35 protein-coding genes and 2 tRNA genes are annotated in these 41,435 nt (G+C 70.9%); 29 read left to right on the top strand and 8 right to left on the bottom strand.

Annotation, left to right across the window (positions count from 1 at the left end):
* On the bottom strand, positions 1-3,206 hold a 3,206-nt coding region (locus AC59HU_RS17260), incomplete at its 3' end, for a cell wall-binding repeat-containing protein (protein ID WP_497224661.1).
* 193 nt (positions 3,207-3,399) lie between these two features.
* On the opposite strand from AC59HU_RS17260, the gene AC59HU_RS17255 reads away from it, so the two are divergent.
* Both AC59HU_RS17255 and AC59HU_RS17250 read left to right on the top strand, forming a co-directional pair.
* On the top strand, positions 3,400-4,605 hold the full coding sequence (locus tag AC59HU_RS17255) for a sensor histidine kinase (protein WP_497224660.1): 1,206 nt from the start codon (positions 3,400-3,402) through the stop codon (positions 4,603-4,605).
* On the top strand, positions 4,602-5,819 hold the full coding sequence (locus tag AC59HU_RS17250) for a hypothetical protein (RefSeq protein ID WP_497224659.1): 1,218 nt from the start codon (positions 4,602-4,604) through the stop codon (positions 5,817-5,819). The genes AC59HU_RS17255 and AC59HU_RS17250 overlap by 4 nt, the downstream gene beginning before the upstream one ends.
* A gap of 54 nt (positions 5,820-5,873) precedes the next feature.
* Here AC59HU_RS17250 and AC59HU_RS17245 read toward each other — a convergent pair whose 3' ends face one another.
* Complete coding sequence (locus tag AC59HU_RS17245) at positions 5,874-6,737, bottom strand: TetR/AcrR family transcriptional regulator (RefSeq protein WP_497224658.1); 864 nt, start codon at positions 6,735-6,737, stop codon at positions 5,874-5,876.
* Positions 6,738-6,927: 190 nt separating this feature from the next.
* On the opposite strand from AC59HU_RS17245, the gene AC59HU_RS17240 reads away from it, so the two are divergent.
* Genes AC59HU_RS17240 through AC59HU_RS17230 form a run of 3 tightly spaced genes read left to right on the top strand, consistent with a single transcriptional unit; the run spans position 6,928 to position 9,976 of the window.
* Positions 6,928-7,797, top strand: coding sequence for a hypothetical protein (locus AC59HU_RS17240; RefSeq protein ID WP_497224657.1), 870 nt, complete (start codon positions 6,928-6,930; stop codon positions 7,795-7,797).
* Positions 7,794-8,756, top strand: a complete 963-nt coding sequence (locus AC59HU_RS17235; protein ID WP_497224656.1) for a ThiF family adenylyltransferase — start codon at positions 7,794-7,796, stop codon at positions 8,754-8,756. Before AC59HU_RS17240 ends, AC59HU_RS17235 begins: the two co-directional genes overlap by 4 nt.
* 44 nt (positions 8,757-8,800) lie before the next feature.
* On the top strand, positions 8,801-9,976 hold the full coding sequence (locus tag AC59HU_RS17230; RefSeq protein ID WP_497224655.1) for a heparan-alpha-glucosaminide N-acetyltransferase domain-containing protein: 1,176 nt from the start codon (positions 8,801-8,803) through the stop codon (positions 9,974-9,976).
* Between the two features lie 16 nt (positions 9,977-9,992).
* Here the strand turns inward: AC59HU_RS17230 and AC59HU_RS17225 are convergent, their stop codons facing one another.
* Entirely contained in the window at positions 9,993-10,235 is a 243-nt protein-coding gene (locus AC59HU_RS17225) for a hypothetical protein (protein ID WP_497224654.1), read from the bottom strand.
* A 321-nt stretch (positions 10,236-10,556) separates the two neighbouring features.
* Here AC59HU_RS17225 and AC59HU_RS17220 point away from each other — a divergent pair, with 321 nt between their 5' ends.
* The 4 genes from AC59HU_RS17220 (at position 10,557) to AC59HU_RS17205 (ending at position 13,519) form a co-directional block, all read left to right on the top strand.
* A complete protein-coding gene (locus AC59HU_RS17220; RefSeq protein ID WP_497224653.1) occupies positions 10,557-10,943 on the top strand; it encodes a VOC family protein in 387 nt (128 codons plus the stop codon).
* A gap of 44 nt (positions 10,944-10,987) precedes the next feature.
* Complete coding sequence (locus AC59HU_RS17215; protein ID WP_497224652.1) at positions 10,988-12,076, top strand: Rv2578c family radical SAM protein; 1,089 nt, start codon at positions 10,988-10,990, stop codon at positions 12,074-12,076.
* Between the two features lie 317 nt (positions 12,077-12,393).
* Positions 12,394-13,005, top strand: coding sequence for a thymidine kinase (locus AC59HU_RS17210; protein ID WP_497224651.1), 612 nt, complete (start codon positions 12,394-12,396; stop codon positions 13,003-13,005).
* Positions 13,006-13,063: 58 nt separating this feature from the next.
* Positions 13,064-13,519 carry a hypothetical protein gene (locus tag AC59HU_RS17205; RefSeq protein WP_497224650.1) on the top strand — a complete coding sequence of 152 codons (456 nt, stop codon included), beginning with the start codon at positions 13,064-13,066 and terminating at the stop codon, positions 13,517-13,519.
* Positions 13,520-13,904: 385 nt separating this feature from the next.
* Here AC59HU_RS17205 and AC59HU_RS17200 read toward each other — a convergent pair.
* From AC59HU_RS17200 to AC59HU_RS17190, 3 genes are all read right to left on the bottom strand, one after another.
* Positions 13,905-13,978: transfer RNA gene (locus AC59HU_RS17200), tRNA-Pro, on the bottom strand.
* A gap of 88 nt (positions 13,979-14,066) precedes the next feature.
* The gene (locus AC59HU_RS17195; protein ID WP_497224649.1) at positions 14,067-14,999 is read right to left on the bottom strand and encodes a metallophosphoesterase; all 933 of its coding nucleotides are present in this window, start codon (positions 14,997-14,999) and stop codon (positions 14,067-14,069) included.
* A gap of 32 nt (positions 15,000-15,031) precedes the next feature.
* A complete protein-coding gene (locus tag AC59HU_RS17190) occupies positions 15,032-17,491 on the bottom strand; it encodes a transglycosylase domain-containing protein (protein ID WP_497224648.1) in 2,460 nt (819 codons plus the stop codon).
* A gap of 111 nt (positions 17,492-17,602) precedes the next feature.
* Between AC59HU_RS17190 and sp36 the strand changes: the two genes are divergently transcribed.
* Positions 17,603-17,758: a Sp36 family protein gene (gene sp36, locus AC59HU_RS17185; protein ID WP_497224647.1), complete on the top strand. Its 156-nt coding sequence runs from the start codon at positions 17,603-17,605 to the stop codon at positions 17,756-17,758.
* A gap of 50 nt (positions 17,759-17,808) precedes the next feature.
* The gene (locus AC59HU_RS17180; protein ID WP_497224646.1) at positions 17,809-18,282 is read left to right on the top strand and encodes a RidA family protein; all 474 of its coding nucleotides are present in this window, start codon (positions 17,809-17,811) and stop codon (positions 18,280-18,282) included.
* A 46-nt stretch (positions 18,283-18,328) separates the two neighbouring features.
* Here AC59HU_RS17180 and acs read toward each other — a convergent pair whose 3' ends face one another.
* Positions 18,329-20,305: an acetate--CoA ligase gene (gene acs / locus AC59HU_RS17175; RefSeq protein WP_497224645.1), complete on the bottom strand. Its 1,977-nt coding sequence runs from the start codon at positions 20,303-20,305 to the stop codon at positions 18,329-18,331.
* A 458-nt stretch (positions 20,306-20,763) separates the two neighbouring features.
* Between acs and AC59HU_RS17170 the strand changes: the two genes are divergently transcribed.
* The 5 genes from AC59HU_RS17170 (at position 20,764) to AC59HU_RS17150 (ending at position 24,553) form a co-directional block, all read left to right on the top strand.
* Complete coding sequence (locus tag AC59HU_RS17170) at positions 20,764-21,834, top strand: TadA family conjugal transfer-associated ATPase (RefSeq protein ID WP_497224644.1); 1,071 nt, start codon at positions 20,764-20,766, stop codon at positions 21,832-21,834.
* A 41-nt stretch (positions 21,835-21,875) separates the two neighbouring features.
* Positions 21,876-22,892, top strand: coding sequence for a type II secretion system F family protein (locus AC59HU_RS17165; RefSeq protein WP_497224643.1), 1,017 nt, complete (start codon positions 21,876-21,878; stop codon positions 22,890-22,892).
* Between the two features lie 224 nt (positions 22,893-23,116).
* Complete coding sequence (locus AC59HU_RS17160; RefSeq protein WP_497224642.1) at positions 23,117-23,377, top strand: DUF4244 domain-containing protein; 261 nt, start codon at positions 23,117-23,119, stop codon at positions 23,375-23,377.
* Between the two features lie 163 nt (positions 23,378-23,540).
* On the top strand, positions 23,541-23,864 hold the full coding sequence (locus AC59HU_RS17155) for a TadE family type IV pilus minor pilin (protein WP_497224641.1): 324 nt from the start codon (positions 23,541-23,543) through the stop codon (positions 23,862-23,864).
* Positions 23,861-24,553 carry an Rv3654c family TadE-like protein gene (locus AC59HU_RS17150; protein ID WP_497224640.1) on the top strand — a complete coding sequence of 231 codons (693 nt, stop codon included), beginning with the start codon at positions 23,861-23,863 and terminating at the stop codon, positions 24,551-24,553. The genes AC59HU_RS17155 and AC59HU_RS17150 overlap by 4 nt, the downstream gene beginning before the upstream one ends.
* Before the next feature lie 47 nt (positions 24,554-24,600).
* Here AC59HU_RS17150 and AC59HU_RS17145 read toward each other — a convergent pair whose 3' ends face one another.
* Complete coding sequence (locus AC59HU_RS17145) at positions 24,601-24,834, bottom strand: DUF8847 domain-containing protein (protein ID WP_497224639.1); 234 nt, start codon at positions 24,832-24,834, stop codon at positions 24,601-24,603.
* 182 nt (positions 24,835-25,016) lie between these two features.
* Between AC59HU_RS17145 and topA the strand changes: the two genes are divergently transcribed.
* From topA to AC59HU_RS17080, 13 genes are all read left to right on the top strand, one after another.
* Positions 25,017-27,947: a type I DNA topoisomerase gene (gene topA / locus AC59HU_RS17140; protein ID WP_497224638.1), complete on the top strand. Its 2,931-nt coding sequence runs from the start codon at positions 25,017-25,019 to the stop codon at positions 27,945-27,947.
* The gene (gene tmk, locus AC59HU_RS17135) at positions 27,944-28,564 is read left to right on the top strand and encodes a dTMP kinase (protein ID WP_497224637.1); all 621 of its coding nucleotides are present in this window, start codon (positions 27,944-27,946) and stop codon (positions 28,562-28,564) included. The genes topA and tmk overlap by 4 nt, the downstream gene beginning before the upstream one ends.
* 71 nt (positions 28,565-28,635) lie before the next feature.
* Positions 28,636-29,886, top strand: a complete 1,251-nt coding sequence (locus AC59HU_RS17130; RefSeq protein WP_497224636.1) for a DNA polymerase III subunit delta' — start codon at positions 28,636-28,638, stop codon at positions 29,884-29,886.
* Positions 29,883-31,463, top strand: a complete 1,581-nt coding sequence (locus tag AC59HU_RS17125; protein ID WP_497224635.1) for an alpha/beta hydrolase — start codon at positions 29,883-29,885, stop codon at positions 31,461-31,463. Before AC59HU_RS17130 ends, AC59HU_RS17125 begins: the two co-directional genes overlap by 4 nt.
* Positions 31,464-31,465: 2 nt before the next feature.
* Complete coding sequence (locus AC59HU_RS17120; RefSeq protein WP_497224634.1) at positions 31,466-32,131, top strand: TetR family transcriptional regulator; 666 nt, start codon at positions 31,466-31,468, stop codon at positions 32,129-32,131.
* Between the two features lie 60 nt (positions 32,132-32,191).
* Positions 32,192-32,264, top strand: a tRNA-Thr gene (locus tag AC59HU_RS17115).
* 90 nt (positions 32,265-32,354) lie between these two features.
* Positions 32,355-33,338 (top strand): Gfo/Idh/MocA family protein, encoded by a 984-nt coding sequence (locus AC59HU_RS17110; protein ID WP_497224633.1) that lies wholly within the window; start codon positions 32,355-32,357, stop codon positions 33,336-33,338.
* Positions 33,339-33,368: 30 nt separating this feature from the next.
* Positions 33,369-35,036, top strand: coding sequence for a D-alanyl-D-alanine carboxypeptidase/D-alanyl-D-alanine-endopeptidase (locus AC59HU_RS17105; protein WP_497224632.1), 1,668 nt, complete (start codon positions 33,369-33,371; stop codon positions 35,034-35,036).
* A gap of 38 nt (positions 35,037-35,074) precedes the next feature.
* Positions 35,075-35,668 (top strand): isochorismatase family protein, encoded by a 594-nt coding sequence (locus AC59HU_RS17100; RefSeq protein WP_497224631.1) that lies wholly within the window; start codon positions 35,075-35,077, stop codon positions 35,666-35,668.
* Position 35,669: 1 nt separating this feature from the next.
* Complete coding sequence (locus tag AC59HU_RS17095; protein WP_497224630.1) at positions 35,670-37,226, top strand: PucR family transcriptional regulator; 1,557 nt, start codon at positions 35,670-35,672, stop codon at positions 37,224-37,226.
* Between the two features lie 87 nt (positions 37,227-37,313).
* The gene (locus tag AC59HU_RS17090; protein WP_497224629.1) at positions 37,314-38,777 is read left to right on the top strand and encodes an NAD-dependent succinate-semialdehyde dehydrogenase; all 1,464 of its coding nucleotides are present in this window, start codon (positions 37,314-37,316) and stop codon (positions 38,775-38,777) included.
* A 17-nt stretch (positions 38,778-38,794) separates the two neighbouring features.
* The gene (locus AC59HU_RS17085) at positions 38,795-39,685 is read left to right on the top strand and encodes an aldo/keto reductase (protein ID WP_497224628.1); all 891 of its coding nucleotides are present in this window, start codon (positions 38,795-38,797) and stop codon (positions 39,683-39,685) included.
* Between the two features lie 117 nt (positions 39,686-39,802).
* On the top strand, positions 39,803-41,435 hold a 1,633-nt coding region (locus AC59HU_RS17080; protein ID WP_497224627.1), incomplete at its 3' end, for an ArnT family glycosyltransferase.

The raw sequence follows: 41,435 nt of genomic DNA, 5'->3' as shown, positions 1-41,435 counted from the left end.
CCGAACGTCGCCTCCGCGATCGCCCGGGACGTCGCGTACCGGTCAGCACCCTGCAGACGCGTCACCGGAGCGATCTCGTTCAGCGCCGACTCCACCGCGGGGCTGACCGTGTTCGGTCCGCCCACGACCAGGATCGAGGTGGCCTGCAGGCGACCGACCTCCGCCAGCACCGAGGTCGGGATCGACCCGGCCGGCGTGAGCAGGATCGGCGCACCGGCGGCCGCGGCGGCGGGGGCCGCCGACAGCGCGTCGGGGAACGACTCGCCCGAGGCGATGACGACCGTGGTCGCCCCGGTCGGGAAGCCGGCCTCGGAGGCCGCCACCGAGGCCGCATAGCGGTCGGCGCCGGAGATCCGGTCGACCGGCACGGTCACCCGGAGCGTGGCGGTCGCCGTGGCCGAGGACCCGGCGCCGACGGCCGTCAGGGCCGCCTCGCCGAACGCGGCATCCGTCGGCACGACGACGGTGAACGACACCGAACCGTCCGTGCTGACCACGGGGGTGGAGGCGGCCGCGCCGGCCAGGGTGAGGGAGACCGACTCGCCGACCCGGAAGCCCGAGCCCGTGACGGTGACCGTGTCACCCGGATGCGCGGTGGCCGACGACAGGGTCAGCGTGCCCGGGGCGGCGAGCGCCTCGGCACAGGCGTCGCCCTGCACGCCGACGGGCGGCAGCGAGGTGCCGGGCTGGCCGCCCGTGACCACGCCGTCGTCCTCGCGGACCAGGATGCTGCCGAAGGCCTCACCGATGGTCGCACCCTGCTGGGTGTCCGAGACGTTCGTGATGTAGGTCGCCGACGCCGCGGAGCCCGCGGCCGAGTCGCCCTGCACCGCGACGGAGACGGGCTTGCAGATCTCGCCGACGGCGAAGTCCACCTGCTGCATGGCCGAGAGCACCTTGCTCGACGCGTTCGGGGCGATCGCGCTGACGTAGACCGTGGTCGGCACCTCCGCGGGGCGGGAGAGCACGACCGGGAGGTCGGCGTAGCTCACGCCGTCGCCCTCCTCCACCTTGACGTCGGTCATCGACACGAAGGGGCGCGTCGAGAGCTCGGGCGTGCCGAGCGTGACCGGCTTCAGCAGGCTGAGGTCCGAGAGCAGCACGCCACCGGCCGCGCGCGGCGCGGTGAGGCGCACCTGCTGCACCGAGGTGAGGTCGACGCCGGTGAAAGCGGTCGTCGGGATCTCGATCTGCTGCAGCAGCACCTTGCGGAGCGGGTCGACCGAACCCGGGAGCACCGTGAGTGCGTCGCCGAAGCTCGAGGCGGTCACCGAGGCGGTGCCGCCCTTCGAGTCGACGACCGTGACCGTGAGGTCGGTGCTTCCCCCGACCGCCACCGAGTCGTCGGGCGAGACGCGGAACGACAGGCTCTCGTGAGCGCTGAAGTCCGACGCCGACGCCGGCACCGGGATGCGGAGCTGGCCCGCGGCCGCGGTGTTCGAGGCCGGCGCGGTGTAGGTGAAGTGCAGCGACGGGGTCGACGGCACCGAGGTGGCGCGGCCGTTGCCGTACGGGGCGCTGAGGAAGCCGTAGTCCGGCGCCTGGGCGAAGCCGAGCTTCGTCACGCAGTAGGGGAGGGTCGAGGGCACGTCGAGCGGGCTCATGCTGACGCAGGCCTGGTAGGTGCCGGCGCCGGTGGCCTGGATGCTCTGGTCGGGAGCCGTGAACAGGTTGATGTCCGTGCGGTCGCTCGGGGCCTGCGTGGCGGAGACGCGCACGTCGGCCTTCGAACCGGCCGACGCGGGCTTCGCATCCGACCCGTCGAACATCGGCATGAACTCGTCGTCGCCGCCGAGGGTGAGTCGGAACCAGGCGGCGATGTAGGCGTTGCCGGCCTGGTACTGCTCGTCGGAGTTCAGCCGGGTGGTGGAGACGTTCGCGCCGCAGGTGGGGTCGGTCTGACGGGAGTCCATGATGGCCCAGTCGTCGCTCGTCGCCACCGGGTACTTGCCCGGGGTCCACGCGGTGTTGAAGAAGTTGTGGTTCGTCCCCATGATCAGCACCGAGGAGCGGAACACGTCGTCGCCGAAGGCGTGGCGGGAGTCGTCGATGTACTTCTGACCCATCTGGTCCTCGACGTCGCCGTCGCAGTAGGGGAGGAGGACCGCGGTCGGGATGCCGGGCACCGTCATGCGCGTGTAGTCGGTCGGCGCGAGCGGCAGGACCGCCTTGATGCCGTAGGGCTCGCCCTGCTGCAGGTTGAGCAGTGCCGCGCGCATGATGCCCTCGCCGCCGCGGGAGTGGCCCATGAGTCCGACGTTGTCGAGATCGAGGTGGCCCTTGAGCTCGGGGCTCAGGCCGTTGTCGACGCCCGCGTTCGCGGCGCGCAGCAGCGCCAGGTGGTCCATGACCAGCTGGGCGCGGGCGAGCGCGCCGGTGTCGTCGGCGAGCGTGCCGTCGAGCGCGTTGATCGCGTTCGCCGAGATCGACACGACGGCGTAGCCCTGCGAGGCGAGGATCTGCGCGGCGTCGTTGTACCCGAGGTAGCTGGCGACGTCGGTCTGGCCGGGGCCGCAGGGCCAGGCCAGCGGGTTGCGCGTTCCGCCGGCGCAGGAGGTGTGGCGGCCGTGCAGGAAGACGACGACGGGAGCCTCGGCCGTCAGCCCCTCCGGCATGAACACGGCGGCGCGGATCTCGCCCTTGCGGTTGAACCCGCGGATGTCCTCGGCCTCGTCACCGAGGTTGTAGTCCAGCCGCTTGACGGCGTAGCCGCCGGTCGCGGTGGGGTCGGCGGCGAGCACCGGGTTCACCAGGGTCGACGGCAGCTGGGTGGCGAGCTGCTCGGCGGCCGAGCGGTCGACGTCGGCCGTGACCGCGGGGTCGCCGGAGCCGAGCCAGCCCTGGTCGACGACCGTGGCGGTGGCCGCGGCCTGGTCGGGCGTCGTGACGGTCAGGGTCAGGCCGTCGAGCGATTCGGTCGCGGCGCCCAGCTCGACGCCGTCGGCCCACAGGGTCGGCACGTCGCTGCGCACCTCGAGCGGCTCGCTCAGGGTCTTCGTGACCAGGTAGCCGCCCGGCACCTCGGTCACCGTGAAGTCGTCACCGGCGGCGACCGGGGCGGCGAGGGTCGGGGCGACGGCTGCTGACACCGTCGCGGGGGCTGCCGGAGAGGCGAAGGCCGGAGCGCTCAGGAAGGCCGGAGTTGCGGCGGCGACGACGGCCGTGAACACGGCGGCCGCCCTCCACCGCGGATGTGATGCGGACACAGTTCTCCTACTCGGTAAAAGGGGGATCCTCAGCACGCTATCGGCGGCGGTCGGGCCGGGTGCCCGCGGAAATCGGATGGAAACACACTGTTTACAGACGATCGTCTTGCGAACTCGACCGGTGCGGCGTGGCACACTTCACACGGGGCCTCGCAGGCCTCGCAGGCTTCGCAGGATCTCGGGGGGAGGGGATGTGCCGGCACTTCCGCAGGGGGCGAGTGCGCGGAGCGCCGCAGCCGCACTCTCCAGCGCCACCCTCGGGCTAGGGTCGAGCGCACTCGTGATCGCGGCGGTGCTCCTGGTCCTCCGCAACGTGGAGTCGCCGGAGCACGACTCGCGAGCGGCGCTGCTCCTGCTCCTGCCGCTCGCCGGCCTCATGGTGCTGGCTCACGTCCGCCGCACGCTCCCGGTGATGCTGCTCTACCTGGTGGTCGGCACGGTCTCGATCGCCGGCTACGCGGCGATCATCCTGCCGAACGCACCCGCCGTGCTCGCCGAGTCCCCGTTCATCCTGGCCCTGCCGCAGATCGCCTTCGTCTACACGATCGCCCCCACGGTGCTCGGTGCGCGATCCATCGTCTTCATCGCCCTGGCATACCTCCTCGGTCAGTCGGCCGTGCTCGCCACCGCGGTCTGCACGGGCGTCTTCCCGGACTTCGATTCGATGACGGCGGTCGCGGCGTTCGTCATCCTGGCGGTGGGGGTCTCGAACCTGGTGTTCCGGCACCGGTCGGCGGTGGACTTCCGTGCGGTCGAGCGGGCGCGGCGCGAAGCGGATGCGATCGCCTATCAGCAGGAGCTCGAGACCCAGGTCGTCGCGCTCTTCCACGACACGGTGCTCAGCGAGCTGACCGTGCTCGCCCAGCAGGAGCCGGGCCCGTTGAGCGAGTCGCAGCGCGTCGCCCTCCGCCGCGACCTCGGGATCATCGAGGAGGGTGCGTGGTGGCCCAGCCGCTCCACCGAACCGGGCCGTGGAGCCGTCCCTCCGCTGATCGCCGAGGTGATCGACCGGATGCGCGGCGAGGGCCTCGAGATCGAGGTCGGCGGAGACATCGCCTCCCTGCACCGGCTGACGCCGGAGGTGGGCACCGCGGTGGCGCTCGCCCTGCGCCAGGCGCTCGTCAACGTGCAGCAGCACTCGGGCACGACCCGGGCCGAGATCGGGGTCGACGGGGAGCCGGATGCGGTGGCCGTGATGATCGCGGATGCCGGGCGGGGCTTCGACGAGGCCGCGGTGCCGGAGGACCGGTTCGGGGTGACGCAGTCGATCCGGGGCCGGATCCACGACGTCGGCGGAACGGCGACGCTCTGGACCTCGCCCGGCAGCGGCACCGCGTACCTCTTCACCCTGCCCGTCGCCGCCGAGCACCGCTGGCCGAGGGAGGCGACGCGCCCATGAGGGGTTTCCTCGCCTGGCGGAGCGCCCCGCACCGGTTCGATCCGATCAGCGCCGGGGGCATCCATCCCTTGATCGGGGTGGCCGGCGCCGGCGTGCTCTTCTACGCGATCCTCCGGACCGTCACCGGCGCGAGGCTGATCGAGGATGCGGGCGCCGCGTCCGCGGCCATCCTCCTCCTCGTCGTGGCGACCCTCGTCCTCGTCGTCGTCACCGACCCGATCAGGACGCCGGTGCGGTTCCGCGACTTCGCCGTCGTGGTCGTGCTGGCGAACGCGGCGAACATCGCCTCGGCGATCTCCAGCTGGGATTCGGACGACCTGATCTGGGACAGGTGGGGGCCGATCGTCGTCGGGGTCCTCATCCTGGCCTTCGCGGAGTTCCGCCCCGGGCGGGACCTGGCGGCGGCGACCACGGTCTCGATGCTCGCCGTCGGGGTGACCGCGGCGCTCGAGGCGCCGACCAGCTCGATCCCGATCTCGGTCACGGCGGCGGTCATCGCGGCGACCCCGGTCATCCTCTTCGGCGCGGCCGGCGCGGTGTTCTCCTACCGGGCGAGCCTCGCGCTCTCCCGCGAGAAGGAGGCCGCCGCGAAGGAGGTGAGCGGGCTCACCCGGCGGGTGCGGATCCGGGTGCGGGAGCTGCTGCGCGAGACCGGGCGCAGCATCCTGTCGGTCGAGCTCGTCCCGTTCCTCGAGGGGATCCTCGAGCGCGACGCAGTGACCGCGGCCGACGTGCGGCAGGCGCGCCGGATGTCGGCGGTGCTGCGATCGGTCATCATCACCGACATGGGGCTGCCCTGGCTCGAACGGATGGCGCGGGCCCACCCCGGCCGGCTGGCCGTGCACGACGACGGGGGCCGCGGCGACGAGCTCTCGATGGAGCAGAAGGTCGCCCTGAGGGCGTTGACGACGGCCGTGCTCCGGATGCGGTCGGCCGAGCCGGCCGTCCCGGGCGACCCGGCCTACGCGGGCGACGCGGGCGACGCGTCGGACCCGGCGGGGGAGCCGGTGCGGATGCGGGTGGATGCGGTCGGCGCGCACCGCAGCGTCCTGCTGCGCCTCCCCTACGGCGGGACCGAGGCGGGCGCGCGGTTCCGGCTCGGCACGTTCCTGACCGTGATGGGGGCCGTGTTCGGGCGGTCGACGGTCAGCGTCGAGGAGGGCGAGCTGCGACTGCTGTTCGTCTACGAGGCCGAGCCCGACGCGCAGGAATGAACTCGTCGGACGACGAGTCGTGACGTGGCGTGTCGCGACGTGGCGGGCGTCGGCTCAGTCGTCGGTGCTGCGGCTGCGGGGCTGCACGACCGGCAGCTCGTCGATGCCGCCGGAGAGGCGTGCGATCGCGGCCTCGGCGTCGTAGTTCGGGTCGGGCACGATGAAAGCCATGATGATCGCGTGGTACGAGATGGCCGCGAGTGAGACCTCCGCGGGCCGGCCCTCGTTGTCGACGTTGTAGCGGCCCTCGACGAGGTCGGGGATCGTGGTGCGGGCGATGCCCAGACCCTCGATGATCGCGGCGGCGGCCACCACCAGAGGGCGGTAGTCGTCGTTCAGGTCGGGGCGCAGGCGGTAGCCGACCGCGGGGACGATGTTGCGGTAGAACACCTCCATCTGATCGAGGAAGGCGAGCTCGCTGTTGCGCAGCGCCTCGATGATCCGCTCCCGCACGCGGGTGTCGGGGTACGAGAGGGCGGTGCTGGAGAGGGCGACGTAGGTGCGCCACTGGATCGACGAGGTGACCGACTCGAAGTTCTGCTCGGCCGCGAGGCCGGTGACGTCGACCAGGATGCGGCGGCGGCCCTCCTCGGTGCGGAGCTCGTCGGCCCGGAACCCGAGGTACTCCCACGTGGCGACGAGCGACTCCTCGTCGGCGCGGCCGGGGGAGACCTGGTTCGCGACCTCGCTCAGGAGCTCCTCGAAGAAGGCCTCCTTCGACTCCCAGATGCGGTACACCGAGCTGCGGGGCACGCCGGCGGCCTTGATCAGGTCGTCCATCAGGAGGTGCTCGAACCCGACGGTGAGACCATTGGTCTGCACCAGGGCCAGGGCGGTGTCGAGAAGCTTGGTGCGCACCTCGTCCTTCGGCACGCGGACGCGGCCGGCAGCCGACTTCGACCAGCTGTTCTCAGACATGTTTGCCCTTTCCGAAACCATTTTGAGACATAACGTCCCAAGTTGCAAACGACATGCCGCGCTTCTATGCTCGGGTCACACGGCTGCGTGCGCCGCGCGGACACGCCGGACGGCCATCCGCCCTTGTACAACGGAGGATTCGAAGTGGTCCGGATGTCGACTGTAGGGGACCAGGCGCGGAGGACCATCGGTGTCGCGGATTGATCGATCGGTCAGCAACGCGGCGGTCATCCCGGTCATCATCGGGTCGCCGGCATTCCTGACGGACCCTGAGGCCCGGCTCGCCACCGGGATCATCGGGATCAACGGCGTCGCCCTCCCCGGTTTCGAAGACGCCTACCACCAGCACTTCGAGTTCCGCCGCCGGGTCTACGTCGAGCAGACCGGCCAGCTCGACCCGTCCGACCTCTCCGACGACGGTACGGACCGGGATGCGGACGACGCGCGCTCGGTCACGTTCGCGGTGCTCGAGAACGCTCCCGAGGGCGTCCGCATCGTCGGGGTCGCGCGCACGATCATCAAAGGCGCCGACGGCGTCGATCGGCCTCTGCCCGTGGAGGAATTCTGCCCCGAGCTGTTCGCGGAGGATCCGCTCGACCTCGGGAGCGTCGAGGTCTCCCGGGTGATCGCCCGGCACGAGCGCGTCGCGATGCAAGAACTCGTGCAGTGGCACCTGTTCGCCCTGATGTCCTCCTACTTCTCCTCGCACGACGTCGGCCGCACCTTCGCGGTCATCGAGCCGTGGCTCGAGCGCCACCTGGCCGGCGTGCTCGCGATCTCCCGGATCGGCGAGCCCCGGTACATCGAGCACTACCTCGACTACAACCTGCCGGTCGAGTTCGACCTCGCCGGCTCGGCCGAGCGGATCACCGAGCGCAACGCGACCATCCTCGGCCAGCTCGCCGCCGCTGACGGCGCCCTGGAGTACTTCGGCCGCATCTCCCGCGTGCAGCGCGAGGCCGCCGCCGCGGCGGCCGCCGGTTCCCGCGCGGGCTATCCGGCGCGAGTCACGTCCTCCACTCCGTCCTTCTCCGCCGAGGCTGTGGTCGAGGGCGGATGAAGTCGCTCGACGCGCCCGAGTTCTCGCGCAACTACGGGTTCTGGAGCGAAGCGGAGCAGGCGGCCCTCGTGGCCTCCCGGGTGGCGATCGCCGGGGTCGGCGGGGTCGGCTTCCAGGTCGGCACCAAGCTCGCCCGGATGGGGGTGGCGAGTTTCGCGGTCGCCGATCCGGAGGAGTTCGAGCCGCAGAACGCCAACCGGGTGCCGGGGGCCTCGGCGTCGACCTACGGCCGCTCGAAGGTCGACGTCTTCCGTGAGCAGGTGCGCGACATCAATCCGGATGCGGTGGTGCACCGCTACCACGACGGCGTCACCGTCGAGAACGCGGCCGAGTTCCTCGCCGGGGCGAACCTGGTCTTCGACGAGTCCGAGACCACGCATCCGGAGATCGGGACGACGATCGCTCGCCAGGCCCGCGCGCTCGGCATCCCGGACCTGCTCGTGGTGAACGTCGGCTTCGCCGCGACCGTCACGGCCTTCCATCCGCGCAGCCGCTTCACCTTCGAGCGCTTCATGGGCCTCACGCCGGATGCACCGCTGGAGGAGATCGCGCGGCAGAAGGTCGACTTCGGCCGCTTCCTCCCCTACGTGCCGCCGTACAGCGACCTGCGCGGCCTCGTCGCGATGACCACCGACGGGCCGACCGGCGAGCGGCCCTCCCTCCCCTCGATCGCGCCCGGTGTCGACCTGGCGAGCGCGATCGGCACGACGCAGGCCTTCCTCCACCTCACGGCGGCGGCCGGCATCGCCAACCGGCGTCGCCGCCCGATCTGGGCGCCCCGGGTGGCGTTGCTGGATGCGTACACCCTGCGCGGCAAGGTCATCCGCGCCTCCCGCGCGACCCACCTCCGCCACGTGCTCGCCGCGGCCCTCCGCGACCGCCTCGGCCGCAACCCCACCGCGGCCTACACCCACGCCGACCTGGCCCGTCGAGCCGCCCCGCCCCCGCCCCGCCCCTGATCGTTTCAGGCAACCATCGACAACTCCTGAGGTATTCTCAGGGAATGCCCACGTCGTTCGACTCACCCCGCATCGCGAGTCTCGACCTGGTGCGGGGGCTGATGCTCGTCGCCAGCGTCACGGTCAACTCCCTCCTGGCGACCGAGCCGTGGTTCGCCCATGCGCCGTGGGACGGCGTGCAGCCGTTGGATCTCGTCTTCCCCGTCTTCGTCACGCTCACCGGGTGCGGGCTCGCCTTCGCGTTCCACCGCCGGGTGCGGCCGGGGCCGCTGCTCCGCCGGGTCGCCGTCCTGCTCCTCGTCGGTCTGATCTACAACGCGATCGCCCTCGACTCCTGGAGCGGGGAGACCTGGTGGTTCACCGGGGTGCTCCAGCTCTACGCGGGGGTGGTGGCGGTGATCGGTCTGCTGCATCTCGTGGTGCGGGGGTGGATCGCCTGGGCCGTCGTGACCGTGATCCTGGCGGCTGCGCACACGATGCTCCTCGCGGTCTGGGCCCGTGGATGCGAGGGCGGGGCGCTCTCGCCCACCTGCAACCCGTCCGGGGTGATCGACCCGGCCGTCTTCGGCGACATTCACCTCTACCACCAGGGGGCCGCGGGCTACGACCCGGTCGGGCTGGTCGCGCTCCTCGGCGCCCTGATCAGCGCCTCGGCGGGGGCGACCGTCGGGCACCTGCTGCTCGCCCTCCGTCGCCGCAGGTCGTCGGATGCTGTGGCCGGCGACGCGACGGCGGCTCGGGCGCGGCGCGGCGTCGGAGTGACAGCCGCCATCCTGCCGCTCGGCGCGCTCGCGCTCGGTCTGGCGCTCCTCGGCCAGCTGGCGCTCTGGGTGCCCGAGCTCCTCACCGGCGACGTTCCGCTCGTCATGAAACGGCTCTGGACCCCGCCCTTCGCCCTGCGGATCGCGGCCGTGACGACGATCGCGCTGCTGATCGGGCACCTGATCGCCGACCGGCGGCGGGTGGGCCCGGTCGTCGGCGCCGCGATCTGGCCGCTGGTGGCGCTCGGGCGCAACAGCCTGCTGGTCTACTTCGGGTCGCACGTCGTGATGAGCGTGCTGGAGCGACCGACCGCATCCGGCACCACCATCGCCGAGGAGCTCGCGCGGAACCTCGCGATCGCCGGGGACGCGCAGCTCGGGTTCACGGTGGCCGCGCTGGCGTTCTGGATCGCGCTCGCGTGCCTGATGCGGCGCGCGGGCGTGTTCCTGCGACCGTGAGGGGCAGGGCTTCAGGTCAGACGGCGATCCTCATGATGGGCCCGGTCGCATCGGCGGGGGTGTAGTGCACGATCGCGTCTTCGGGGGCCTCGAAGGGCCCCGTCCAGGCGAATCGGTCGTGCCGATGCGTGAGCTTCATGTGCCAGCCGTCCTTCATCAGATACACGGTGGCGAGCGGCGTGCTCGTCTCCGGATCGTCCTCAGGGCGGCAGAGGATCGCGATGGTCTCGGTCTTCCGGTGGATCACGATGTCGTTCACGAGACCGACGATAATCCTCTCAGCCAACGCGCATGTTACGAGCAGAATAAAATCTCTCGCCAGGTTGCGCCAGATGTCGAATTGGGCCGCAAGGGGCTCTCCGCCGAACGGCTCGACAGTGTAATGTGAGGCCAACGGGGACGTCCTAGGCGGTCCTGGATCATGGCCGTAAGGGTAACGGCTCAACATGACGGGACCGTTGACGCCTCCTTGCGGGATGAGAGTATCGGGTCCTCTCATCCCGCTAAATTTTTGTCCCGACGCGGTCGTGCATCCGTCGGCCGTGCCGCCTCGACCCCGGCGGCGTGCTTGACTTCTCGGGTGAAGCTGAAGCGCGTGCACCACATCGCCGTCATCGCCACCGACTACGAGCGGTCGAAGGCGTTCTACCTCGACGTGCTCGGCTGCACGCTGCTGAGCGAGGTGTACCGCGCCGAGCGCGACTCGTGGATGGGCGACCTCGCGCTGAACGGCGAGTACCTGATCGAACTGTTCTCGTTCCCCGACCCGCCCGCGCGACGGAGCTGGCCCGAGTCGACGGGCCTGCGCCACCTGGCGTTCGCGGTCGACTCGGTGGCCGAGGCGCGGGAGGAACTGCTGGAGAAGGGGGTGCGCTGCGAAGAGCTCCGCACCGACCCGCACACCGGCGCCGCCATGATGTTCTTCTTCGACCCCGACGGCCAGCCGCTGGAGCTCTACGAGGCCTGATCCGCCGACGTTGCGCACCATTCGAACATGTGTTCGAATAGGGCATGCGCTGGAACGGACAGACCCTCGCCGCCGAGACGCCGGCGACCCTCCCCGGGCTCGCCCGGCTGAACAATCTCGTCAGGAGCGTGCAGACCCCGGAGTTCGCGGGCATCACCTTCCACGAGGTGTTGGCCAAGAGCGCGCTGAACCACGTGTCGGGCGCGAGCACGGTGATGCCCTTCGCCTGGACGATCAATCCCTACCGCGGCTGCTCGCACGCCTGCGTCTACTGCTTCGCCCGGCCCACGCACTCCTACCTCGAGTTCGACGAGGGCAAGGATTTCGACCACCAGATCGTGGTCAAGGTCAACGTGGGGGAGGTGCTCGAGCGCGAGCTCGCCAAGAAGTCGTGGAAGCATCCGGCGGTGGCGCTCGGCACCAACACCGACCCGTACCAGCGGGCCGAGGGCCGATACGCGCTCATGCCCTCGATCATCAAGGCGCTGGCGCATTCCGGCACCCCCTTCTCGATCCTCACCAAGGGGTCGCTCCTCCGCCGCGACCTCGACCTGATCTCCGAGGCAGCCGAGGTGGTGCCGGTGAGCATCGCGATGTCGATCGCCGTCTACGACGACGAGCTGCAGCAGTCGATCGAGCCGGGTACGCCGAGCACCAAGGCTCGGCTGGCGACCGTCGCGGCGGTGCGCGAGCGGGGGCTCGAGTGCCAGGTGTTCCTGATGCCCGTGCTGCCGCTGCTGACCGACACCGTCGAGCACCTCGATCACGCGTTCGGGATGGTGGCGGCCGCCGGCGCCTCGAGTGTGGTCTACTCGGCGCTGCACCTGAAGCCCGGGGTGAGGGAGTGGTTCTTCGGGTGGCTGGGCCGCGAGCATCCGGAGCTGGTGTCGCCGTACGCCCGCATCTACGCCAAGGGCCCCTACGCCCCCAAGGAGTACCGGGAGTGGTTGGCTGCCCGGGCCAAGCCGCTGTTCCGCAAGCACGGGCTCAACCGCGCGCGGCCGGTCGGGGTGACCGGAGGGCCGTCGAGGTCGGGCGCCCTGCCCGAGGGGTTCGCGCCCGTGGGGTTCGCCCCGACGTCGGTGCTGCCGTCGTTCGGGCCGGTGGGGGATTCGCAGCCGATGCTGTTCTGAGGGCTGTGGCCGCTGCTGGTCGCTAGCCGCTGCCGGTTGTCGCCGTGGCCGCCGTGTCGTCGGTCGCTCGTGGGCTTCCGCTGGTCGCTCCGACGCCGGACAGAAAGGTGGCCGGTCGCGGATGGGGAAACGCACGACCGGCCACGAGACCGGCCGAGGATGGGGATTCGGCGGCCAGTCTCCAATTCGGGTGAACTGATACGACTATGGTGCGTCCGATTTCCTCACAAGCCCTGCATTTCCGCTGGTAATTCACCCACACGCTCACCCTCGCCCGCAGCGCCCTCGGGTCACGGCGCGGGGGCTAGGGTGTTCGGGTGGCGAAACTGTATTTCCGATTCGGGGCGATGAACAGCGGCAAGAGCACCTCGATGCTGCAGGCCGCCTACAACTACGAGGAGCGCGGGCAGCACGTGCTGATCGCGAAGCCTTCGATCGACACCAAGGGCGACATGCGGATCGTGTCGCGGCTCGGGGTGACGCGGGACGCCGACTTCCTGATCGCCCCCGAGACGGATGTGCGGGCGGAGTTCGCCGAGCGCCGGGCCGAAGCGGTCCGCGAGACAGGGGTCGACATCAGCTGCCTGCTGATCGACGAGGCGCAGTTCCTCACCCCCGCCCAGGTCGACGACGCGCTGCGGATCGCGATCATGGACGGCGTCCCGGTGCTCGCCTACGGCATCCGGAGCGACTTCCAGACCGCGGGCTTCCCGGGCAGCATCCGTCTGCTCGAGGTCGCGCACAGCCTGGAGGAGCTCAAGACCATCTGCCGCTGCGGGCGCAAGGCGATCTTCAACGCCCGTCGGATCGGCGAGCGGTACGTGTTCGACGGTGCGCAGGTGGCGATCGACGGGGAAGACGTGACCTACGAGTCGCTCTGCGGCGCCTGCTACCTCGAGGAGTCGCACGGGGTTCTCGGCCGATCGTGACCTGCCGACCGGGCGGCGGATGCTACGGTAGCGGGCATCCGACTCCCAGGGGGCACACATGCGACGCTCGACTTCCCGCATCCGGTTCGTAAGCACGATCGCCCTGGTGGGCGCCGCCGCCCTCGGTCTCGCGGCCTGCAGCGGCACGACCTCGACTGATTCGGGGTCCGGCGCTGGCACGGGCGCTGCCACCAGTGCTGCCGCCTCGGGCTCCGCCGGTGCGGGCGTGCTGCCCCCGGTGATCGTGACGATCGCCGACCTCGACGGCACGACCGTCACGGTGCCGCTCGGCAACACGGTCGACCTGGTCACCGCGAAGGACTCGGATGTCACGGCCTGGTCGGCGACGATCTCCGACGACACCGTGGCCGAGTTCGTCCCGGGCAAGACCGACGGGGGAGCGACCTTCAACCCGGGGCTCAAGCCGTTGAAGGAGGGGAGCACCGATGTGGTGCTGACCGACTCGACGACCGGGGAGAAGGTCGCGTTCGCGGTCGACGTGACGGCGGGCTGAGCGGCTCGGTGCCGTTCGGTGCCGGGCGCTCGGCGTTCGGCGAGGTGGGCTAGGCGTTTGGCGGGGTGGGCTCGGCGCCCGGCGCCCGGCGCGCTCAGCGCACCCGGTCGCGCAGGGAGATGGACTTGCCGATGACGACGGCGATGGCCGTCGCGATCGCGAGCCAGGATGCGGCCGCGATCCCGATGACGGTGACCAGCTCCATGACGACTCCCGACTCTCCGGCTCCGATGCTCGGATTCCTCCGAGAGTACGTCGGGTCGTGCCGGAGGCCGGGCGGCCGCGCCGCCTTTCACCCCCGGATTCACCCCTGAACGGGGGACGGGCTCAAAACGAGAAACCGGCCGGAGACCATGTCTCCAGCCGGTTTCTCGTTTTCTTACTGTCGGGGTAGCGGGATTCGAACCCACGACCTCCTCGTCCCGAACGAGGCGCGCTACCAAGCTGCGCCACACCCCGAAGTGGTTCGCTGCGTCACCGCAGCTGAGGCCTCAATAAGGATAGCCGATAATCCGACCTCCCGAGAACGCTTCCGTTCTCGGCCCGCTCAAGGCTTCGGCGCGAGGGTGAGCAGGGTCGCCTCGGGCGGGTTCGCGAACCGGAACGGCGCGTAGATCGAGGTGCCGACTCCCGCCGAGACGTTGAGGTACGCGGAGTGGAATCCCCGACGCCAGAGGCTGAGCCCCTTGACCTGTTCGCGCGGGATGTCGCAGTTGGTGACGATGGCGCCGAAGCCCGGCACGCAGACCTGCCCGCCGTGCGTGTGCCCGGCGAAGATCACCTCGGCGCCGTGCGTGACGAAGGAGTTGAGCACGTACTGGTACGGCGCGTGCGCGACCCCGATCGTGACCCGAGGGCCGCGGTCGTCCTCCTCGCGGAGTTCGTCGAGGGCGCCCGGGATGCGGTCGAGTCGATCGAAGTGCCGGTGCGGGTCGTCGACGCCGAAGAGGTCGATGATCGTCCCGTTGACCTCGAGGGTCACCGCGCGGTTGTTCAAGTTCTTCCAGCCCAGGGACCCGAAGTAGCTCTCGAGGGCGGCGGTGTCGAGTCGCTCGACGGCCTTCGGATGCTTCGACGGACCCATGAAGTACCGCAGCGGGTTCTTCAGGGTCGGCCCGAAGTAGTCGTTCGAGCCGTTGACGTAGACGCCCGGGATGCCGGCGAAGACATCCAGAGCCGAACGGATGCCGGTCAGGCCGTCACGATGGCCGAGGTTGTCGCCGGTGTCGACGATGAGATCGGGCGCCAGGCGGGCGAGCTCGCGCACCCACTGCTGCTTGTCCTCCTGCCACGGCGCCATGTGCAGATCCGAGAGGTGCAGCACGCGGATCGGCGTGGAGCCGGGCGGGAGCACCTCGACGGTCGCGGTGCGGAGCGTGTACCGCGTGCGCTCGACGACCACGCCGTAGGTGAACGCGGCGGCGCCGGCCGCCGCGACGACGCCCAGGGCGGTCGCGGCGGCCCGCGTGATGGTGCTCACGAGCGGATGCTCACGGTGCGGTGCATCCGGGGCTAGCCCGCCTTCGCGGTCTGGATGCGGAGGATGTCGCCGCCCGCCCGGATCGGGCTGCCCGCGCCCGGGTTGGTGCCGGTCACGCGCGCCGAGCTGTCGCTCGGCCCGTCCCACTGCACCTGGCTCAGCCCGATGCCGGCCGAGGCCAGCACGCCGAGTGCGGCGTTGGGGGAGAGTCCGGTGATGTTGGGGATGGTCCGGAGCTGACCGTTCGAGGTGTAGACCGTGATGGTCGAGCCCTTCGAGGCGGTGCCGCTCGGCGAGTAGCTCTCGACCGCGCCGGCCGCTGCCGTGCCGTCGATCGCCCCGCCGTCCTGGAAGTCGAAGCCGGCCGAGGTCAGAGCCGCCTTGGCGGCGTCGATCGACATCCCACCGAGGTTGGGGATCTGCACCTGCACACCGTTCAGGAGCTTGGTGTCCGCGGTCGGGAACGCCCCGCCGGGGTACTTGCCGTCCGCATCCGTCATGTACTGCTTCCAGACCGCGTGACGCACGTTTCCGCCGCTCACCCCGTCGATGGAGGTGTTGCGGATGGAGACGGTGCCGACCACGTTGCCGACCCAGACCGCGGTCGCCAGCGTCGTCGACGCTCCGACGAACCAGGTGTCCTTCTCGGAGTCGGTGGTACCGGTCTTACCGATGTGCGGGATGCCGTCGTTCGGGTTCGACGCGGTCGCCGTTCCCGAGTTGATCACGGTCGCCATGGCGTAGGCCATCGTGGCGGCGACGTTCGGGTCGACCGCCTGCGTGCAGGTGCTCTGCGGAACCGGCAGCTCGTTGCCCGAGGAGTCGAGGATCTTGTCGATCGCGATCGGGGTGCAGTACACGCCGTTGTTGGCGACTCCCGCGAAGGCGGCCGCCATGGTGAGCGGCGCGATCTCGTTGGTGCCGAGCACCGCGGAGGGCAGCTCGACCAGCGGGTTGCCGTCGGCGCGATGCACGCCGAACGACTCGGCGGTCTTGCGGATCTCGCACTGGTCGAGCTTCTGCGCCATCCGGAGGTAGGCGAGGTTGACCGAGTCGCGGGTCGCGTTCAGCACCGAGACGTTACCGGGGTTCGCGCCACCGTCGTTCTTCACCGAGTAGGTGCCGCCGTTGCCGCCGGTGCAGCTGTCTTTGAACTGGGCCAGGTTCAGCGTGCCCGGGCTGCCGTTGACGATGTCGTTCAGCGAATGACCTGTCTTCAGCCACTCCGCGAGCGTGAAGATCTTGTAGGTCGAACCGACCTGGAAACCCGTCGATCCACCGTAGTCGAAGTCGGTGCTGTAGTTGATGGCCGAGGCGCCAGCGTTGCTGGCCGTCACCTCGGGATCGGCGCTGTAGTCCTTGTTCTGCACCATCGCGAGCACGCGACCGGTGCCGGGCTGCACGGTCGTGAGCGAGGCGCCGAGGTCGAAGTCGTAGGTCTTCGGCACGTAGTTGTTGACCGCGCTCATCGCCGCACCCTGGAGCTCGACGTCGAGCGACGTGTAGATCTGGTAGCCGCCGGTCTTGAAGTTGGTCCAGCGGGTGTCCTCGTCAGCGCCGAAGGCAGGGTCGTTCTTCACGATGTGCGTGACGTAGTCGCAGAAGAAGCCGGCGGCGATCGGGTTGGCCGTCTGGCAGCCGGTCGACGGCTCGACGATGTTCGGCGTCACCGGCGTCGCGATGGCCTCGTCGTACTGCGCCTGGGTGATCTTGTGCTCTTTGAGCATCGAGGGCAGCACGTCTTTGTCACGGCGCGCCTGGTTGTCGGCGATATTGGTGCCCTGGTCGGCCGGGACGTCGATGCGGAGCCCGTTGGGCTCGTTGACCGTCGCGACGAGGCTCGCGGCCTGCGCCAGGGTGAGGTCGGAGGCGTTGACGCCGAAGTAGTACTGCGCCGCCGACTGGATGCCGTAGACCCGGCCGCCGAACGGAGCGATGTTGAGGTACCCGAGGAGGATGTCGTCTTTCGAGTACTCCTTCTCCAGGCCGATCGCGAGCTTGATCTCCTTCAGCTTGCGGTCGAGCGTGGTCTTCGTGGCCTCCTGGTAGGCGGCGTCGCGCTCGGCCTCGTCCTGGATGGCCTCGGCCTTCTGCACCTGGATGTTGCGGACGTACTGCATCGAGATCGTCGACGCACCGCTCGAACCGGTGTCGGCCGCGTTCTGGGCGGCGGCACGGAGGGTCGAGGTGATGTCGACGCCACCGTGGGTGTAGAACCGCGGGTCCTCGGTCGCGATGACCGCGTCTTTCACGAACTGCGAGATGTCGTTCCAGCCGACCTCTTCGCGGTCCTGCTCGAAGACCGACGCGAGCAGCACGGGGCTGCCGTCGCTCTTCTTGGCGTAGATGTTGGTCTTCTCGGCGAGAGCGTCGGGCTTGATGTAGCTCGGCAGGTTCTCGAACATACCGATGGAGTTGTTCGCGGCAATGCCGGTGACAGCGAGAGCGGGCGTGACCATGGCTGTGACGAGGATGCCCGCGATTGCGCTCATACCCACGATGCCCAGAATGGCTCCGACCACACCGCTAGCCGTGGCTTTCGGGGCAGACATAGGATCAAGGGTAAGTGACAAACCTAGGAATAGCCGAGAGAAGGGCCGCCCGTGCCGAAGTGGGAGTACGTGACGACACCCCTCATGATCCACAACACCACCGGAATCCTGAACACCTGGGGTTCTGAGGGCTGGGAGCTGGTGCAGATCGTGACCGGGCCCGAAGGCGGGCTCGTGGCGTACCTGAAGCGGCCGTTGGAGGCCTGAGGCCACGGTCTTTCCGCGGTGGAGCGGCGGATCTTCGCTAGCGTAGGCGCATGTCTCAGATCTCTGCGCGCCTGACCGAGCTCGGCGTCACCGTCCCCACCGTGTCCGTCCCGGCCGGGGCGTACGTTCCCGCCGTCGTCAGCGGTTCGCTCGTCTACACCGCGGGGCAGCTGCCCTTCGTCGACGGAGCCCTGTCGCGCACCGGCAAGGTGGGCGAGGGGTCCGACGAGCTCGTCCCGCCGGCGGAGGCGAAGGAGTTCGCCCGCACGGCCGCCCTGAACGCGCTCGCCGCGGTGGAGAGTGCGATCGGGTCGCTGGACCGGGTGACCCGCATCGTCAAGGTGACCGGGTTCGTCGCGTCGGATCCGTCGTTCGCCGGTCAGCCCGGCGTGATCAACGGCGCCTCCGAGTTCTTGATGGAGGTGTTCGGCGACGCGGGCGTGCACGCCCGGTCGGCCGTCGGCGTGGCGGTGCTGCCGCTGGACTCGCCGGTCGAGGTGGAGATCATCGCCGAGTTCGCCTGATCTGGGAGTGAGCCGGGCGTGAGCCCGGCCCACCGCGGGCCGGGTGCTACTTCTTGCCTACTTGGCCCGTGATCGTGCTCATGACCATGGTGTCGGCCAGTGTCGTCGTGTCGCCGATCTCCCGGCCTTCCGCGATGTCGCGGAGCAGGCGGCGCATGATCTTGCCCGATCGGGTCTTCGGCAGCTCGCTGACGATGAAGACCTGACGCGGGCGCGCGATGGCGCCGATCTGCGCGGCCACGTGAGCCCGCAGCACCGCCGCCGCGTCGTCCGCCGCAGCGGCATCCGCTTGGCTCGCCCGGGTGATCACGAAGGCCACGACCGCCTGACCCGTCGTATCGTCGGAGGCGCCCACCACGGCGGCTTCGGCGACCATGGGATGCGACACCAGGCTCGACTCGATCTCGGCGGTCGACAGGCGGTGCCCGGAGACGTTCATCACGTCGTCGACGCGGCCGAGCAACCAGATGTCGCCGTCCCGGTCGAAGCGGGCGCCGTCTCCGGCGAAGTAGGTGGTGGGGCCGAACTTCGACCAGTAGGTCTCGACGAACCGCTCCGGATCGCCCCAGATGCCCCGGAGCATGCTCGGCCACGGCTGCGTGATCACGAGGAGGCCACCCTGGTCGGCCCCCGCCGAGCGGAAGCGCTCGTCGACGACGTCGACCGAGATCCCCGGGATGGCCACCTGGGCCGAACCCGGCTTGAGCGTGGTCACCCCGGGGAGGGCGCTGATCATGATCGCACCCGTCTCGGTCTGCCACCAGGTGTCGACGATCGGGGTCGTGCCCCCGCCGATCACGTCGCGGTACCAGACCCAGGCCTCGGGGTTGATCGGCTCGCCCACGCTGCCGAGCAGTCGCAGGCTCGACAGGTCGAACTCCTGCGGGATCTGACGCCCGAGCTTCATGAAGGTGCGGATCGCGGTGGGGGCGGCGTAGAGGATCGAGACCTTGTACTTCTCGACGATCTCCCACCAGCGCCCGGGGTGGGGCGTGTCGGGCGTGCCCTCGTACATCACCTCGGTGGCGCCGTTCGCGAGCGGGCCGTACACGACATAGGAGTGGCCGGTGATCCAGCCCACGTCTGCGGTCGACCAATAGACATCCTCCTCCGGTCTCAGGTCGAACACAGTCTTGTGCGTGAACGAGGCCTGGGTGAGGTAGCCGCCGGAACTGTGGAGAATTCCCTTCGGCTTCCCGGTTGTGCCGGAGGTGTAGAGGATGAAGAGCGGGTTCTCGGCCGGGAACGGCTTCGCCTCGTGCTCGGCGTCGACCTGGGCGATCTCCTCGTCCCACCAGAGATCGCGGCCCTGGTGCCAGTCGACGTCGCCGCCCGTGCGCTTGACGACGAGCACGGTCGAGACGGTGCTGGTCCGGCCATCCGCATCCGGTTCGAGGGCCTTGTCGACCGCGGGCTTCAGGGGGAACGCCTTGCCCTTGCGGAAACCGCCGTCCGCGGTGATCACCAGTTTGGCCCCCGCGTCGTCCACGCGTGACCGGATGCTCTCGGCGCTGAACCCGCCGAAGATCACCGAATGCACGGCGCCGAGGCGCGCGACGGCGAGCATCGCGATGACCGCCTCGGGGATGAGCGGGAGGTAGATCGCGACGCGGTCGCCCTGCGTGACGCCGAGGGCGGTGAGCAGGTTCGCCGCCTTCTTCACCTCGGCGGTGAGCTCGGCGTAGGTGAAGCTCTTGGAGTCGCCGGGCTCGCCCTCCCAGTGGATGGCGACGCGGTCGCCGTGGCCGGCCAGCACGTGCCGGTCGAGGCAGTTGTAGGCCACGTTGAGCTCGCCGTCGTCGAACCACTTCGCGAAGGGCGGGTTCGACCAGTCGAGCGCCGTGGTGAAGGGCTTGTGCCAGTGCAGGAGCTCGCGGGCCTGATCCGCCCAGAAGTCCGGGCCGCCCTCGGTGCGCGCCTTCTCGTACAGCGCCTCGGTGGCGACGGCGTTCTGGCTGAAGTCGGCCGGGGGCGGGAACCGCCGTGCCTCGTGCAGCAGGTTGTCGATGTCGTCGGCTGTCATGCTCGTCCTCGCTCCTTCGCGATCGCTCGGTACCCGACGATACTGCACCCTCCGACGGGCCCGTGGATGCGGTGGTTGCGTCGGGTTGCGAAGTGCGGCCGGTGGGCATTTCAGTCGTAGATCACTGAGAATTCGCTGGAGTGGTTTGTCCCGATGTTACGAGCGGGTAAACTCGATCTCACCGGACCTCGTGTTCGGATGCAACGCACTAGTGATTCCCCCCAATCCAGCGTTGCTGCGGCGGCACCCTTCCCCCCATTGGGTGCCGCCCCTTCTCTTTTAAGCGGTCTTTCGGGCCGTGTTTCGGCGGTTCGTCTGGGTGTGATCCGGCCGTTCGTCTGGGCATGCGATTCGGTCGTCCGTTCGTCGGCCTCTCCACAAGGCGCACCGCGGCGGGCGGTTTCCACAGTCACGCGTCTCGCGCTCGTCGCCGCTCTCGCTGTGCGTACCGTGCTGGCATGCAGTCGGTCCTCGCCATCTCCCCGCCCACGCCTGCGCCTCCGCGCTCACCTTCACCTTCATCGTCACCTCCGCCTCCGCGCCTCCGCGATCTCGTGCACCTGGAATCGGTCTTCGGCCCTCTCGCGACCGTGCTCTGCGACCCGGCTGTGACAGACGTCTTCGTCAACGGCCACCGCGACCTTTGGGTCGACCGCGGGGGAGGTGCGCGCCGCGAGGCGGCATGGTCGTGTCCGAGTGAAGAGAGCCTCCGTGCGTTCGCCGTGCGATTGGTGGCCCGAGGTGGTCGCCACGTCGACGAGTCGACGCCCTGCACCGACGTCCGCGTCGAAGGGATGCGGGTGCACGTCGCGCTGCCGCCCGTCGCGGTCGGGGGCACGCATCTCTCGGTCCGGGTGCCGCAGCGCGACCATCCCGGGCTCGACGACCTCGAGCGGCGTGGACTCTTCGGGGTCGCGCGCCACGGGGGCGCGGCGGACGACCCCGCCGTCCCCAGGGCCCGACGTGCGGTGATCGACGACGCCGTGAGGATGCGCACCAACGTGCTGGTGACCGGGGCGGCCGGCAGCGGCAAGACGACCCTGCTCTCGGCGCTCCTCGCCTCGGCCGACCCGTCCGACCGGATCGTGGTGATCGAGGACGTCACCGAGCTGCGGATCGACCATCCCCACGTCGTCGCGCTCGAGGCCCGCCAGCCGAACCTGGAGGGCGCGGGCGGGATCGGTCTGCCCGAGCTCCTGCGCCAGGCACTGCGGATGCGCCCGGACCGCCTGGTGCTCGGCGAGTGCCGCGGGGCCGAGATCCGCGAGCTCCTGTCGGCCCTGAACACCGGACACGACGGCGGAGCGGGCACCCTGCACGCCAACACTCTCGACGACGTGCCGGCGCGCCTCGAGGCCCTCGGTGCGCTGGCCGGCCTCGACGGCCCGGCGATCGCGCGCCAGGCGGTCAGCGCGATCGGCCTGGTCTGCCACCTCCGCCGCACCCCCGCTGCCCGCGAGATCGAGGCCTTCGGCCATCTCGCCCTGGACGCCCGCGACCGCCTCACCATCCACCCCCTCGCCCTCTGATGCCCCGCGCCCCCCACCCGCCCCGCCCCGCCGGGTCCGAGATGCGGCGCGATGGACGCGGAGATGGTCGGAAGGCGGGGGAGAGGAGGCCGGCCAGCGAGGAGCTGGGCGCGGTCGTCGAGCGGCTGGCCGCGTTGGTGGGGGCGGGCGTCACGCCGGCGCGGGCGTGGATCCACGTGGGAGAGCGGAGCGCCGACCCGATGGTGCGCGACGTCGCCGACCGCGTCGCGCGTGGTGCGGAACCCGCTGCCGCGATCGACGCTGCGCTCGGCATTCGTCGGCGGAGAGCCTTGCTGCGGCCGAATCGCAGCGGTGCCCGGCTGGAGGAGTCGTGGCGGATGCTCGCCGCCGCCTGGTCGGTGGCGGTGGAGGCGGGTGCGCCGCTCCGCGAGTGCCTCGGCCGGATTGCAGGCTCGCTTTCGTCGGCGGGGGAGGTCGAACGTCGGACCGACGCCGCCTCGGCCGGTCCCGCCGCTACGGCGAGGCTCGTGCTCGCCCTGCCCGTCGCCGCGGTGCTGGGCGGATCGCTGCTCGGACTCGACACCGCCCGCATCCTCCTCCAGACCCCGGCCGGTCTCGGTTGCCTCACGCTCGGGCTCGGACTGATGCTGCTCGGTCATCTCTGGAGCCGACGCCTGCTTCGAAAGGCGCGGTCGACGCCGTCCTGCCCGGGGCTGGTGCTCGACCTGGTCGCCGTGGCGGCAACGGGCGGCGCATCGCCGGCGCACGCGATCGCGCTGGTCGAGAAGGCCTACGGCCGGTTCGGGCTCGCGCTACGGGATCTCGCGGAGGCGCGCGATGTGCTCGCCATGGCTGAACAGGCGGGCGCACCGGCGGTCGAGCTCCTCCGGCACGAGGCGACCCGTATCCGACGCGACGCGGTCTCGGCCGCCCTCCGCCGAGCTGCAGCCCTGGAGGTCTGGCTGATGATCCCGCTCGGCACCTGCATCCTCCCCGCGTTCGTCCTGCTCGCGATCGCGCCGGTCCTCCTGGCGGTCCTCCCGACCGCCCCTCTCTCTCCGCCCGTCCCCGCAGCGACCGTCACCCCATTGCCGTGAGGCCGCTGCTCGGTGTCGTCGTCCACGCAACTCCGCGGAGTGACGTCCGATTCCGAGTCCTGAACCCGCCCTGCCGGAAGCGTTCCATGACCGAACCTGACCCACCGCCAAGTAGCGGTCGTCCCGCCCCCGGGCGTGGCTTACCGACCGGTGATGGCCCACCTCACTGGACAGGGCCCTCCGCACAGAACCTCCACCACCCCATCAATCGAAAGGAACCAATCATGTCTGTTCATCCCATCGCCGAGATCGCCCTCTACCGGGAGCGCGGGCGCGCCGCCGGCCGGAGCGGGCGGCCGCCGTCGCGGGCGGGTGTGCTCCTGCGGGCGGTCAAAGACGAGAGCGGCGCTGCGACCGCGGAGTACGCGATTGTGCTGCTCGCTGCTGTGGGCTTCGGGGGTCTGATGCTCGTGATCCTGCGGGGCGACGAGGTCAAGGGAATGCTGACCGAACTCGTGCACCGTGCGCTCACGGCAGCGGGCTGACCCCGCACGCTGCGGCCGGGCCGTCAGAGTCGTGAACGCCGCCAGGGCTGTCAGGGCCGTCAGCGCCGTCGGAGCCTGCAGAACCGGCACAGCCGGCGGAGGCTGCAGAGCCGGCGGAGCCGTTGGAAGCGGAGGTGGCACGTGGGCTCGGGAGGACGGGTCGGTGACCGCCGAGTTCGCCATGGTGCTGCCGGCCGTGGTGCTGGTGCTCGCCGTCGCGGCCGGGGTGGTGCAGGTCGGCGCGGCCCAGGTGCGACTGACGGATGCGGCCGCCGACGCGGCACGGCTCGCGGGGCGCGGCGAGTCCGGGGAAGCGGCACGACGGATCCAGGCCGCCGTGGACGGAGCCGGATTCTCCATCTCGCAGGACGGTCTGCTGGTCTGCGTGACCGCGCGAGCATCCACGGCGATCGGCCCGCTGGCCGCTGCCGTCGACCTCGAGGCGCGCGGCTGCGCCTACGACGACACCCGAGCGGCGACCCCATGAGCATCCGCTCGTGGTGTCGACGGACTGGGGCGACATCGATGGACGCCGGTGGTCCGGCGGCGGTCAACCCATCGCTTCGGCGCATCGAGGCCCGACGCGTCCGCGACGGCACGGCCGCCCGAGGTCGCGCGTCGGTGGGGTGGTTCCTCGCGGGACGAGGCGGTGCCGATTGGTTCACGAGAACCTGCGCTCAGCTTCGTGCCGTCGCGGCGGGACGAGGTGGGTCCGGCGCATGCAGCGCCGGCGCCGGCGGGGGAGAGGAGGGCGGGGGTGCGGTGCTCGCGCTCTTCCTCGCGGGCGCGGTGGCCGCGCTGGTGTCAGCGGGGCTCGCTGCGGGACAGGTCGCGGTGGCCCATCAGCAGCTCCAGGGCGTCGCCGACTCGGCGGCGCTCGCGGCGGCCGACGTCGCGTCGGGTCGGTTACCGGGCGTGCCATGCGAGGCTGCAACGTCGGTCGCCATAACCCTCGGCGGTCAACTCGCTTCCTGCGCGGTCGGCACCGACACCTCGGCAACCGTCAGTGTCAACGTTGAGGTGCTCGGCTTCACCCTCACAGCCGCCGCTCGCGCGGGACCCCCACCGAACAGCAGCGGGATGGTCCCCTACTCACGCTCGCGCCACCCACCGACGTTGTACGGCAACCTGCGGTCGCAAGCTCAGTCGACGCCGGGCCAACCCAAGCCGAGATAAAGCGCCGCCGTGGCCGATCAGGACAGAGGGCTGGGCGGGGCCGAGGGTCAGCCGAGGGTGGACTCGAGGTAGCGGTAGTCGACCGCGCTCGGGCGGGCGGAGTCCGCGAACTCCAGGCCGGAGGCCCGACGGTAGACGTATTCCTTCGCGCTGGTCGACGCGGGGATGCTCAGCCGGGCCTGGGGCTCGCCCTGGTCGGTGAAGTCGGTGCGGAGGGTCTTGCCCTCCAGGGGTCCGTCGGTGAACTTCGCGGTGTAACTGCCGTTGTCGACAGGTGCCATCGTGATCAGCTCCTCTCCATTGAAGACGTTCAAGATGATCCATCACCATTGTGCCCCGCGCCCCCGGAAGCGCAATGGGAGGCGAGTTCGCGCGTCTCCCGACGATTTCGACCGATTAGCATTCACCCGGTCAGGGGTGTGTATGGTGTGCCTGAACGGTTCCGCATATATAAGGAGAAAAGTTGGCCAGCCCGAGAAAGCTCGTCATCGTCGAGTCCCCGACGAAGGTGAAGTCGATCGCCCAGTACCTCGGCGACGGCTTCGATGTGCTTGCCTCCGTCGGCCACATCCGCGACCTCGTCGAGCCGAAGAACCTCCCGGCCGAGCTCAAGAAGGGCTCCCTCGGCAAGTTCTCCGTCGACGTCGAGAACGGCTTCGAGCCCTACTACGTCGTCTCCGACGCGAAGAAGAAGACCGTCGCCGAACTCAAGAAGGCGCTCGCCGGCGCCGACGAACTCTACCTCGCCACTGATGAAGACCGCGAAGGTGAGGCGATCGCCTGGCACCTGCTGCAGGTGCTGAAGCCGAAGGTCCCCGTCAAGCGCATGGTCTTCCACGAGATCACCCGCGAGGCCATCGAGGCCGCCCGCGACAACACCCGCCAGATCGACGACGCCCTCGTCGACGCGCAGGAGACCCGCCGCATCCTCGACCGTCTTTACGGCTACGAGGTCAGCCCGGTGCTCTGGCGCAAGGTCGGCCCGGGCCTCTCCGCCGGCCGCGTGCAGTCCGCCGCCACCCGCCTGGTCGTCGACCGCGAGCGCGAGCGCCTCGCCTTCACGAGCGCCAATTACTGGGACCTGACGGCCCGCCTCGCCCCCGACGCCGCGCATCCGGAGGTCGACACCTTCGACGCCCGCCTGGTGCGACTGAACGGTGAGCGCGTCGCCAGCGGCCGCGACTACGACGAGAGTGGAAAGCTCAAGGGCAAGGCCGTCGCCCTGGGCGAGCCCGCCGCGACCGCGCTGAAGTCGGCTCTCGAGGCCGAGGGCGTCGACATCCACGTCACCTCCCTCGAGACCAAGCCCTACACCCGCCGGCCCGCCGCGCCCTTCACCACCTCGACGCTGCAGCAGGAGGCCGCCCGCAAGCTCCGCTTCTCGGCCCGCCAGACGATGAGCGTCGCCCAGTCGCTCTACGAGAACGGCTACATCACCTACATGCGAACCGACTCCCCGTCGCTCTCGCAGCAGGCCATCAACGCCGCCCGCAACCAGGCCACCAAGCTCTACGGCGCCGACACCATCCCCGACAAGCCTCGGCTCTACAGCGGCAAGGGCAAGAACGCGCAGGAGGCCCACGAGGCCGTGCGCCCGGCCGGCGAGGTCTTCAAGACCCCGTCCGAGCTGTCCGGCGTGCTCCGTGGCAACGACTTCCGCCTCTACGAGCTGATCTGGAAGCGCACGGTCGCCTCGCAGATGGCCGACGCCAAGGGCTCCACGGCCTCCGTCACCATCGCGGCCGGTCCGGTCGTGGTCGACGAGCTCGGTGGCGCCACCACGGCCGAGTTCTCGGCCTCCGGCACGGTCATCACCTTCCGCGGCTTCCTGCACGCCTACGAGGAGAGCCGCGACGAGGAGCGCAACGCGTCGAGCGAGCCCACCGAGGCGAAGCTGCCCGTGCTCAAGGAGGGCCAGGCCCTCGCGGCGGTCGAGGTGGATGCTGCCGGTCACGACACGACTCCGCCGCCCCGCTACACGGAGGCCAGCCTGGTCAAGGCGCTCGACGAGCTCGGCATCGGCCGGCCCTCGACCTACGCCTCGATCATCTCGACCATCATCGACCGCGGCTACGTCACCCCCCGCGGCCAGGCGCTCGTGCCCAGCTGGACCGCGTTCTCGGTCGTGCGCCTGCTCGAGGACTTCTTCACCGAGCTCGTCGACTACGACTTCACGGCCGCGCTCGAGGCCGACCTCGACAAGATCGCCGACGGCGACGAAGACCGCGTCGACTGGCTCAACGGCTTCTACTTCGGCAGCGAGGGCCACCCCGGTCTTCGCAACGTCATCGACAACATGGGCGAGATCGACGCGAAGGCCGTCAACTCGGTCGCCATCACCGACGACATCACGCTGCGCATCGGCAAGTACGGCCCCTACCTCGAGGTCGTCGACCCCTCCGGCGACCTGGAGGCGACTCCGCGCCGGGTCAACCTGCCGCAGGATCTCGCTCCCGACGAGCTGACCCCGGAGAAGGCGCGCGAGCTGGTCGACGCCCCGGTCGTCACCGACCGCGTCATCGGCGTCAACCCCGAGAACGGCAAGGAGATCGTGGCGAAGGACGGCCGGTTCGGCCCCTACGTCACCGAGCTCGAGCCGGTGGTTCCCGAGCCCGAGACGGCGGCGTCGACGGATGCGGCGGGCTCCGGCACGGCCGCGGCCGGCGCCACCGCCACCGCCACGAAGGCCCCCGCGAAGAAGGCCCCGGCCAAGAAGGCCGCTGCCGTGAAGCCGCGCACCGCATCCCTGTTCAAGTCGATGGACCTGGCGACGATCGACCTCGACACCGCCCTGCGGTTGCTGAACCTGCCCCGCACGGTGGGGGAGGACCCGGAGTCCGGCGAGCCGATCACCGCCCAGGGCGGCAAGTTCGGGCCCTACCTCAAGAAGGGCACCGACACGCGCTCGCTCGAGAACGAGGACCTGATCTTCGACATCGACCTCCCCGGTGCGCTCGAGCTGTTCGCCCAGCCGAAGTACGGCGCCCGGCGTGCCTCGTCGGCGCTCAAGGAGTTCGACGCCGACCCCGAGAGCGGCAAGCCGATCCGGGTGAAGGACGGCCGCTTCGGCCCCTACGTGACGGACGGCGTGACCAACGCCACCATCCCGCGCGGTGAGACCGTCGAGGAGATCGACTTCGAGCGTGCCGTGCAGCTTCTCGCCGACAAGCGCGCGAAGGGACCGGCGACGGGCCGGAAGCCCGCGGCCAAGAAGCCCGCGGCCAAGAAGCCCGCCGCTAAGAGCACGGCGGCCAAGACGACGGCGGCCAAGAAGCCGGCGGCAAAGACGACGGCGGCAAAGACCACCGCGGCCAAGACCACGGCCGCCAAGAAGCCGGCCGCCAAGACCACCGCCGCCAAGACCGCCGCGCCGAAACCCGCTCCCGAGCAGTGACCGGCCTCTTCATCACCCTCGAGGGCGGTGACGGCTCGGGCAAGACCACGCAGGCGTCCCTGCTCGAGTCGTGGCTCGTCGAGCAGGGCCGCATCGTGGTGCGCACGCGCGAACCCGGCGGCACCGAGTTCGGGGTCGAGGTGCGCGAGATCGTGCTGCACAGCCGGGGCGACATCAGCCCCCGGGCCGAGGCGCTGCTCTACGCCGCGGATCGGGCGCACCACATCGAGACTAAGGTGCGCCCGGCCCTCGAGCGCGACGAGGTCGTCGTGCAGGATCGCTACCTCGACTCCTCGGTCGCCTACCAGGGCGCCGGCCGCGTGCTGGATGCGGGCGAGATCCGCGCACTGTCGCTCTGGGCCGCCGAGGGACTGCTGCCCGACCTCACGGTGCTGCTCGACCTCGACGAGGAGCGCGCCCGCGAGCGACTGGACAACGCCAACAAGCGGTTCGACCGCCTCGAGTCCGAGAAGGCCGACTTCCACCGCCGGGTGCGGGCGGCGTTCCTCGAGCTCGCCGCCGCCGAACCCGAGCGGTTCCTCGTCGTCGACGCCTCGCGACCGGCGGAGGAGATCGCCGGCGTCATCCGGAACCGCGTCGCGCCGCTTCTCGCGTAAACAGCTCGCGGAGTCTGGGCGGAGTCGCCGGAGCGGGGTCGGCTGTCAGGGGCGACCGATAGATTGATGCCATGAGCGTGTGGGACGACCTGACCGGGCAATCGGCCGCGATCGAGGTCTTCCGCGCCGCCGCGGAGAGCGCCGGCCAAAGCCCCGCCGGCGCCGGCGCCGCGAACGCCACTAGCAACGCCGCCACCGCGACCGACGGCACAAGCATCCCCGCTCCCACCGACTCGATGACCCACTCCTGGCTCATCACGGGCCCCCCGGGCTCCGGCCGCTCGAACCTCGCCTACGCCTTCGCCTCCGCCCTGCTCTGCCGATTCGACGGCTGCGGTGTGTGCAGCGACTGCCGTCAGGTCGCCGCACGCACGCATCCCGACCTCGCGATCCTCGCCACCGAGCGGGTCATCATCTCGATCGACGAGGTGCGTCGCCTGGTCAGCGCCTCGCAGTTCTCGCCCTCGGTCTCCCGCTACCGCGTGGTCGTGATCGAAGACGCCGACCGGATGGCGGAGCGCACCTCGAACGTGCTCCTGAAGGCCCTCGAAGAGCCGCCGGAGCGCACGGTGTGGATCCTCTGCGCCCCGAGCGAGGCCGACCTGCTGCCGACGATTCGCTCCCGGGTGCGCTCGGTGCGCCTCCGGGTGCCGAGCACCGACGACGTCGCCGCCCTCCTGGTCAAGCGCGACGGGGTCGACGCCGACCTGGCCCTCCGTGCCGCGCGCGAGTCGCAGAGCCACATCGGCATGGCGCACCGCCTGGCCACCAACGAGGAGGCCAGGGCCCGACGCGACGAGACCATCGACCTCGCCCTCTCGGTCTCGACCGTGGGCGACGCCGTCCGGGGTGCCGCCCGGCTGCTCGAGATCGCGGGCGCCGACGCGCAGGCGATCACCGAAGAACGGGATGCCGAGGAGCGGGCCGCCGCGCTCCGCTCCCTCGGGGTCGAGCCGGGTCAGGCCGTGCCCCTCGCGCTCCGCGGCCAGATGAAGGCCCTCGAAGACGACCAGAAGCGCCGCGCGACCCGGAGTCTCCGCGACGGCATCGACCGCATCCTCACCGATCTGCTCTCGCTGTTCCGCGACATCCTGATCGTGCAGCTCGGGTCGCGGATCGAGCTCGTCAACGAGTCGATCTCCCCGCGGGTCCACGACGTGGCCGGCGGTAACGATTCGTCATCGACCCTCGCGGCGATGGATGCGATCGCCGTCGCGCGCCGGAGGATTGCGGCTAACGTCGCTCCCGCCCTCGCCCTCGAAGCCATGCTCGTCACGGTCGCCGAGGCGGCCCGCTCCGCATCACGAAAGGTTCCTCAGTGACCCGTCCCACCCCGAGTCGGCGCTCCCGGCTGGCCGTCGCCGCCGCAGCGCTGCTCGCCACGAGTCTGCTGCTCTCCGGCTGCACCACCTGGTTCATCGGTAACCAGGGCGCCCCCGGGGCGACCTCCGCGGCCCCGGCCACGTCGACGCCGCTGGCCGAGGACGTGCCGGCCGCACTCGCGCCGTTCTACGGGCAGTCGCTGGTGTGGTCCTCGTGCGGCGGCGGCTTCCAGTGCGCCGAGGCGACCGCTCCGCTCGACTGGGCGAACCCCTCGGGCGACACCGTGAAGCTCGCGATGATCAAGAAGCCCTCCTCCGGCCAGGGTCAGAAGCTCGGCACCCTGTTCGTGAACCCGGGCGGCCCCGGTGGCTCGGCCTACGACTTCGTGCAGCAGTCGGCCGACTACGCCGCCCACCCCACGCTCCAGGCGTCCTACGACGTGATCGGCTACGACCCCCGCGGCACCGGCCACTCCGACGCCGTGCACTGCCTCTCCGACAAGGAGCGCGACGCCTTCCTCTACGACGTCACGCCCGGTGTCCGCGGCTCGGCCGAGTGGCTCGCCGCCTACACGGCGACCTGGAAGGACTTCGCCGAGAAGTGCGCCCAGAACACCGGCCCGCTGCTGCAGTTCATCGACACCGACAGCACCACGCGCGACCTCGACATGCTGCGCGCCCTGGTCGGCGACCCGAAGCTCAACTACCTCGGCTACTCCTACGGCACCCTCCTCGGCGCCGAGTACGCCGGCAACTTCCCCGACAAGGTCGGCCGCATGGTGCTCGACGGCGCCGAAGACCCGTCGGTCAACGGGTTCGGTATCTCGATCGCCCAGGCCGGCGGCTTCGAGACGGCGTTGAAGAACTACCTCGCCGACTGCGCGAGCCGCTCGGGCTGCTGGTTCGACGGCTCGGCCGACCAGGCCCTCACGCGCATCCAAGACCTGCTCGCCAAGGTCGAGGCGAGCCCGGTGCGCTCGAGCGACGGCCGCCAGCTCGGTGCGGCGAACCTCCTCACCGCGATCTTCTACCCGCTCTACAACAAGGGCAACTGGCCCCTGCTCGACGACCTGTTCACCTCGGTCGAGAAGGGGCAGGCCGACTACGCCTTCCAGTTGGCGGATGCGTACAACAGCCGCAACTCCGACGGCACCTACGCCGACAACCTGATCGAGTCGTTCAACGCGATCTCCTGCGCCGATTTTCCGGCGTCGACCGACCCGGCCGTCGTCGCCCAGCAGAACGCCGACCTGATCGCCGCCTCCCCGACGGTGGGCCCGTACTGGACCTACAGCGACATCCCGTGCTCCCAGTGGGTCTACCCGAGCACCCGCGTCCCCGCCGCGGTGACGGCGGCGGGCTCGGCGCCGATCATCGTCGTCGGCACGACCGGCGACCCCGCCACCCCCTACAAGTGGGCGCAGGCGCTGGCCGGCCAGCTGCAGAACGGCCACCTGGTGACGTTCGAGGGCGACGGCCACACGGCCTACAACTCGTCCTCCTGCGTCGATGCGACGGTCGACGCGTACTTCCTGCAGGGCACCGTCCCGGCCTCCGACCCGAACTGCACGAGCTGAGGATGTCGGCCGCCCTGCGTCACGACGACTCGCTCGGCCTCCGCGAGCGGAAGCGGCGCGCGACCCGGCGCCGCATCCAGCTCGCGGTCCTGCACCTGGTCGACCGGCGGGGCCTCGACCAGGTGACGATCGACGACATCAGCCGCGAGGCCGAGGTCAGTCCGCGCACCTTCTTCAACTACTTCCCCACGAAGGAGGACTCGCTGGCCGGCGACCCGCCCTTCGTGCTCACCGACGAGGTCGCCACGGCCTTCGAACACACGGGCCCCGGAGGCGATCCGCTCGAAGACGTGCTCGCCATCATGGGCGACCAGGTCGGCGAGGCCGGGGCCGTCGACCCCGAACTGCACCAGCTCCGTCAGCGCGTGATGGCCGCCTACCCCCAGATCTTCGCGCTCCGGATGGACCGGTTGCGCGAGTCCGAGGCCGCGCTGGCCGCCGCGGTCGAGCGCCGGCTCGCCGCCGACGCCCAGGCGGAGGGCGAGGAGTTCGACCCGGTCGAGGCCGCCGAACGCGCCCGCCTGACCAGCCTGCTCGCGCTCACCCTCGCGCGGAACGCCTGGCTCTCCTCCACCGAGCATCCCGAGCTGGGCTCGCTGGCCGAGGTGCTCTCGCGTTCCTACGGCCGGCTCCGCGAACTGCTGGGCGTTACCCGCTCCGAGGTGTGAACGAGCGCTCCGCGGATCGGCTATGCTTTGTTGCTGTGCCGAGCGCCATGCGCCGGCCAGGCCGCCTTAGCTCAGTCGGCAGAGCGATTCACTCGTAATGAATAGGTCCCGGGTTCGATTCCCGGAGGCGGCCCGCTACGTCCCCCAGTCCCGTCCGGGACGGGGGACTTCGGCTTTCACCAGCGCGGTCGACGACGGCGCGGTCACTGAGAAGGAGACGACGATGTCCGACACCATCCGCTGGGGGATCCTCGGCACCGGCTGGATCGCCGAGACCTTCGTGCCCGACCTGCAGGCGGCGGGCCTGACCGTGTCCGCGGTCGGTTCGCGCACGCAGGAGTCGGCCGACGCCTTCGCGGCCCGCTTCGACATCCCGCGCGCCCACGGCAGCTACGAGGCGCTGGCCGCGGATCCGGAGGTCGACGTCATCTACGTGGCCACGCCGCATCCGATGCACGCCGAGAACGCCCTGCTCGCGATCGCGAACGGCAAGCACGTACTGGTCGAGAAGGCCTTCACCCTGAACGCGGCCGAGGCCGCCCGGGTCGCCGAGGCGGCGGCGGATGCGGGTGTCGCGCTGATGGAGGCGATGTGGACGCGGTTCCTCCCGCACATGGTCCGCATCCGCGAGATCATCGCCGAGGGCACCCTGGGCGACGTGCGCACGGTGATCGCCGAGCACGACCAGAAGCTGCCGAGCGACCCGGCGCACCGCATCAACAACCCCGAGCTCGGCGGCGGCGGGCTGCTCGACCTCGCCATCTACCCGGTGTCGTTCGCGATCGACATGCTCGGCCTGCCGACGCGCGTGCTCGCCTCGGCGACCATGACCGAGACCGGGGTCGACCGGCAGACCGCCCTGATCTTCGAGCACGAGGGCGGCCGGCAGTCGATGTCGCACAGCGCTATCGACGCCGCCGGCCCCGTGAACGCGGCGATCATCGGTACCGAGGCGCGCATCGAGATCGAGCCCTGGTGGTACAACCCCACCACCTTCCGCGTCGTGACGCCGAGCGGCGAGGTGCTGGAGACCTTCGACCAGCCGGTCGTCTCGCGCGGGATGCAGTACCAGGCCATCGAGCTCGAGCGCGTGATCCGGGCCGGCGAGACCGAGAGCCCGATGCTGCCGGTCGCCGAGTCGGTCGCGATCATGCGGGTGCTCGACGAGGTGCGGGAGCAGATCGGGCTCCGCTACCCGGGCGAGTAGCCCCGGTTCCGCGCGGGTACGATGGGCTGGATGTCGGACACCCGCACCCCTGACGACCAGCCCGTCTCGCGCCGAGCGCAGCGGGAGGCCGAGGCGCGGGCGACGGAGCCCGCGGCCGAGGCCGCTCCGGCGGTCGCGCCTGCGACCCCGAGCTCGGCACAGACCCCGAGCCCGGCACAGACCCCGAGCCCGGCACCGACCCCCGCATCCGCGGCCGTCGCCCCCGCGGCACGGACAACGGTCCCGGCAACCTCGCCGTCCACCCCCCTGCGCCTCTCCCTCGCCCGCCACCCCCGCGCCTGGGCCGCCGCCGCGGCGGCCGTCGCGCTCGTGGTGCTCGGCGGCGGCGCCTTCGCCGCCGGTGCCGCGGTCGGCTCCGGCGCCGAGGCCGCCCCGGCCGCCTACGTCGCCCCGATCAGCGCCTCGGCCACGCCCAGCGCGAGCGCGACGACCTCGACTCCCACCCCCACCGCCGATGCGCGCGTCGTGCCGGCGGCCCCGGCGGCAGCCGCCCCCGTGCGCACCTGTTCGGTCGCCGGGCTCGCCACCGACGGCCGGCTCGGCACCTTCCTCGGCAGCGTGCGCAACGCCACGACCGGTGAGATGCTGTTCGACCGCTCCGCCGGAACCTTCGCGCGCACCGCCAGCGTGATGAAGGTACTCAGCAGCTCGGCGGCCCTCGCCGTGCTGGGCCCGGACTACCGGGTTCCCACCACGGTCGTGAAGGGCTCCGCACCGGGCCAGGTCGTGCTGGTCGGCGGTGGCGACATCACGCTCGCCAGCGGCGGATCGAACATCTACACCGATGCCGCGAGCCTGCCCGAGCTGGCCGACCAGGTGAAGGCCGCCTGGGCCGCCGACCCCGCCACCGCGGGCACCCCGATCAGCTCCATCGTGCTCGACGCGAGCATCTTCTCCGGCGACCGGTGGCAGCCCTCGTGGAACCGCAAGGAGCAGCGCGACGGCTACTCCTCCGAGGTCACCGGCCTCCAGGTCGACGGCGACCGGGCCGAACCGTCGGCGAACGTGTCGGCGCGGTCGGACAACGCGGTGCTCAGAGCCGGTCAGGCCTTCGCCATCGCGCTCGGAGCCCCGGGCGCCGACCTCGCCGAGGGCGTTGCGCCGGCCGGTGCACCCCAGCTCGGCCAGGTGCTCTCGGCTCCGGTGTCGACGATGATCCCGGATGCGCTGCTGCGCTCGGACAACACAGAGGCCGAGATGCTCGCACGGCTGGTCGCCGTGAAGCTCGGCGTGGGCAACTCCTTCGACGCGCTCCGCACCGCCATCCCGCAGGCTCTCGCCGGGTACGGCCTGGACACCTCCGGACTGACGATCGTCGACGGCTCGGGCCTCAGCGACGACAACGGCGTCTCGCCGAACTTCCTCACCGCCCTGTTCGTCAAGATCCGCAACGGCGAGGGCTCGCTCGCCGTCGTCCGCGACGGCCTGCCCGTCGCCGGGGAGACCGGCACCCTGGCCGGCCGGTTCGGCGGCTCACCTGCGGCCGGCAGCGTGATCGCCAAGACCGGCTGGATCGACACCGGGTACACCCTCTCCGGCATCATCGACTCGGCCGACGGAACCCCGCTGACCTTCGCGTTCTTCGCCCTCGACGACGTCGGCGACAGCGCGAAGACCGCGATCGACGCCCTCACCACCGCCGTGTACGAGTGCGGCAACACCCTCTCCAACAACTGACAGACCGGGCCGGGACGCCCGGCGGATGGAGCATTGAGATGGCCAAGGCCCTGTTCATCATCGACGTGCAGAACGACTTCATCGAGGGCGGCGCCCTCGGCGTCGAGGGCGGCACCGCGGTCGCCGAGGGGATCTCGCGGATGCTCGCCGCGCATCCGGACGCCTACGAATTCGTGATCGCCTCGCGCGACTGGCACGACCCCGACAACGACAACGGCGGTCACTTCGCCGGCGACGCCGAGCCCGATTTCGTCACCACCTGGCCGGTGCACTGCGTGGCCGGCACCTACGGAGCGGAATACCACGACCAGCTGACGACGAACGCCATCGACCACCACGTGCGGAAGGGCCAGGGCGAGCCCGCCTACTCGATCTACGAGGGCGTCACGGAGGAGGGCGGCACCGTGCGCGAGCTGCTGGACGCCAACGGCATCACGAAGATCGACGTGGCCGGACTCGCGACCGACTACTGCGTCCGCGCCTCGGCGCTGGACGCGCTCGAGCACGGCCGTCAGGTGAGGGTCATCACCGACCTGGTCGCCGGGGTGTCGCCGGAGGCCTCCCGGGCCGCGATCGCGGAGCTCGCGCGCGCCGGCGCCGACCTCATCACCTCCGACCACGTCGACCGCTGACGTGCCGGCCACCCTCGGGGCGCTGCTGGAGCGGCGGGAGTTCGCGCTCCGGCTCCTGACGCCGCCCGGCGGCGATCTGCCGCTGCTCTGGGCGCACGCCTCCGACCTCGAGGATCCGACGCCCTTCGTCGTGCCCGGCCAGATGCTCCTGACGACCGGGAGGCAGTTCGGCGAGGCGGCGGCGCTGGAGGATCCCGCCGCCTTCGCGCCGGCCTACGTGGGCCGGCTCGTCGCATCCGGGGTCGCGGCGCTCGGCTTCGGCACCGAGGTCGTGCGCCACGGGGTGCCGACCGAGCTGGTCGAGGCCTGCGTGCGACTCGGACTGCCGCTGGTCGAGGTGCCGTACCCGACGCCCTTCATCGCGATCGCGCGCTGGATCGCCGAGGTGCAGGCCGCCGAGGAGCGCTCGCGGGTCGACTGGGCGCTCGGCACCCAGCGGGCCGTCTCGCTCGCCGCACTGGCCGGGGGAGGGCTCGCCGCCGCCGTCCGGGCCGCCGCCGCGGGCCTGGACTGCGACATCGCGCTCTACGACCCGGACGCCGAGCAGTCGCCGGCCGAATCCGTGGTCGGCCCGAGGGCCGAGGCGGTGCTCGCCGGAGCCGAGGACGACGTGCGCGAACTGCTGCAGAAGCAGCGCCGGGCTCGGCTGGACCGCGAGGCGGAGGGCCTCCACCTGAGCATCCAGACCCTGGGCGGCAGCGGGCGGCTGCTCGGCGTGCTCGCGCTGGCGCGCCCCGAGCCCTTCGACTCCGCCGACCTCTCCGTGGTCACCACCCTCGTCGCCCTCGCCGAGGTCTCGCTCGAGCGCAGCCGCGAGCTGCGGCTCGGTCTTCGGGCGCTGCTGGTGCAACTGTTCGAGATGCTGCGCGACGGGCGGGTGGATGCGGTGCGCCGGGCCCTCAAGGACATCCCGACCGGCCTGCCCGGCACCCGGTTGGTGGTCGCGGCCCTGCCCACGGGGGAACTCTCGACGGCCCTGCTCGACACCCTCGAGCGGCGCGCGGCCGACCGGCGCCACCGGTTGTTCCTGGTCGAGCACGAGGGGACGGTCGTGCTGCTGGTCGACGCCGCCCGGTGGCCCGAGCTGCGACGGCTGCTGGAGCAGCGCCGGGCGCGGGCCGGGGTGTCGGACGTGGTCGGGTGGGACGGCCTCGAGGCGGGGCTCGTGCAGGCCGCGCGTTCGCTCGAGCGCGCCGAGCCTGGGCAGATCGCCGATTTCGCGAGCCTGGTGTCGTCGAGCTTCTTCGGCCTCCTCAGCACCGCCTCGGTGGCGGAGGTCGCCCGCACCCGGCTCGATCCGCTGCTCCAGCGGCCCGACGGCGAGGAGCGGCTGCACGAGGCGGCCGTCTGGCTCCGCCACAACGGCCAGTGGGATCCGGCCGCCCGCGAACTCGGCATCCACCGGCACAGTCTCCGCGGCCGGATGCAGTCGCTGGAGTCGGTGCTGGGGCTGGAGCTCGACCGGTTCCAGGATCGCGCCGAACTCTGGGCCCTCCTGGCGGCGGCCGACCATCGTCCTTCGCCCGAGGGTGACAGATCGGCAGATCGATCCTGGTGATCTGCCAGAAAGTCACGAGCCGGGCTCGGCGGCGCGGGTAGGGTCGCAGAAAGCCCCTCCTTCGTCCCTGCCGTGAAAGGACTCCCCGTGACCGCAGTCTCCGAGACCGACCTGCTCGCCTCGATCCCCGACCGCCTGTTCATCGGCGGCGAATGGGTCGCCGGCTCCACCGGCGCCACGATCGACGTGTTCGATCCCGCCACCGGCAACCGGCTGAAGGCCATCGCCGACGCCACGCCGGCCGACGGCATGGCGGCTCTGGACGCCGCGGTCGCGGCCGCCGACGCCTGGGCGGCCACCGCCCCGCGCACCCGTGGCGAGATCCTCCGCGGCGCCTTCGACCTGCTGCAGCAGCGTCGCGACGAGGCCGCCCTCTTGATGACCCTCGAGATGGGCAAGCCCCTGGCCGAGGCGCAGGGCGAGATCACCTACGGCGGCGAGTTCCTGCGCTGGTTCGCCGAGGAGGCCGTGCGAATCTCGGGCCGCTACGGCTCGAACCCCGAGGGCACGGGCCAGATGGTCGTCTCGCAGCGGCCGGTCGGCCCCAGCTACCTGATCACCCCGTGGAACTTCCCGCTCGCGATGGCGACGCGGAAGATCGCGCCCGCCCTGGCGGCGGGCTGCACCGCCGTGGTCAAGCCGGCCGCGCTCACCCCGCTCACCACCCTGTTCGTCGCCCGCCTTCTCGAGGAGGCCGGGCTGCCGGCCGGGGTGCTCAACGTCATCACCACCTCCGACTCGCGCGGGGTGTCCGACCCGATCATCGCCGATCCGCGACTGCGCAAGCTCAGCTTCACCGGCTCCACGCCGGTGGGGCGCGGCCTGATGAAGCAGGCGGCCGAGAACGTGCTCCGCACCTCGATGGAGCTCGGCGGCAACGCCCCCTTCGTCGTCTTCGGCGACGCCGACCTCGACAAGGCGGTCGACGGCGCGATGGCGGCGAAGTTCCGCAACATCGGGCAGGCCTGCACGGCGGCGAACCGCTTCATCGTGCACTCCTCGGTCGCCGCCGAGTTCGGTCGCCGGATCGCCGAGCGGGTGGGAGCCCTCCGCATCGGCCGCGGCACCGAGGAGGGTGTCGGGATCGGCCCGCTGATCAACGACGCCGCGGTCGACAAGGCCGACGAGCTGGTGCAGGATGCGGTCTCCCGCGGCGCGAACCTGGTCGCCGGCGGCCACCGCGTCGAGGGCCCCGGCAGCTTCTACGAGCCGACCGTCGTGACCTCGGTGCCGGCCGGCAGCGAGATCCTCCGCGAGGAGATCTTCGGCCCGGTCGTCTCGATCGTCGAGTTCGACGACGAGGACGAGGCGGTGCGGCTGGCGAACGACACCGAGTACGGACTGGTCTCGTACGTCTTCACCGAGAACCTGGCCCGCGGTCAGCGGATGATCGCCAAGCTCGACACCGGCATGATGGGTCTGAACGTGGGGGTCATCTCCAACGCGGCAGCCCCGTTCGGCGGCATCAAGCAGTCCGGGCTCGGTCGTGAGGGCGGCTCGGAGGGCATCCACGAGTACCTGTCGACGAAGTACACGCTGATCCCGAACTGACGGCGTAGCGTTCGGGTATGAGCATTCCCACCCTCACCCTGAACAACGGTGTGACCCTTCCGGCGATCGGACTGGGCGTCTACCAGAGCGCCCCCGAGGAGACGGCCGCCGCGGTCGAGTCCGCCCTGCGGACCGGCTACCGCCACATCGACACGGCGGCCGTCTACGGCAACGAACGACAGGTCGGGGAGGGCATCCGGGCCTCCGGTGTCGACCGCGACGAGGTGGTGATCGAGTCGAAGGTGTGGGTGAGCGACTTCGGTCGCGATCGCACCCTGCACGCCTTCGAGAAGGCGACGGGCAAGCTCGGGTTCGACACGATCGACATCCTGATCCTGCACCAGCCGGCGCCGAGCCGCTTCGACCAGACGATCGGCGCCTACCAGGCGCTCGAGGAGCTGCTCGCCGCCGGCCGGGTGCGCGCGATCGGCGTGAGCAACTTCACCCCGGCCCACGTGGATCGGCTGCTCGCCTCGGTGGAGGTCGTGCCGGCGCTGAACCAGGTCGAGCTGCACCCGTACTTCGCGCAGCCCGCGCTCCAGCAGGTCGACCACGATCTCGGCATCCTGACCCAGGCCTGGTCGCCGATCGGCGGCATCACCTTCTACCCGGGCTGGGGCGAGCACCGTCGCAGCGTGATGGAGGACGAGACCCTCGCCGCGATCGCGGCCGACCACGGCAAGTCGCCCGCGCAGGTCATGCTGCGCTGGCACGTGCAGGAGGGGCGCTCGGCGATCCCGAAGTCGGTGAACCCCGAGCGGATCGCCCAGAACTTCGACATCGGCGACTTCGAGCTCTCCGGCGACGAGCTGGCCCGGATCGACGCGCTCGACTCGGGTGTGCGGAGCGGACCCGATCCGGACGTCGAGCGGCCGGCGATGTTCGACCGGGAGATCCCGGAGGCCTGAGCCCGCCCGGAGGACTGAGCTCAGGCGGAGGCCTGAGCGTCGCGCCCGGCCAAGCTCACAGCCGCCCCATATCCTCGCCGATGCCGGGCCACATGATCCGACCGTAGCGTCCTCTCTGTGACCGCTATCACCGGAGACCTCGACCCCCGCACCGGACCACTCGGCCTGACCGGCTCGTCCGACCGCGACGGCAGTGACGGCCGCGACGGCAACGCAGACCGGGCCGCCCGCGTGCGCACCCGCCGTCACTGGGGCGCCTGGAACACCGGCCTCGTGCTGCTGACCGCCCTGACGGCCTTCACCACCCTCTGGGCGCTCCAGCTCGGGCAGCGGTCGGAGTACTACGCGTCGATCGCGCTCTCGATGAGCACGAGCTGGTCGAACTTCCTCTTCGGCGCGGTCGACCCGACGGGTGTGGTCTCGCTCGACAAGATCCCGGGGTCGTACTGGGTGCCGGCCCTGTTCGTCAGAGCCTTCGGGTTCTCGACCTGGTCGGTGGATGCGCCCAATGCGATCGCGACGGTCGTCGCCGTCGTGCTCGTGGCCGTCACCGCGAAGCGCCTGCTCAACCCCACCGCGGGGCTCCTCGCCGGTGCCGCCGTCGCGGCCACGCCCATCCTGGCCGCCGTCGCCCGCACCAACCAGCCCGAGTCGTTCTTCGTGCTGGCGCTCGCCCTGGCCGCCTGGGCGGCCTCGAAGGCGCTGACCCGGGGGTCGGCGGGGTGGCTGATCGGAGCAGGCGCCTTCATCGCGCTGGCGTTCCAGATGTACATGCTCGAGGCCTGGGCGGTCTGGCCGGCGCTCGCCGCGGCCTACCTGGTCGTGAAGAAGCCCTGGTGGCGCAAGATCCGCGACCTCGCGATCGCCGGGGCGGTCAGCCTTGCGCTGTCGCTGACCTGGATCGTCGTCGTCTGGGCCGTTCCCGCGAGCAGCCGCCCGTACGTGGGCGGCACCTACGGCAACAACCCGTTCGAGATGGTGTTCGGCTACAACGGGCTGGGCCGGTTCTCGGCCACGGCGACCTCGGACGCCTATCGCTCCTTCACCCCGCCGTTCTCCGGCGACGCCGGGGTGTTGCGGCTCTTCAACGCCGAGGTCGGCCCGCAGGTGGCCTGGCTCATCCCGGCCGCGCTCGTCGCGATCGTCGTGCTCGCCGTGCTGCGGTTCCACCGGCCGACGCTGGTCTTCCTCGGCGGCTGGCTGCTCACCTTCGGCGCCATGTTCTCGGCGGTCGCCGGGATGCACCAGTTCTACACCGCGTCGCTCGCCCTCCCGCTCGGGCTGCTGGTGGGGCTGGCGTTCGCCCTCGCTCGCTCGCGCGGCATCCTGTGGCCGCAGCTGGCGCTGATCGGGGTCGCCGCGACGACCGCCCTGGCGATCGGCCTCTACCAGCCGGCGTACCTGTACTGGGTGGCGATCGTGCAGGGCGTGCTCGCCGTGGTGGCCGTCGTGCTGCTGGTGCTCGGGCACCGTCGCCGCCCTCGTCAGGGGGCGCCCGCGCCCGTCGTGGCCCGGCCCGGCCTCGCCCGGCCTTTCGTCACTAGGTCCGTCTCGGTGCTGGCGGGCTTCGCCCTCCTGCTCGCCCCGGCCGCGTGGTCTCTCGACGTGATGAACCACGCCAACTCGATCAACCCCATCGCCGGGTCGGGTTCGAGCCTCGGCACGGGCTTCGGCGGCGGGGGCGGCCGGCCGGGAGCCTCCGCGTTCGGCACGCGCGACGGCGGCGACTCCGGCCGGGGCGGCCCCGGCG

It is taken from the genome of Herbiconiux sp. 320_LB (assembly GCF_059691755.1).
The sequence above is the reverse complement of the archived record's forward strand: the minus strand, read 5'-3'. Positions and strand labels throughout refer to the sequence as shown.

Bases quoted from the DNA above. Each gene is read 5' to 3' on its own strand.
- AC59HU_RS17170 (WP_497224644.1), top strand. From the start codon at position 20,764: ATGCAGTCGGTCCTCGCCATCTCCCCGCCCACGCCTGCGCCTCCGCGC.
- AC59HU_RS17105 (WP_497224632.1), top strand. From the start codon at position 33,369: ATGTCGGACACCCGCACCCCTGACGACCAGCCCGTCTCGCGCCGAGCG.
- AC59HU_RS17100 (WP_497224631.1), top strand. From the start codon at position 35,075: ATGGCCAAGGCCCTGTTCATCATCGACGTGCAGAACGACTTCATCGAG.
- AC59HU_RS17160 (WP_497224642.1), top strand. From the start codon at position 23,117: ATGTCTGTTCATCCCATCGCCGAGATCGCCCTCTACCGGGAGCGCGGG.
- AC59HU_RS17165 (WP_497224643.1), top strand. From the start codon at position 21,876: ATGCGGCGCGATGGACGCGGAGATGGTCGGAAGGCGGGGGAGAGGAGG.
- AC59HU_RS17120 (WP_497224634.1), top strand. From the start codon at position 31,466: ATGTCGGCCGCCCTGCGTCACGACGACTCGCTCGGCCTCCGCGAGCGG.
- AC59HU_RS17235 (WP_497224656.1), top strand. From the start codon at position 7,794: ATGAAGTCGCTCGACGCGCCCGAGTTCTCGCGCAACTACGGGTTCTGG.
- AC59HU_RS17215 (WP_497224652.1), top strand. From the start codon at position 10,988: ATGCGCTGGAACGGACAGACCCTCGCCGCCGAGACGCCGGCGACCCTC.
- acs (WP_497224645.1), bottom strand. From the start codon at position 20,305: ATGACAGCCGACGACATCGACAACCTGCTGCACGAGGCACGGCGGTTC.
- AC59HU_RS17180 (WP_497224646.1), top strand. From the start codon at position 17,809: ATGTCTCAGATCTCTGCGCGCCTGACCGAGCTCGGCGTCACCGTCCCC.
- AC59HU_RS17250 (WP_497224659.1), top strand. From the start codon at position 4,602: ATGAGGGGTTTCCTCGCCTGGCGGAGCGCCCCGCACCGGTTCGATCCG.
- AC59HU_RS17245 (WP_497224658.1), bottom strand. From the start codon at position 6,737: ATGTCTGAGAACAGCTGGTCGAAGTCGGCTGCCGGCCGCGTCCGCGTG.
- AC59HU_RS17190 (WP_497224648.1), bottom strand. From the start codon at position 17,491: ATGAGCGCAATCGCGGGCATCCTCGTCACAGCCATGGTCACGCCCGCT.
- AC59HU_RS17230 (WP_497224655.1), top strand. From the start codon at position 8,801: ATGCCCACGTCGTTCGACTCACCCCGCATCGCGAGTCTCGACCTGGTG.
- AC59HU_RS17085 (WP_497224628.1), top strand. From the start codon at position 38,795: ATGAGCATTCCCACCCTCACCCTGAACAACGGTGTGACCCTTCCGGCG.
- AC59HU_RS17205 (WP_497224650.1), top strand. From the start codon at position 13,064: ATGCGACGCTCGACTTCCCGCATCCGGTTCGTAAGCACGATCGCCCTG.
- AC59HU_RS17150 (WP_497224640.1), top strand. From the start codon at position 23,861: ATGAGCATCCGCTCGTGGTGTCGACGGACTGGGGCGACATCGATGGAC.
- AC59HU_RS17130 (WP_497224636.1), top strand. From the start codon at position 28,636: ATGAGCGTGTGGGACGACCTGACCGGGCAATCGGCCGCGATCGAGGTC.
- AC59HU_RS17145 (WP_497224639.1), bottom strand. From the start codon at position 24,834: ATGGCACCTGTCGACAACGGCAGTTACACCGCGAAGTTCACCGACGGA.
- AC59HU_RS17110 (WP_497224633.1), top strand. From the start codon at position 32,355: ATGTCCGACACCATCCGCTGGGGGATCCTCGGCACCGGCTGGATCGCC.